The 57,671-nt window shown below is 44.6% G+C and carries 35 protein-coding genes and 1 tRNA gene (1 of these 36 running past the window's edge); 17 read left to right on the top strand and 19 right to left on the bottom strand.

Annotated features, from left to right (window positions below; all coding sequences use genetic code 11):
- Both VMW01_14160 and VMW01_14155 read right to left on the bottom strand, forming a co-directional pair.
- Nucleotides 1-436, bottom strand: partial view of a non-canonical purine NTP diphosphatase gene (locus VMW01_14160; protein ID HUW07390.1) — the 5' portion only. 161 nt of this gene lie to the left of the window's left edge; only the first 436 of its 597 coding nucleotides appear in the window; it begins with the start codon at nucleotides 434-436; the stop codon falls past the left edge of the window.
- Nucleotides 437-445: 9 nt separating this feature from the next.
- The gene (locus tag VMW01_14155) at nucleotides 446-1,243 is read right to left on the bottom strand and encodes a universal stress protein (protein ID HUW07389.1); all 798 of its coding nucleotides are present in this window, start codon (nucleotides 1,241-1,243) and stop codon (nucleotides 446-448) included.
- 366 nt (nucleotides 1,244-1,609) lie between these two features.
- Between VMW01_14155 and VMW01_14150 the strand changes: the two genes are divergently transcribed.
- A complete protein-coding gene (locus VMW01_14150) occupies nucleotides 1,610-3,040 on the top strand; it encodes an adenylate/guanylate cyclase domain-containing protein (GenBank protein HUW07388.1) in 1,431 nt (476 codons plus the stop codon).
- Between the two features lie 73 nt (nucleotides 3,041-3,113).
- Nucleotides 3,114-3,947, top strand: a complete 834-nt coding sequence (locus VMW01_14145; GenBank protein HUW07387.1) for a universal stress protein — start codon at nucleotides 3,114-3,116, stop codon at nucleotides 3,945-3,947.
- A gap of 83 nt (nucleotides 3,948-4,030) precedes the next feature.
- Here the strand turns inward: VMW01_14145 and kbl are convergent, their stop codons facing one another.
- Nucleotides 4,031-5,221: a glycine C-acetyltransferase gene (gene kbl, locus VMW01_14140; protein ID HUW07386.1), complete on the bottom strand. Its 1,191-nt coding sequence runs from the start codon at nucleotides 5,219-5,221 to the stop codon at nucleotides 4,031-4,033.
- 488 nt (nucleotides 5,222-5,709) lie between these two features.
- On the opposite strand from kbl, the gene VMW01_14135 reads away from it, so the two are divergent.
- Nucleotides 5,710-6,441 (top strand): hypothetical protein, encoded by a 732-nt coding sequence (locus tag VMW01_14135; GenBank protein ID HUW07385.1) that lies wholly within the window; start codon nucleotides 5,710-5,712, stop codon nucleotides 6,439-6,441.
- A 39-nt stretch (nucleotides 6,442-6,480) separates the two neighbouring features.
- Here VMW01_14135 and VMW01_14130 read toward each other — a convergent pair whose 3' ends face one another.
- Complete coding sequence (locus tag VMW01_14130; GenBank protein ID HUW07384.1) at nucleotides 6,481-7,368, bottom strand: type II CAAX endopeptidase family protein; 888 nt, start codon at nucleotides 7,366-7,368, stop codon at nucleotides 6,481-6,483.
- 103 nt (nucleotides 7,369-7,471) lie between these two features.
- On the opposite strand from VMW01_14130, the gene dusB reads away from it, so the two are divergent.
- A complete protein-coding gene (dusB, locus tag VMW01_14125; GenBank protein ID HUW07383.1) occupies nucleotides 7,472-8,500 on the top strand; it encodes a tRNA dihydrouridine synthase DusB in 1,029 nt (342 codons plus the stop codon).
- Nucleotides 8,501-8,565: 65 nt separating this feature from the next.
- Here dusB and VMW01_14120 read toward each other — a convergent pair.
- Nucleotides 8,566-8,639, bottom strand: a tRNA-Asn gene (locus VMW01_14120).
- Between the two features lie 192 nt (nucleotides 8,640-8,831).
- Here VMW01_14120 and VMW01_14115 point away from each other — a divergent pair.
- Complete coding sequence (locus VMW01_14115) at nucleotides 8,832-9,821, top strand: adenosine kinase (GenBank protein HUW07382.1); 990 nt, start codon at nucleotides 8,832-8,834, stop codon at nucleotides 9,819-9,821.
- A 52-nt stretch (nucleotides 9,822-9,873) separates the two neighbouring features.
- Here the strand turns inward: VMW01_14115 and VMW01_14110 are convergent, their stop codons facing one another.
- Nucleotides 9,874-10,818 (bottom strand): NAD(P)-dependent oxidoreductase, encoded by a 945-nt coding sequence (locus tag VMW01_14110; GenBank protein HUW07381.1) that lies wholly within the window; start codon nucleotides 10,816-10,818, stop codon nucleotides 9,874-9,876.
- A gap of 116 nt (nucleotides 10,819-10,934) precedes the next feature.
- On the opposite strand from VMW01_14110, the gene VMW01_14105 reads away from it, so the two are divergent.
- Complete coding sequence (locus tag VMW01_14105) at nucleotides 10,935-16,889, top strand: alpha-2-macroglobulin family protein (GenBank protein HUW07380.1); 5,955 nt, start codon at nucleotides 10,935-10,937, stop codon at nucleotides 16,887-16,889.
- Between the two features lie 103 nt (nucleotides 16,890-16,992).
- On the opposite strand, the gene VMW01_14100 is transcribed toward VMW01_14105, so the two are convergent.
- From VMW01_14100 to VMW01_14085, 4 genes are all read right to left on the bottom strand, one after another.
- Nucleotides 16,993-18,648 carry an AMP-binding protein gene (locus VMW01_14100; GenBank protein ID HUW07379.1) on the bottom strand — a complete coding sequence of 552 codons (1,656 nt, stop codon included), beginning with the start codon at nucleotides 18,646-18,648 and terminating at the stop codon, nucleotides 16,993-16,995.
- 362 nt (nucleotides 18,649-19,010) lie between these two features.
- The gene (locus VMW01_14095) at nucleotides 19,011-19,862 is read right to left on the bottom strand and encodes a 1-acyl-sn-glycerol-3-phosphate acyltransferase (GenBank protein HUW07378.1); all 852 of its coding nucleotides are present in this window, start codon (nucleotides 19,860-19,862) and stop codon (nucleotides 19,011-19,013) included.
- A gap of 315 nt (nucleotides 19,863-20,177) precedes the next feature.
- Complete coding sequence (locus VMW01_14090) at nucleotides 20,178-20,834, bottom strand: hemolysin III family protein (protein ID HUW07377.1); 657 nt, start codon at nucleotides 20,832-20,834, stop codon at nucleotides 20,178-20,180.
- Nucleotides 20,835-20,901: 67 nt separating this feature from the next.
- Entirely contained in the window at nucleotides 20,902-22,065 is a 1,164-nt protein-coding gene (locus VMW01_14085) for a DNA cytosine methyltransferase (GenBank protein HUW07376.1), read from the bottom strand.
- 227 nt (nucleotides 22,066-22,292) lie between these two features.
- On the opposite strand from VMW01_14085, the gene VMW01_14080 reads away from it, so the two are divergent.
- Entirely contained in the window at nucleotides 22,293-24,731 is a 2,439-nt protein-coding gene (locus VMW01_14080; GenBank protein HUW07375.1) for an ABC transporter permease, read from the top strand.
- 226 nt (nucleotides 24,732-24,957) lie between these two features.
- Here the strand turns inward: VMW01_14080 and VMW01_14075 are convergent, their stop codons facing one another.
- On the bottom strand, nucleotides 24,958-25,761 hold the full coding sequence (locus VMW01_14075; GenBank protein HUW07374.1) for an alpha/beta hydrolase: 804 nt from the start codon (nucleotides 25,759-25,761) through the stop codon (nucleotides 24,958-24,960).
- A gap of 248 nt (nucleotides 25,762-26,009) precedes the next feature.
- Here VMW01_14075 and VMW01_14070 point away from each other — a divergent pair, with 248 nt between their 5' ends.
- Complete coding sequence (locus VMW01_14070) at nucleotides 26,010-27,068, top strand: DUF3089 domain-containing protein (GenBank protein HUW07373.1); 1,059 nt, start codon at nucleotides 26,010-26,012, stop codon at nucleotides 27,066-27,068.
- Nucleotides 27,069-27,140: 72 nt separating this feature from the next.
- On the opposite strand, the gene VMW01_14065 is transcribed toward VMW01_14070, so the two are convergent.
- Nucleotides 27,141-28,532, bottom strand: coding sequence for an aminopeptidase P family protein (locus VMW01_14065; GenBank protein ID HUW07372.1), 1,392 nt, complete (start codon nucleotides 28,530-28,532; stop codon nucleotides 27,141-27,143).
- Nucleotides 28,533-28,715: 183 nt separating this feature from the next.
- On the opposite strand from VMW01_14065, the gene VMW01_14060 reads away from it, so the two are divergent.
- Genes VMW01_14060 through VMW01_14050 form a run of 3 tightly spaced genes read left to right on the top strand, consistent with a single transcriptional unit; the run spans nucleotide 28,716 to nucleotide 31,691 of the window.
- Nucleotides 28,716-30,239: a GH3 auxin-responsive promoter family protein gene (locus tag VMW01_14060; GenBank protein ID HUW07371.1), complete on the top strand. Its 1,524-nt coding sequence runs from the start codon at nucleotides 28,716-28,718 to the stop codon at nucleotides 30,237-30,239.
- A 2-nt stretch (nucleotides 30,240-30,241) separates the two neighbouring features.
- Nucleotides 30,242-31,066, top strand: coding sequence for a hypothetical protein (locus tag VMW01_14055; GenBank protein HUW07370.1), 825 nt, complete (start codon nucleotides 30,242-30,244; stop codon nucleotides 31,064-31,066).
- Between the two features lie 10 nt (nucleotides 31,067-31,076).
- Nucleotides 31,077-31,691, top strand: coding sequence for a deoxynucleoside kinase (locus VMW01_14050; GenBank protein HUW07369.1), 615 nt, complete (start codon nucleotides 31,077-31,079; stop codon nucleotides 31,689-31,691).
- A gap of 60 nt (nucleotides 31,692-31,751) precedes the next feature.
- Here the strand turns inward: VMW01_14050 and VMW01_14045 are convergent, their stop codons facing one another.
- From VMW01_14045 to VMW01_14035, 3 genes are read right to left on the bottom strand one after another with little or no spacing between them, the layout of a single operon-like run.
- The gene (locus VMW01_14045) at nucleotides 31,752-33,713 is read right to left on the bottom strand and encodes a hypothetical protein (GenBank protein HUW07368.1); all 1,962 of its coding nucleotides are present in this window, start codon (nucleotides 33,711-33,713) and stop codon (nucleotides 31,752-31,754) included.
- A 4-nt stretch (nucleotides 33,714-33,717) separates the two neighbouring features.
- Nucleotides 33,718-35,646, bottom strand: a complete 1,929-nt coding sequence (locus VMW01_14040; GenBank protein ID HUW07367.1) for a transglutaminase domain-containing protein — start codon at nucleotides 35,644-35,646, stop codon at nucleotides 33,718-33,720.
- Nucleotides 35,646-38,951 carry a hypothetical protein gene (locus tag VMW01_14035; GenBank protein ID HUW07366.1) on the bottom strand — a complete coding sequence of 1,102 codons (3,306 nt, stop codon included), beginning with the start codon at nucleotides 38,949-38,951 and terminating at the stop codon, nucleotides 35,646-35,648. Before VMW01_14035 ends, VMW01_14040 begins: the two co-directional genes overlap by 1 nt.
- 274 nt (nucleotides 38,952-39,225) lie before the next feature.
- On the opposite strand from VMW01_14035, the gene VMW01_14030 reads away from it, so the two are divergent.
- A complete protein-coding gene (locus VMW01_14030) occupies nucleotides 39,226-41,070 on the top strand; it encodes a von Willebrand factor type A domain-containing protein (GenBank protein ID HUW07365.1) in 1,845 nt (614 codons plus the stop codon).
- Nucleotides 41,071-41,131: 61 nt separating this feature from the next.
- Here the strand turns inward: VMW01_14030 and VMW01_14025 are convergent, their stop codons facing one another.
- Nucleotides 41,132-41,782: a carbonic anhydrase gene (locus VMW01_14025; protein HUW07364.1), complete on the bottom strand. Its 651-nt coding sequence runs from the start codon at nucleotides 41,780-41,782 to the stop codon at nucleotides 41,132-41,134.
- A 447-nt stretch (nucleotides 41,783-42,229) separates the two neighbouring features.
- Here VMW01_14025 and VMW01_14020 point away from each other — a divergent pair, with 447 nt between their 5' ends.
- On the top strand, nucleotides 42,230-44,557 hold the full coding sequence (locus VMW01_14020; GenBank protein HUW07363.1) for an alpha-amylase domain-containing protein: 2,328 nt from the start codon (nucleotides 42,230-42,232) through the stop codon (nucleotides 44,555-44,557).
- 97 nt (nucleotides 44,558-44,654) lie between these two features.
- Here the strand turns inward: VMW01_14020 and VMW01_14015 are convergent, their stop codons facing one another.
- A complete protein-coding gene (locus tag VMW01_14015) occupies nucleotides 44,655-45,452 on the bottom strand; it encodes a PhzF family phenazine biosynthesis protein (GenBank protein ID HUW07362.1) in 798 nt (265 codons plus the stop codon).
- Between the two features lie 228 nt (nucleotides 45,453-45,680).
- On the opposite strand from VMW01_14015, the gene VMW01_14010 reads away from it, so the two are divergent.
- Nucleotides 45,681-47,993 (top strand): GAF domain-containing protein, encoded by a 2,313-nt coding sequence (locus VMW01_14010; GenBank protein HUW07361.1) that lies wholly within the window; start codon nucleotides 45,681-45,683, stop codon nucleotides 47,991-47,993.
- A 6-nt stretch (nucleotides 47,994-47,999) separates the two neighbouring features.
- The gene (locus VMW01_14005) at nucleotides 48,000-49,340 is read left to right on the top strand and encodes a deoxyguanosinetriphosphate triphosphohydrolase (GenBank protein HUW07360.1); all 1,341 of its coding nucleotides are present in this window, start codon (nucleotides 48,000-48,002) and stop codon (nucleotides 49,338-49,340) included.
- A 146-nt stretch (nucleotides 49,341-49,486) separates the two neighbouring features.
- On the opposite strand, the gene VMW01_14000 is transcribed toward VMW01_14005, so the two are convergent.
- Together VMW01_14000 and VMW01_13995 are read right to left on the bottom strand one after the other, a co-directional pair.
- Nucleotides 49,487-50,848 (bottom strand): exonuclease domain-containing protein, encoded by a 1,362-nt coding sequence (locus tag VMW01_14000; protein ID HUW07359.1) that lies wholly within the window; start codon nucleotides 50,846-50,848, stop codon nucleotides 49,487-49,489.
- Between the two features lie 97 nt (nucleotides 50,849-50,945).
- A complete protein-coding gene (locus VMW01_13995; protein ID HUW07358.1) occupies nucleotides 50,946-53,708 on the bottom strand; it encodes a PAS domain-containing protein in 2,763 nt (920 codons plus the stop codon).
- Nucleotides 53,709-54,065: 357 nt separating this feature from the next.
- On the opposite strand from VMW01_13995, the gene VMW01_13990 reads away from it, so the two are divergent.
- The gene (locus VMW01_13990) at nucleotides 54,066-56,711 is read left to right on the top strand and encodes a DUF5686 family protein (protein ID HUW07357.1); all 2,646 of its coding nucleotides are present in this window, start codon (nucleotides 54,066-54,068) and stop codon (nucleotides 56,709-56,711) included.
- A gap of 233 nt (nucleotides 56,712-56,944) precedes the next feature.
- The coding region (locus VMW01_13985) for an SDR family oxidoreductase (GenBank protein ID HUW07356.1) at nucleotides 56,945-57,671 on the top strand (727 nt) is incomplete at its 3' end.

Below are 57,671 nucleotides of genomic sequence, written 5' to 3'. Positions count from 1 at the left end.
CCAAGCCTCGACTTTCTAAAATAATTTTTCCGTCAACAATTCCCTCAAAAAGATATTCCTTCCCATCTAGGATCAAGGCCATAACTGTTTTGAAACGAGCCTTCCGGTTGGAAACACCCGCCATTTCCCGAAGTAACTTCTGCAGGTTATCTTGCGAACTTTTACCTGGTCCCGCATACCGGGCTGAGTATACACCAGGGGCCCCATCCAACGCCTCAACCTCCAGACCAGTATCATCGGCAAAGCAGGAAAGTCCAAACTTTGAGTAAACAAACCACGCCTTTTGCGCAGCATTTCCTTCGATGGTATCTTTTGTCTCTGGGATATCGTCAAAAAAGTTGAGCTGACTGAGGTCAGTCAAGTCAAAATTATCTCCGAGCATCGACTGCACCTCCTGCAGCTTATGCCTATTTTGTGTTGCAAAAACTAATTTCATACGCAATTATCAGAGCGGGTTGATGCTCATCACCGGAATATGCCCAGCGTTGGCAATTATAAACTGCTCATGTGGCTCCACAATAAACTTATCTTCGTTATCCTTAGCCGTAGTCATAAGAACAATAAGATCGGCTCTAATATTTACTGCCATATCCAATACCTCTTCAGCAAAATTCTTTACCCCCGGAGCTTCATGTTCAAAGTAGATCGCACCCCTCTCGTCAAGAAATTTTCGTGCAGAAGCCATGTTTAAGTCGATTTTTGCTCGCAACTCAGCCTCCTCAACTTTAGGTTTAATAAGATGAAAGCGAGAAACATAGTATGTGCAAAAATAAGTAATCCAACCATGCTTTTCTCTGTTCTGCTGTGTAAAGTCAACGGGGAATACGATGTCGTCGTACCGGCGATTGATGGGTGGCTCTTGAATGGTAATAAAGGGAACCTTCGACGACACAATAACCTTATGGGCTAAGCTTCCTGTGATCTCCTCCTTGCCTCGAATGCTATGAGATCCCATTATAACCATGTAAGCATCTATTTCTTGTGCAACAACAGCAATATCAATAAAAATGCTTCCTGGGCGAACAATAGTCAGCGGTTCTATGCCATATTTCTCTCTCGTTTTTCTGGACACCTCACCCAACTTATCCTCCATTAAGTAGATTTCGGTTGGGCTGCTAACAATGTAGAGAAGGGTTATTGAATGGTTAACGACCTGTGCAACCCTAATCGCGTGCTGAAGTGCATAATCAGCAACTTGTGAAAAATCGTATGGTACCAGTATGCTCTTCCCCGTATTGTCCATTTTTGCAAAAGTTAATTATGTTTATTTGGTAAAAATCACACCTAATCCTGAATTAAGCGAAATCTCATCGGCTCCATAAACCTCAAAAGTTAATGTAGCGGTAGAAAATATTTACAAACAAATATAGCAAAACCTAAATAAGTTTATCCTAAAGGAACCTTTTACCTTAATTCTTGCGTATTGGCAAGATCAGATGTTCAAAAAACAATCTAAAAAACCAGGTTACAAGGTAAAAATTTTAATTTTCCCATCGTTATCAAGATGCAGTTTTTTAGAAGTAATAATTAGTTGCATTAATTAGGAATCACGTATATTAGACCCATTAAACCACGGGTAAGCTAATGGTCCAAATTTCTTACAGCTAACATGCTCGACGCTTTAGATATCATACTTATAGGAGTATTACTAGGGAGCACGCTACTATTTATTCTCCTTTTCAGGAGACTGAGGAAGGATTTGGTCATAATTGAGTTGAAATTTAGACAAGAGTCAGAAGAGCTAAAGCGTGAGCGTGAGCGGAACAACAATTTATTAAGCCGCGTTGTAAAGCCCGTTCCCCTTGAAAAACAAATATCTGCCGACAAACCGGATACCCAAAAATTCAAGATGGTTACCGTGCTTTTCGCCGATATCGAAGGTTTTACTGGCATTGTAGATGTAATGAATCCTGAAAGTCTGATTGACGAGTTGGACCGTTTTTTTCTGAAATTTGATTCGGTGGTAGAGCACTACAATATCGAAAAGATTAAGACCATAGGCGATGCCTATATGTGTGCCGGAGGCATTCCTGTAAAAAATAAAACAAACCCCGTTGAGGTTATTCTGGCAGCCTTGCACATGAATTCCTATATGAAGGACATGCAGGCACATAAAGGACATGAAGTGTGGTCGCTTAGAATTGGAATTGATACTGGACCTGTAATCGCCGGTACCATTGGAAGTCTAAAACCAGTTTATGATATATGGGGAATGACGGTAAACGTTGCCAGCAGAATGGAGTCATCGTCGGCTGCCGGAAAAATAAATATTACCGAGAACACCTACATGTTTGTGAAGGAGTATTTTAGCTGCACTTACAGAGGCCGAATGCCAGTGAAAAACAAGGGTGATATAAACATGTACTTTGTCGATGGCATTATCCCCCAACTAAGCGTTACCGAGAGGTGCTTTTTGCCAAACAAGGACTTCAACACACAACTACAGCTATTGAGGCTAGGTGATCTCGAAGAGTTTGTGCTGGAGAAACTCGAAAAAGGTCTTCCAAAAAATCTTTACTACCATAATTTAAAGCACACGGTTGACGTTTATACGGAGGTGGAACTTATTGGCCGAGCCGAAGGGCTATCAGAGGAGGAGCTCCTACTCATCCGAACAGCAGCACTTCTGCATGATGCAGGACATCTTCTCGACTATCAATATCATGAGGAAATGGGTGTTAAGCTTGCCAAAGAAATTTTACCCCAGTATCAATACTCTCCAGATCAAATAGAGATAATTAGCAGCATTATCATGGCCACAAAAATGCCCCCAAATCCAAAAAATCTGCTGGAAATGATTATTTGCGATGCAGATTTAGACTATCTTGGCCGCACAGATTTTATCCCCGTCTCCAACAACCTATTTCGAGAGTTGCACGAGCAGGGGAGAATTGAATCGTTGGAAAAGTGGAATAGGCTACAAGTCGATTTTATTGAACATCATCAATACTTTACCCAAACAGCACAGAAGTTACGAAACGTCAATAAAAACATACAGCTTGATAAAATTAGGAGTTTACTAACCAATCCTGTATTGTAAAAAAATAGGATTGGTATTGTAGATTCCCCGAATTTTTCTACATTTATCGTTGATTTATCTGGCATAATATGCTATGGAAGAGAAACAAAAAGTAATACTAGTTCCTTGGGACTTTTCTGCATCTGCTGAACTGGCATTCCAGCATGCGATACAGCTTGCTCAAGCTGCATCGAACGACATACTCCTCTTCCACATTGTTGCACCTAACATTTTCGAGAGCAAGGTTGTTCGACAAAAAAAAGTCGACGTTGCCCGTCATCGTTTGAAAGAGGAGGCGGAACGGCTTTTCGAAAAGTATGGAGTACGGCCAGACACATTGGGGGCGGCAGGAAACTTAAAAAAGGCAATAATTGAAATTCTTGGCGGTGGTCTTATTAACTTAATTGTAGCTTATAAGACCTATACCATAAAGCCTAAAAAAGCCATTGGATCTTCAAAATTTTTGCGAGGAATAAAAAATGCCATAATTCCATTTCTTGTTGTTGAGGGGCCACCAAGCCACTCCCACTACATCGAGATTGTTGTGCCGCTCGACTATGACAGAAAGTACAAGGAAACGGTTCATTGGATAATCCACCTTTCCAAGTATTACAAGTGTAACATCAACCTTATTAAGCCTTTTCTTACCGAAGAAACGAAGAAGCGGAATATGGCGTCAAACATCTTTTTTACAAAGAAGATGCTTGATGGCAATAAGATTGTCTACGGTATTAAGACGGCCAAGAAGAACAAAAGTTTTACGGGAGAGATATACCGATTTGCCCAGAACATTGATGCAGATTTAATCCTCATCATGTCCGATAAATACGATAAGTATGTTCGTGACACTGAAGATGTGGAGGTAGATGTGCGTGTACCAATAATGTGCATCAACCCTCGAATTAGAAAATATCAAAGTTTTTCATAACCAACTTCGAAAATTGGTGAAATTTAAAGGGGCTGTCTAAAAAGTATAGACAGCCCCTTTTAAATACAAAGTCATTCAATAATTTACTTGATTACACCAAGCTTTTTGCCCACCTTAGTAAAGGCCGCAACGCAGCGATCTAGCTGCTCCATCTCATGCGCAGCAGACACTTGAACACGAATGCGCGCCTGTCCCTTTGGAACAACGGGGAAGTAGAACCCAATAACGTAAATACCCTCTTTGAGCAATTCTGCTGCCATATCCTGCGATAGCTTAGCATCGTATAGCATTACGGCAACAATTGCACTCTGAGTTGCCTTGCAATCAAATCCTGCGCTGATCATTTTTTCGGCAAAGTAGGAGGTATTCCTAACCAACTTGTCGTGCAACTCATGACCAGCTTCAAGCATTTTAAAAGTTTCGATGCTGGCACCCACAATGGATGGTGGTACAGAGTTGGAGAAGAGGTATGGACGTGACCGCTGACGGAGCATGTCAATAATCTCCTTACGGCCAGTGGTGAATCCACCACAACCACCACCAAATGCTTTTCCAAGAGTTCCTGTAATAATATCTACTTTCCCATGAAGATTGAACAGTTCTGTAACACCCCGTCCAGTTTTACCAACCACACCAGCGGAGTGACTCTCATCCACCATAACCATGGCGTTATACTTTTCAGCTAGGGCATAGATCTTGTCGAGCGGACAAACATTGCCATCCATAGAAAATACACCATCCGTCACAATTAATCGGAAACGCTGAGCCTGAGCTAACTTAAGCTGCTCCTCCAGCTCCTCCATGTTGGCGTTGGAGTAGCGATAGCGAACCGCCTTGCACAATCTCACACCATCGATGATGGATGCGTGATTTAGCGCATCGGATATAATGGCATCCTCCTCACCTAAGAGAGGCTCAAACACACCACCATTAGCATCGAAGCAGGCAATGTAAAGAATGGTATCCTCCGTTCCAAAGTAATCCGAAATGCGCTGCTCCAACTCCTTGTGCATATCCTGGGTGCCGCAAATGAATCGCACCGACGACATACCAAAACCGTGGCTATCCATTGCCAACTTGGCGGCGTTAACCAACCGAGGGTGATCCGATAAACCTAGATAGTTGTTGGCACAGAAGTTAAGCACATTCTGCCCAGTATTAACCTGTATCTGAGCATTTTGAGGAGATACGATTACCCTCTCCTTTTTATACAAACCAGCCTCTTCGATTTCGGTAAGCTGCTGCTGAAGATGTTTCTTAAAATTACCGTACATAGCATTTGTATTTAATAGGATTGATGCCCAAAATTACGAATAATATCCGTTTACTATTCGGTGCAAACGAATTCTTAGGTAAAATAGAAACCCAAGCAATTGCCAATATATCAAAGAGGTGTAGGAAATATTGGAAAATTTGACCGCATGTTAGGCAGCAGCAATTGAAGCAAAAACTGATAGACAACTAACCAAAACGACCCACAAGAATGACCCGATGTTTGTCCATCCATAGAAAGCAACTTTTTTGTGTTGATTATAAGGATATTTTTGTTCGTTCGTCAAATATTTAGAAAATTATACTTCAGCCAATTAGCCTGTAAGCACTGGCTTTACTACCTATTCACAATATCTATTCAACACAACGAGCTGCATATCAACCCCGAGCAAACTACGAATATAGTTGCATTTTTTATCATAATTACTATATTCGCATGTTGTCAACAAGTTATTAACACAATTAGTAACCGCTTCTCAAATCTACTGCCATGCCCTACCGCCGCCTACCTAACACCGACAATGCCCGACTCAAGGCTCTTCGGGCTGCCTACAAAAAAGGGAAGGATCTCCCACCGTTTAAACTAGCCTATACACAAAGCACGTTTCAACGCATTCAGCTATTTATTCACAATTTCGAACAAGCCATACAGCGCTATAAAAGTGTTTTCGACATTCAGATTGAAAATAGCAAAGAATATGGCAACGTGGCCAAGAAGGCCCGCATCTATATTTCTCATTTTATACAAGTGGTAAACATGGCCATTCAGCGCGGTGACCTTAAGCCATCTGTTCGACTTTTTTACGGTCTTGAAGAAGATGCCAGCAGCATACCCCCTCTTGCCACCGAAAAAGATTTACTGCAATGGGGCCAAAAGATAATTGATGGCGAAACACAGCGTAATGCCAAGGGAATGTCACCCATAACCAACCCAACCATTGCCCTGGTGAAGGTGCGCTTTGAGAATTTTGAAGAGATGTATAAGCAGCAGAAAATTTTTCAACAAAACACTGCACGTGCGCAAGCTGACCTAGAGAATATCCGAAAAACCGCCGACGATATCATCCTTAACATCTGGAACGAGGTAGAAAACACCTATAAAGACCTTCCCGACGAACTCCGACGCGAGAAGGCAAAAGAATATGGGCTGGTATACGTTTATCGCAAGAATGAAATTAACGGACTGTCGCTGCTAGGCCGCTCCATGCAGGGCATTATGTAGCAGATGAAAAAGCATAAAAACGGGCCTTGAGCCCGTTTTTTATTTTACTACTTTCGTCGTTTCTCTTTCAATAAAGTAAACATTGTAGAGAACCAATGCTACCACAGCCATTGACACAAAAAGCATCCAAGAACCAACAGCTACCGGTTCGGAACCTAATGGATCCACTTTGATGCTTCCCTTCACAAACAGGTAGTAAGCGACTACACCAATGCTGTTATTAATAAAGTGAGCGGTCATGGATACCCAAATGCTGGAAGAAAAGTAGAAAAGATATCCAAACAGAGCACCGAGAAACATTCTGGGGAGAAAACCCAAAAACTGAAAATGTACCGCACTGAATACTGCGGCCGAAATCCAAATACCGGCATGAATATTTTTGGTCCATTCTGCAAATAGACGCTGCAAAAGGCCTCTAAAAAAAAGTTCCTCGGCGAAAGCCGGAAGGAGTCCAACTAAAAATATATTGAATAGCAGGCCATTCAGCGTATTAACCTTTAAAAATGCTCGAGTTAGCACCATTCCCTCATTTTCCATTGCCATGGCCCAGTCGGGTAGATGAACCAATCCGTTAAGCTGGCTAAGCAATCCAACCAAAGGAGCAATGGATAACGAAAGCAGTGTGACCAGCAAAAAGGTGCGCCCTTTTGCCAACTTGTTTAGGCGTAAAAAACTAAATGGAGAAGAAGAAAATAGAATGGCACAGATTGCGGCCGGAACTAAGAAAAGCAATATAGTTTGAACTAGCTGTCCCATCTTCAACCACAAAACGCCATTTGCAAGATGTAGTTTACTACCATCGAGATCGGACTGCAATCCTAATAGCTGCACACCCAACCCAACCATAATGGCGATAGCTAAAAAAAACGCAAGCGTCAAAAACAACTTCACTCCAGGAGAAAAAGATTCCAATGCTCGTCTAACCATCTCTTTTTTATTGCAAAGAAAGCTGATTTTTCCGCATACAGCGAAGCTATTAACCCACTTTAAGAATATGGATGAATTGGTATCTTTGCAAAAAACACAACTCGTGATTATTGACAAATTAGACCTAGGCCACCAACCGGTGATTCTGGCTCCCATGGAGGACGTAACCGACCCGTCGTTTCGATACATGTGCAAGCATTTTGGAGCCGACATGATGTTTACCGAATTCATCTCCTCCGATGGCCTCATTCGCGATGGCAAGAAATCGGTGGCCAAGCTAAACATTTTTGATTACGAAAGGCCTATTGGCATACAAATATACGGACACCTCATCGATGCCATGGTGGATGCGGCTCTACTTGCAGAGAGGGCCAATCCAGAGGTTGTCGACATTAACTTTGGATGCCCAGTAAAAAAAATAGCTTCGCGTGGAGCCGGTTCGGGTATGATGCGCGAACCGGACAAGATGGTGGAGATGACACGCCAAATTGTTAACGCCGTGAAGCTGCCCGTCACTGTTAAAACTAGGCTTGGTTACGACGATAGCAGCAAAATAATTGTGGAACTCGCCGAACGGTTGCAGGATGTCGGTATAAAAGCGCTCACTATTCATGGAAGAACGCGCGCCCAGATGTACAAGGGCGAAGCCGACTGGTCGCTAATTGGTGCGGTGAAGCAAAACCCGCGTATGCATATTCCAATCATTGGCAATGGGGATATTGACGGTCCCCTAAAGGCCAAGGAAATGTTCGACCGGTATGGCGTTGACGCAATTATGATTGGTCGCGCCACCTACGGCAGACCATGGATATTTAATGAGGTAAAACACTACCTTCAATCAGGCGAGCTACTCGAACAGCCTTCAGTTATTGAACGAGTAGAGATTGCTCGAATGCACTTCCAAAAATCGCTGGAGATAAAGGGTGATCGGGTTGGCGTTTTTGAAATCAGGCGCCACTTTGCCTCCTACTTCAAAGGATTGCCCGACTTTAAGGAGACCCGCCTCAAGTTGGTAACCACCACAAACCCTGATGAGATTTTTGGTCTCCTAGATTACGTAGCCGACAAATGGGGAGATTTTGAGGAGATTAAAAGCATGCTGCACAAATCGCCCTTAAGCGGAAAAGAGTAAGGAATGAAGAGAAAAGAATTGATCTTCAGGGAAATAAAAAAGCCTCGACTCTCGTCGAGGCTTTGCTCCTCTTCTAGGACTTGAACCTAGGACCCCCTGATTAACAGTCAGGTGCTCTAACCAACTGAGCTAAAGAGGAGTGTTTTCCTTTATTTGCGTGGCAAAAGTAGCAGGATTTTTTATTTCGTGCAATAGAGCTGAAAAAAAAACTCGTTTTTTTTAAATATTTATGATAACAATTTCATAATATTCTAAAATAGAGCAAACTATTTTTTCTTTAATCGGATAGGTTTACCTTTGTGCGTTTTTTGCAAACAAATAAAATTCCGAAATGAAAGGTGAGGTAATTGGCTTGGGCAATGCGTTAGTTGACCTGCTAACAAGTATTGAGAGTGACGATCTATTAGTGCAGCTCGGAATGCCAAAAGGTAGCATGCAGCTGGTTGACGAGGTAAATATGCAGCGCGTGCTGGATGCCACCAAAAACCTCAAGCGCGATCGGGCAAGTGGAGGATCTGCTGCCAATACCATTAGCGGCATGGCCATGCTTGGCGTTAAAACCGGCTACATAGGAAAGGTGGGACGGGACGAAACTGGTGAATTTTTCCGCAGAGATATGGAAAAGGCAGGTATTACACCTGTTTTACTCGAAGGTAAAGCACCTTCGGGCGTGGCCATTGGACTTATAAGCTACGATTCAGAGCGAACATTTGCAACCTACCTAGGCGCTGCCATCGAACTTATCCCCGAAGACCTTACCGCATCTATGTTCCATGGCTACAAATATTTCCACATAGAAGGCTATTTGGTTCAAAATCAACAGCTCGTTCGCCGTGCCATGGAGTTGGCAAAGCAGGAGGGGTTAAAAATTACGCTCGACTTAGCCAGCTACAACGTGGTGGAGAGTAACCTAGAATTTTTGAAAGAGGTTGTAGAAAAATACGTCGACATTGTATTTGCCAACGAGGAGGAGGCACGATCGTTCACCGGAATGGAGCCACCCGAGGCAGTGGTAGAAATTTCCAAAATTTGTGATATTGCTGTAGTTAAGGTTGGCAAGAACGGATCCTACATCAGAACCAACAACGTTACCTATAAGGTTGAGGCTGTGCGTGCCAACAGCATCGATTCAACAGGTGCTGGCGACCTCTACGCTGCAGGATTCCTATACGGACTGCTCCAGGATTACCCAATGGACATTTGTGGAACCCTTGGCTCTGTTTTGGCAGCCAACGTTATTGAGGTTATGGGGCCAAAAATGAACGACGAGCGTTGGGCTCGCATACACCAAATTGTGAAGGAGACGGTAATAAACAAATAGAATAAAAAACCCAGTGACACAAAAGGCCCAACATTGGGCCTTTTCTTTTTCATCAATCAACAACATTTTGCGGAGTACCCTGCAACCAAAACCACAAATTCCTCATAATTATCTCGGCACGTATGTGAATAGCCTCTTCGGTTGCAAAGCCAATATGTGGTAACACAAGCGTATTTGGCGCACTCAACAGTGGATGATTTTTCGCAAGCGGAGGTTCCTTTTCATATACATCAATGGCAGCACCTGCAATAGTTCCATCCCGAAGTGCTTCGGCCAAGGCAGGAATATCGACCACACCTCCTCGTGCAGTATTTATTAGTATGGAAGATGGCTTCATCAACCTCAACCGCTCATGATTTATCAAACCAGCGGTATCGTTCGATAACGGAAGATGGAGCGATACCACATCGCTTTCAGATAACAACACCTCAAGTGAAACTTGTTTAGCGCCAGCCATTACCTTTTGGCTTCGATTATAAAACAGAACCCTGCATCCAAACGCTAATGCAAGCATGGCAACACGCTGCCCAATAGCACCAAAACCCACAACGCCAAAAGTTTTTCCAGACAGCTCGCGACCAAGAAATCCCCCTCTGTCCAGGCCCAACCGCAGGTTATGTTCCATCTCCCCCATTTTTCTAAAAAGGGCAATGGCGCTGCTAATGGTGAGTTCTGCAACAGCATTAGTGGAGTATCCAGCAGCATTACAAACGGTGACTCCCAACTCCTTACAAACCGACTTATCGATATGATCGGTACCGGTAAAGGCAACGTTAATCAACTTCAAATTGGGACATTTGCGGATGACCTCTCCCCTAACCGCTAGGTTACTAACCACCACAACATGTGAGTTTTTAATACGGTTAAGCAATTCAATGTCATCGGATGGCCGAGTAGCATGAACCTCGAGAGAGTGTCCCTGCTTTGCCAGCTGAGATTCAAATACCGAGGCCTCCTGTGCTGTAAGGCCAATGGGTTCGGCTATGGTAACAATCATGTGGTTGAATTTTGAAGGCATAAAGGTAGATGAAAATGCACCGTTTGAAAAAAGATAGGTTGAAAAGTTTCGGCGTAATGAGGCTTTTACTAAATTAGATGAAACTTTAGTTAGCCATGCAAAAGATTTTTATTCTTGTAATTAGCCTCTTCATCGGTTGGTCAGTTTCTGCCCAAAACATTGCTATAACACAACGATCGAGCCTCAAAGTTTATGTGTATAAAATTTCGAACAAACAGGCCAAAAAAATTTACAAGAAAGGATACATACCTTACGATACGCTTCTTTTCCACTATTTAGTTGATTCCTTTGCAACAAACAAAGAGCAACCTGAACGGTTACCACAAGGCCACTATCTCTTTGCAAGCGCAAACACAAACCAACTTGACATAACCCTGCACTCCGAAAATAAGTTTGAACCCTTGGTGGTAAACAACTCCACCGATTTTTCAATGGTAATATTAAGTGATGAAGGATTGATTGAGGATGCAAAGGTTAACATTGACGGAAAAAGAATTCATTTCGATAAAAAAAGCCACACATACAGAATCCCTAAAGGAAATCCTGATGGAATAATGACCATTGCTAAGGAAGGATATGTCGGATTCTTCCATCTAAAAAAGGAGTTTAAAACAAACAAAGTGCTCACCTTCCTTTCACTTTCGCCACAAAAATATGTTTGGATTCCCATTCGGTTGGTGGTATTTTCACCCTACGATCTATTCAACACCGTTAGAAGGGGTAGGCCCCAAGGCATTTTTTATTGGCTTTGGAAACCGGTTGGTGACGCTGCAAGATCCATAAAATGGGGTTATCCTCAAGGCTGGGTTCAAACCGTTTCGGACCTTACCGAATCCATTAGCTACGGTGATCCTGAGCCACGCGTTCAAAAGCTATGGGAATTTTTTAACCACAGCTTTAGGGATAGAGATGGATTTGTGCTCTTCAACCAACCGAAATACCGGCCCAACGACACATTGAGATTTAAAGCATTTGTTGCCGACTTCAAGGGGAAGACAAACGATAAAGAACTTAAACTTTTTTTGGATGCCAAGGACTTGGGGAAAATAAATCCCTACAAAACCGGTTTTTACGAATCCTACATAGTGCTACACGATAGTCTTAATTTAAGACTTGACCAATGGCACTCCATAAGACTAGAAAACGAAAAAGGAAGATCGGTTTCTGGAACATTCATGCTCGAAGATTATGAACTCAAAAATTCATCCTTCGAGGCATTCCTTGCCATGAACAGCCACTTTAGAGGAGAATCAAATGAGGTAGTATGCAGTGTAGATGATGCCAACGGCAACCCTATTTCCGACGCAAAGGCCGAAGTTACAGTTCTTCCAAAGCATATAATTTCGCAGCTTGCCGATGAGGTTTTCCTTCCGGACACCCTGTGGCATCACACGCAAAAGTTAGACGATTTAGCCAAAACTCAAATTGCAATCCCCGATAGTATCTTCCCCAATCTCACAATGAATTATAATGTGCAGGTAACCTTAACGGGCGAAAATAATGAGACAAGAGGATACACCTTTGATGGAACCTTTAACGGGCAATCCGATAGAATAAAAATCGAAAAAGTTGGCACAGATTCAGCCGTTGCCCGCTACTACAAAAAAAGCAAGGAGATAAACATTGATGGTTGGATGAGCACAACCAAACTTGACTCAACTAAAATCACATATCCCTATTACTTTGTTCCCAAATTCAGCAAGCCAGCCTACCACTTCTACTCAGAAAAAGCGATTCAGTTCTTAGAGAATTCTGAGGACTGGAGCAACGTAACAGTAGATGCCTCGCGAACTGACAAATCGTTGATGCTATCGATTGGTAATTCCCGAAAACTACCCATAACTGTATATCTCTACCGAGGGAACCGAGAAATTTTACGATCAACCTTCTCCTCCGATACGGTTATAACACTACCTTACAAAAATAGAAAAGCCTGTTCGCTTTACTACAGCTATGTATGGGCTGGAAAAATAGTAGAAAGAAACTACTCCATTCCTCCTAGTCCAACCAGTATGAATGTCACGCTTATATGCCCACCCAACGCCGTTCCAGGACAGGTTGTAGATATTAAGGTTGCCGTTACCAGTTCAAAGGGCAATCCCATACCCAATGCAGATGTTACAGCATGGGCCTTCTCCTCTAAATTCCAAGGCTACCATTTCCCAGCCTTCCCAACCTTCACGAAAGAGAGTAGCAAGCAGCGGATCTTGCGTAACCGATTTCACATGCAGGAGAATGGAATAGAGGAGTCGGAGTATAATCTCAACTTCAACTATTGGCATCAACGGATGCAGCTAGATACCATGGAGTTTTACAAATTTCTATACCCCAAAAATGGATACTATATCAAGTCGTTTTTTACAAAGGATAGCACAACACTCATCTCCCCCTTCATCCACAGAAACGGACAACCGCTTTACATTCAACAGATGAACCTCAACGGATGGCCGGCTATGTTTGGATTGGAAAACGCAAATCGACCAAATGTATACAATGCGCTCATGAGCAACACGCTGGAGATTTACGATCGTGATTCAATATACTTCTTTCCAGACATTAAAATTCCAGAAAAGCAGCAAACCATTATTAATATCGACTTAAAAAACCCAATTTGGAAACATGTAGCAGTGGCAAAAAGCAAGATTAAATTAAGAGACCAATACCTTGCCACCAATAGCTATACAGGACGGTTTGAAAGCCAACTACAACCATACTACATCCACCAATTCAACCATTACTTCCTAATTTATCCAGACCGAAACAAGCGTTTAGTTAACATTGCACCATTTTATCCATCCGATTTTGAGATGGTTAGCAGGGAAAATAGTTATACCATTAGGTTTGAACCACGATACACCTACACTTTTGGGCCGAACTATATAAAAATGAAATCGATGGCCACCTTTTCGAAAGAGGAGGTTCAGAATAGCGGAAGACAACTTGATTGGAATTTCAATCAGCAGTTGGTATCCAAAACAATGGCAGATAAATTTATACAGCCAGAACCAGAAAATCCGTTTTACTCATTTTTTAAGACTAGCTACGAGAATATTACGGGCAACTCGTTTCTGAAAATCGCATACCACAGAGAGCCCAACGAAGAGGATCCATTTGCCTTTGTTTTGATCGATCAGGTAAGCAGAAAAATAATGCGCTGCGACAAATTTAGTAATGTCCTTCCAAGTCCAACACAAATTGAAAAACCGGGACAATATGCACTATACCTCTTTTACCTTTCAGGGATTCGTTACCTCGACTCCATCAACATTGGCAACAATGGGACACTCTTTCTTACCATTGAGCGTGGAAAAATTGGAGGTAAGGCTGTCAAGAAGATAGACTTTGCACAATTTAATCATATGCACATTGATTCCACAATACTTAGGAATACAACAAAACTTTCCTCAAGCAATATCATTAAAATTGTTGCTCAGTCCAACGCAAAGAAGGGACCCAAAGGCTCTGCTGTTTATGGAACTGTCACAAGTGCAGAGGATGGATATCCCTTGCCTGGAGCGGTCGTTCAGGTGGTTGGAACCAACCAAGGATGCTCAACCGACATAGATGGCCAATTCTGGATGGATAATTTATCCAACCCTGTGATGCTACGCTTTTCATTCGTAGGTTTCAATAGCATAGACATACCCTCCACACCTGGAGTTGCCCAGTTGGTGATAATGGAACCCTCAGTTTTAAGAATGGAAGAGGTTGTTGTTACAGCAATTGGGGTTTCAAGAAAATCGTTGTCGTTAGGATACGCCACAACCAATGTTATATATAATTCACTCCAAGGCAAGGTTGCAGGGGTTTCAGTTTCAGGGAACCCTGGAGCAGGAAACAAGATTATGCTTAGAGGATTTAGTTCCATACCAATAGGTTCAGGGCCAATCTACGTTGTAGATGGTAAAATCTTAACTGCAGAAGAATTTAATCGTCTGGACAAAGAATCCATCACCTCAATGAAAGTGCTCAGTGGAGCAGCAGCCACATCGCTATATGGTTCTCGAGCAGCAAATGGTGTTGTATTGATTTCGACCAAAGCAGGAAGTTCAGCAGTGGATGTTTCCAAGGCAATGGATGACTCGGCCTACACAGCAGCCCTAGCTGGTGCCTCAACCATGCGGACCAAGTTTAAGGACTACGCCTTCTGGATGCCCAAACTCACAACCGACAACAATGGAATTGCCACCTTTAAAGCAAAACTTCCCGACGACATTACTACCTGGAATACAAACGCCGTAGCCGTTTCTAAAAAGTTGGAAATTGGAAGCACTCAAGCCTTCATCAAAGCCTTTAAACCGGCCATGGCCTCACTCTCTGTTCCACGCTTTTTGGTGGAGGGCGATTCCATTTGGGTTAGAGGTCGCGTAACCAGCTACGTCGACGAAAAGCAGCATGTTTCCCGTAGCTTTGCTCATAGCGGTACCACCCAAAATTTTCCCGACAGCCTAATGGGCAAATTGCTGGTAGATTCAACCCTGGTCGTGGCACCATCTGCAGACAGTATTTCGGTGGAGTACAAAGCCACTATTACTGGTGGGGGTTCCGATGGCGAGGGCCGTACCATTCCCATTAATTTAATTGGAACCAAGGAGACGCTTGGGCTCTTTGCGTTGGCAGAATCAGACACTACGGTGACATTTCCCGATACGCTCCACACAAAAAAGGTAAAGATATTTGCCTCATCGGCTAAGCTTGATTTACTCCAATCACTCACCGAATCCATTGCCAGCTATCGCTATCTCTGCAACGAGCAAGCATCGTCTAAGCTCATTGTGTTGCTTATGATAAAGAGGGCAACTGAGCAGGAAGGTAAGCATTTTGAAGGAGAGGCGCAAATAAAAGCACTGATTAAGCGACTTACCGAATCACGCTCCTCCTCGGGCCTATGGGGCTGGTGGAAAGGGTCTAACGATGTATTTTGGATAACCACCCAGGTAGCCAAAGCGCTATCGATGGCAGCCACCCAGGGATACGATATGAACAAAATCAACTTTGCCGAGGTGGTAAATACCATGAAGCACCAGCTGGAGTCCAATCAATCACCGATGGAAATGGCAGAACTCATCAACACCATACATATGATTGATACCACGGTGGATTTAACCCCCTGGGTGCTGAGAGCCGAGCAGTTGCGCAAAAACGCTAAGGACACCAGCTTAGCCTCAGCCATAAAGCTTTCCTTTGTTAAGATGTCGCTGGGTATTATTAAAACTGTTCCCGATAGCCTCATAAAAAGAGCAAAACCTTCATTCGGTAATGGAGCATACTGGGGAAACTTCTCCATTTGGCCTGATAGGGAATCTAACATTCTAACCTCCCAAATGTATAAGATGCTTAAGCTAGATTCTCTACACAAGGATTGGTTACCGAGGATAAGGCGCTACTTCTACTACGAACTCAATAGCGGTAACTATATCAACACCTACAGCAAAACGGCACTTGTAGATGCCATTTATCCAGACCTTTTTGTGGCAAATAGGCTAGGTGATCCATCCATAACTATCAAGAACGCCGATGATTCCACCGTAATTCGAAAATTTCCCTACACTTCAACCATCGAACCAAAAGGAACGATAACAATTACAAAGTCGGGTGGACGGCCTGTATTTATCACAGCCTACATGGAGCGGCACAACCGCAAACCAGCAGCCGTAGATGATTACTTTACCGTAACCAGCCACTTTGGGGACAAAGAGGAGATTAAGCCAAGCCAGCTAGCGTTTCTTACGGCTGGCAAATCCGTTTCGCTTTGGGTTAAGGTAACGGTTAAAAAGCTATCGCCCTACACCATGCTCGAAATACCAATCCCTGCAGGCTGCTCGTATGATGACAATCAACCGTGGGGTCGTGGTGAATGTTACCGTGAGAAGTTTAAGGATCACGTTGCGGTATTCTTCTCAAGCCTTTCGCCGGGAGTTTATGATGTGGAGATAAAATTGATTCCTCGGTTTACGGGCAGGTTTACGCTCAACCCGGCTCGCGCCGAACTTATGTATTTCCCAATTTTCTTTGGAAGAGAGGGGTTGAAGAAGATAACGGTAAGGTAAGAGAATGAGAGGGCGGTGTGCGGCTCTGCACATCGCCCTCCCATATTCCAAGATTCCACCAAAACAAACACCCAATCGGAGGCGTATTGTTTTTGTAATTCAACTAGTTATCTGAATACAAATACCTCTTAATACTACGCTTGGGAGTCTTCTCAAACTCCTCTTGATGAATGCTAAACTTGGCCAACTTCATAAACGATGGCAGCTGATGATTCACCTCGTGCAGGTTATGCTTCATGAGTGAATCAATCTCTTCGCGGCCAATGTTATTTGACTCCAGCGTTTCAAAATCGGGAAAGATGAGCGCGTGGAGCTGTCCATTGTTCATTATTACAAGCGACTCCATTACGCCAAACTTGTTGTCGAGAACGCTCTCAATCTCCTCTGGGTATATATTCTGACCCGATGCTCCAAGGATCATATTCTTGCTCCGTCCCTTCAGATAGATATTACCCTCCTTGTCGAGAACGCCGAGGTCGCCGGTATGGAGCCAGCCATCTTCGTCGATTACAGCATGGGTAGCCTCCTCGTTCTTATAGTAGCCCAACATTACATTTTCACCCTTCACCAACACCTCACCAACTATGGAGAATGGATCCTCCGAATCAATCTTAACCTGTAGCGTATCCACCGGCAATCCTGTGGAAAATGGTTTCGTTGTTTGCCACGAAGAGTAGCTTATTAGCGGGCCACACTCGGTCATACCATAGCCCACGGTACAGGGAAACTTAATTTTACGAAAAAACGTCTCTGCCTCTGCATTAAAGGCAGCTCCGCCAACAACAATTTCATGAAAATTACCACCAAATGTTTCAGTGAGTTTGTGGTTAATCTTTTTAAAGACAACCTGGTTCAATAAGGGTATCCTAATTAACCAACTCGTTGGGAACTTGGATATCACTGGTATAATCTGCCTCTTATAAATTTTTTCAACCACCAGGGGCACCGACAAGATAAGCCGAGGGCGAACCTCCTTAAATGCCTGCACCACAACCTGCGGTGACGGTACCTTGGTAAGAAACGTTATGTGGCAACCGAGTGTAAAGGGGAATAAGAACTCAAAGGCACAGCCATAGGCATGAGCCAGCGGAAGGAACGAAACAATGTTATCGCCCGACTTAAGTGGCATATTTGCCCTAGCATAGCGTATGTTGGCGGAAAGGCTGTTGAGGGCAAGCATAACGCCCTTCGAAAAGCCTGTGGTTCCCGAAGTATAGCTGATCACAGAAAGTTGACTATTGCTTACCTTGGGGAGCGTAAAGTTGTTAACATCTAAACCGTTGGGGTAACAGCTAGAAAAAAGACTATCTAGCGCATCCAGGTCAGCAACAACCTTACTGCTTTTAGCAAAGACCGCCTGTTGTGTATCCAGTGAAATAATGGCTTGTAGGTTATCCATTTGTCCAAAGTCAAGCGCAGTGGCTAGAGCATCGCCAACAAACAGCACAACCGAATCGGAGTGGTTCACTATGTGGTGAACGTCAACTGGCCGAAAATCGGGTAAAATTGGTACAATCACCGCACCATAGCTAATGGTTGCAAGGTAAACAATGGCCCAAGAAATGGAGTTTTTCCCCAATAAGGCCACCTTATCGCCGGGTTTAATACCATTACGCTCAAACATAAGATGCAAGCGAGCAATACGGTTGGCCACCTCGCCATAGGTAATTGAGGAGCCTTTATAGTCGGCCAAAGCATTACTATCCCAGTTGGTATGAATGCTTTCCTCAAAATATTGAATTAGATTCTCCTTAATCATCAGGTTAGCGTTTAGGACGAACGGGTAAATGTATATATTTCTCTGTACCGATATTCTCTGTTAGCCACATCACAGACAGTATCAATGGCTAAAATCAAATCAACCAGATATTTAAATTGTTAAAAAGTTTTAAAAAAGTTCGAGGATACCGTTCAAATTATGTTGCAAATGGAAAATCCATAGGAGTCTATTATCCTCCGGCCTAGACTAATTATTCTGCTTTAAAGCCAGCACAAAAAAGAAAACAAACTTCAAATTAGGATAATAATATTTTGAAGCAAAGGACCTTACATGTCAATACCTGTGCATTACAACAAGGTGCCGAAACCTCATCGCAAATAAGCGAAATTGCCCAAAATTATTTAAGGTATAAATTCTACCTCCTCCTTTGATTGCCCCATTTTATAAACATGTTCACGAACTTTTTGGGCCCACTCGTAGTGTGTCATTGAACTGTTGAAACTTTCCCAGGAGATTGGTTTTCCAATCACTATGCTAATTGTCTTATTCCTCTTTTTAAACATCTCCCGAGGAAGCAACATAAGTTCAAAATTTACGGAAATACCCAGCCAACTCCTCAGTCGGTAGATGAAATAAAAGAAGCGTGAATTACCTCCTTCAAAATAAAACGGTACGACGTCGCGCTTAGTAGCGATAGCTTTGGTTATAAAACTTTTCTGCCAAGGGGCATCTTGCACTTTTCCGTGATAAACCCTTGAAACTGCCCCTGCTGGAAAATGGGTAATGGCAACATCGGAATGGTACACCTCGTCCAGCGCCGCGATATATTCCTTGGAACTTCGGCCATACACATTCACTGCAGCAATCAATGGTCGCAACGTTGGAACGTGCAGAAAAGCATCGTTACCAATAGCCTTCAGATCTCCATACTTCTGTCCAACGTAGTAGGTGAGAATGAGCCCATCGATTACCCCAAACGGGTGATTCGAGACAAAAAAACTGCGCGAACTATCGGGAAGGTTCTCCACCCCGCGAACATTCAGCGTAATATTAAACTCCTTAATAACCTGTGGCTGGAAGCTAACGCCAACATTGTCGATATACTTATTGATAACGGCATTCATCTGGTCCTGACAAATTATCTTTTCAAAGAGCCATATTACGAACCGTGGAAGTCGCTTGAGATTTTTTGAATCGCTATTCTTCAGTAATTCGCCTAGATTCAAGGGCGTCTTTGCAGCAGTATTGGGCATCAGCAGTGGTTTACAATAAATATATTATTTCAAATCATCCACAAAACTTAGGCAACATACTCTTCCTTTGCCATAGTGCAAGTTTCGTGCTCTCTCAATCTAACTTTTAACAGATAAGGAGTATTTTACCCATAGTCTTAAACATTCATTCAGCACGGGGCATCCTTGTTATCAAATATAGCAAAAACGATTTTTTTCTAGCAAACCAGCGAACAAAAACTTGGTCATTAATCAAGTTCGTCACCAGCGCACAAGTTGAGAGATGGTTGAAAATTGGTCAACCTCCCTGTTATGTAATCATGCCCTCATCCACGATTATCGGCTTGGTAAAACATAGTAGAATATGGAGATGAAGTGGCAGAAGCTACCCACCAAAACAAGGATATGGAATATGGCATGGTTGAATGGAATTTTTTTAATGCTGTAGAGTATGGCGCCGACGGTATAGGCCACGCCACCCGCAAAAAGCCAAAATAGCCCCTCTGCGGGCAAGGCGTTTATCAACGGTTTAATTGCAAAAACAACAACCCACCCCATGAGCACATACATTACGGTGGAGGCTATTGAAAACCGACCCGTGAAGAAGAGCTTCAGCACTACCCCAACCAATGCTGCACCCCAAGCAATTCCAAAAATCACCCAGCCGGTTGTGCCTGCAAGGGTAACCAAGGTAAAAGGGGTATAGGTGCCGGCAATGAGAATGTAGATGGCAGTATGGTCAAATATTTTTAACCGATTTCGCCTCTCTGTTTTTTTTGCGCTATGATATAGCGTGGAGGCTGCGTAGAGCACCATTAAGCTAACTCCAAATACGGCAAAGCTAACAATGTGCTTTGCTGTGCCGAATTTAGCAGCATGCACAACCAGCAGAACCGTGGCCAGAATGCTTAAAGCAAATCCTACAGCGTGAGAAATTATGTTCGTATTTTCTTCTGCTGGAGAGTAATATTTTGGAACTATATCTTTTTTCATTGGCAAAATTTATGATAACCAACCTTCAAACCAACATGCCTGAAGCCAAACACAATACAGCTAAAGGCTATGGATGCTCACCCAACTTAAACAGCTGTTCTGCTAAAAACTTCACCACCTTAACGTTTACTGCATTGCCAAACTGTTTGTAAGCCTGCTGGGTATTGGAATTAATCTTAAAATCCTTTGGAAAACTCTGAAGGTTTGCAGCCTCACGTGGAGTTAGCCTTCGCTTTTCCCACCCAATAATTGGGATGTGAACCATGGCTACCAGAGCCGGAAATTCTGTAGGTCGCTTTACCCTAATTCCCGAAGGTCGAAATTGGATAATGCCCTCCCACACACTCTTTATGCTATCCCCTGCTTGCCACTCAAACTTCTTATGGGTGGGCACAAGCTGCTCCAAATTCCGATGACGTTTCAGCCAACTCTTTAGGAACGATTTGTTGCGAATATAGAATTCCCTGTTCTTGACAATGAAATCCTGCTTCCAGCGAGGTAGGTTGGAAAAATCGTAGGTGGCACCGAACTCTTCTGACCAAACAGGAAAGCCTATGGTCTGAACATCAACCCCATGTATAAACTCGTCCCAAGCATTGAGCACCATCTCCTCGTACTCAGAAATATGGAAATCGTCTCCTGCAGAGCCGTTAAGAATGGAGTGAGCGTTGGTGCTGTGCTTTTTTGGCACAGGAACGTTGATAGACAAACTCTTCATTCTAGTGCAACTCTTATGGATACCCAGAATATAAACTCGCTCGCGAAGCTGCGGTACACCCAGCTGATGCGGACTCATGATAATGGGCATTTCGGTAATGATGTAGCCCAGCTCCTTCAAGTTCTTTGAGATAACGCGCCAGGTGTTACCACTATCGTGTGATACCAAATTGCGCACATTTTCCAGCACAATATACTTAGGCCGATGAACGGTAAGAATCCGCTTTATTTCGAAGAATAAGGTCCCGCGAGTATCGTCGAAACCGCTCTGTTTCCCAGCCTTGGAGAATGCCTGGCAGGGAAAGCCGCCGCAGAGCAAATCGTGGGAAGGAATACCTTCAGCAGCTACAGAACAAATATCAAACCCTGCATCCATCCCAAAGTTTTCACAGTAAGTTGCAATGGAGAACTTGTTGATTTCGGAAGCAAAAACGCATTCACCTCCCAGCTCCTCCATGGCTACATGAAAACCACCAACACCAGCAAACAGGTCTATAAACTTAAATTCTCCCATTTTCGAAACTCGAATCGCAAAGTTAGAAATCTAAATCAAACTAAGCTACTATCTTCAACAATCGAACGATTAATGCCATGGCACTAAAATGTGCGGTATCGAACACAGTTGAGATAAAAACGCACACTAAAAAAGATTTGAAAATTTCAGTAACTATGACTATATCAAAAAGTTAATGGCATTGGCCTTAGAATTGTTAAAAGTGGAAACTGTAACACCATATAGCCATGATACGAAACTATTTTACCACAGCCATAAGAAGTATTCAGCGCAGCGTCGGTTTCTCTTTCATAAACCTCATTGGGTTAGCCATTGGACTAGCCAGCTGCATGTTTATCGCCCTTTGGATAAACGATGAGTTGAGCTATGACCGCTATCTCCCTAATGCAAACAGAATTTATCGCATCATACTTAAGGAGACCCAATGGAGCCAGCCTCGAACACCACACCCCATGCCGCTGGCCATGGTGGCCGATTTTCCTGAAGTGACCAATGGTGTTAGCATCTCGCCAATTTGGGGAATAGGGCTTACGCGACGAGAATTTACCGTTGAGTATAACAACCATAAGTTTGAGGAGAAGGGCTTTATGTCGGCCGACTCCACCTTTTTTCAGGTATTTCAGTTTCCATTTATCGCTGGCGACCCTGCAACTGCGCTTAAAAACCCAATGGGGATAGTTATTACCCAAAGTATGGCCAAGAAGTATTTTGGCAAAGAGCAAGCTCTGGGAAAAATGCTTAAAGTTGATGGTAATATAAATCTTGAGGTTACCGGAGTAGTGAAGGATATTCCAGCCAACACCCACTTCACCTTCGATTTCCTAATTTCGTATGTAAGCCTTAAGGCCCGCGATAGAGCGAACAATAACGGGAATCTCCCTAACTACTACACATGGAACGATTTTGGCCACTACAACTACATAGTGCTTGCACCAGGTGCCGACCAAAAAACGGTAGAGGGTAAGATGAATACTTGGATATGGAACTACGTTAAACTCACCCCCGAGCAGAAGGAGAGCGTAAAAGAAAACGATACCCAACTACTACTTCAACCGATTACCAGTATTCACCTGCACTCCAACATGATTTGGGAGTTGGGAAAAAATGGCAACATGGCTTATGTTTACGCCTTTTCAGTTACTGCGCTTCTTATTCTGCTGATTGCCATTTTCAACTACATGAACTTGGCCACAGCGCGAAGCGAAAAGCGTACCCGTGAAGTTGGCGTACGCAAAACCCTCGGTGCACGAAAGGGCCAACTGGTTAGCCAATTTTTGGTAGAATCAATGTTGCTTGCGTTGGGTGCTGTGATATTTGCTGCCTTGCTGGTTGAACTTTTCATGCCGCTGTTCAACCAACTAACCGGAAAGCATTTGCAGTCGTTGATAGGCCAATCGGTGTTTGTTTCCTTAGGCTTGCTGGTTGTTGCTGCTGTAGTGGGATTGTTGGCTGGAAGCTATCCCGCATTTTTCCTCACCTCCTTCAAGCCAATTACAGTGCTAAAGGGTAAAATTTCGGTGTCGCACTCCAACATTAACCTACGAAAACTGCTGGTTACCTTTCAGTTTGCCATCTCCACCTTTCTAATAATATTCACCTTAGCCATCTCCGGTCAAATTCAACTCCTCAAGAATAAAAATCTAGGGTTTAACAAGGATCAAGTGGTGGTACTGCCCTTAAGGGTGGATGCAATAAAGCATCATTTCGAGGCATTTAGATCAACCTTGGAACAGGACAAGAGCATTGTTTTGGTGGGTAGGGCATCGAACATTCCCGGCGGCCAATTCAACAACCACAGTATCCAGTGGAAGTCGGACCAAGAGGAGGTGAATGCCGCTGACTTGTGGGTCGACGATGATTTTTTCAAAGTGCTCGAAATACCCATGGCAAAGGGAAGGGCATTCTCCCAAGAGTTTGCCTCCGATTCGGTTGCCACCTTTATTCTCAACGAATCAGCCTGTAAAAGTCTAAATATGGACGATCCCATTGGGCAGCAAATTACTTGGTATGGAGATAAGCCAAACACAATAAAAGGAGTAGTCGTAGGTGTGGTAAAGAATTTCAATTTTCACTCTTTACACGAAAATATTGGCCCGCTGATTATCCAGCGTGGAACCTACGACTGGCAATATTCCGACGCCCTAATTCGGATTAAGCCCAGCATGGTTGAGCAGGCTCTTTCGAAAATTGAAACCACATTTAAGCAGTTTGCACCGCAGGCCATATTCAACTACAGCTTTCTTGACCAAGATTTTGCTGCTCAGTACGAAGCCGAAAACAGAATGGGAACCATATTTACCATATTTGCCGTTATGGCAATTGTGGTCGCCTGTCTTGGTCTTTTTGGCTTGGCTGCCTTTACGGTGGAGCAAAAGACCAAGGAGATAGGCATAAGAAAGGTACATGGTGCCAGCTCGTTCAGCATATTCAACATGGTTTCGAAGAGTTTTGCAGGGTTGATTCTGCTCTCCGCCTTGCTGGCATGGCCGGCCGCCTACTTCTCAATAAACAGCTGGCTAAACGACTACGCCTACCGAATCACCATTAACCCATGGTATTTTGTGCTCGGAACCGCCACGGTGCTAATTATTGCAGCACTTACTACGGGTTACCAAAGTTTAAAGGCCGCACGACAAAACCCCATAGAATCGCTGAAGTATGAGTAGCGGCTAGGGGATTAGCGATTTAGGCGTTTAGGAAGTTAGGTTTATAGGTGTTTGTTTGCCTTCGGCGACCTGTCCGGCTTCTTGACGGAGCTCGCGTTGCTTGGTTTTAGTTACACGGTGTAGCACTGAGGATTCACAGAGTTTCACAGAAAAACATCGATTGGTAAGCAGCCTCATAACTTCAGCCATTTTTGTCACTGGTCACGTTTCAGTCACCCGTCACTTTTTATGCAAATGCCTTATCCACAAAGCCAGCAATGAGCTCAACGCTCTTTGCCTCCTCCTCCATAAAACCCATGTGGCCGCTGTTTTCGAGGAAGACTGTTTGGTGCATGGAAAAACGTTGGGCCATATTTTGAGCAACCTCTTCGGAAATGTAGGCATCCTTTTTCCCAAAAATCAGCAGCAACGGGAGTTTTAACTTCTCCAGCACATCGTTGGTATCGGGTCTCGTCTTCATGCCCCGGAGGCAGGCAATAATCCCGTCGGGTTCCGTCTCCATGGCGATTAGGGTTGCCTCCTCAATCTGCTCCTCCATCCTTTTGTGGTTTTCGCGGGCAAAAGCCATGGGGATGTTTGTTTTGACAATCAGCTCCACCTTGCCCCCCTTTACCAGCTCAATTTCGCTGTCGCGATTGGCGCGCTTATCGTCGCTGTCGGGGTTAGGGGTGGAGTGAAAGAGGCAGAGGCCAGCCAATCGCTCTGGGTAGTTCTTGGCGAAGGTGAGGGAAACGTAACCACCCATTGAGTGTCCTACCAGTGCGCACTTTTCCAACTTCAGGTCGTTGATAATGGCCAGTACCGCACCGGCCTGAAAATCCATGGAGTGCTCCTCTCCAGCAACGCCGCTCAGGCCATGCCCGGGGAGGTCGAGTGTAATTACCCGATGACCATTTTTTTTCAACTTCTCGGCAAAGCTATACCAAATTTCCTGCGATTCGAGGTAGCCGTGCAGCAGCACCACTGGATTCCCCTTGCCATTGTCGGCGAAAACCAAGCTGGTTCCACCATAGCTAATTGCCTTTTCCATACCACTTCATTTTCCACAAAAGTAGCTGATGTAGTCGACATGGCTTGCTTGCATCTAAAAAATTGCAGTTTTCGAAGAAACGATTTGTTTTCCACATTCTGAATTCTATAGCGTCATCTATTCATTATATACTAAACCATAGCGACAAAACGCTTTCTGTTTATCACCAAAATAGTAGGGAAATTGTTAATTGGATTGTAGAATTTGCATAGAGCACAGGAAGTGTTCAGTTTCAAAATTTATCGACCATGAAAAAATTGTTTTTTCTACCTCTGTTTTTTTCGTTGATTACATCGTCAATCAGCGCCCAAACTCGACCATTGTTGCAGAAGGGTTTGGAGCGGAAATTTGACCGTAATTCAGCAGAGAATAGCGGACCCGAACCTGATTATAGTAACCTCTTCTACTGGGCAGCGTCGCCATACAAGCATGACAGTAGCGATAGTATTCCTGCTTTCCTCTCCAGCGAGAGGCGCGACAGTCTAGCCGATGTTTTCTTTATTTACCCGACCAGCTACGCGATGAATATAAAAACGGGCTCGTGGAATGCCGATTTAACCGACACAGCAGTAAACAATAGAACGGATGCACGAGCCATACTCTATCAGACTACGGTGTTTAATGGGAGTTGTCGGGTTTTTGCCCCACGCTACCGTCAGGCTAACATTAAGGCGTTTTTTGTACGCACGTCACCCAGCGCCCAGAAGGCCTTCGACTTGGCCTATGGTGATGTTCGAAAAGCGTTTCAATACTACCTCGACCACGAGAATCATGGCCAGCCCATTATTATTGCCTCTCACAGCCAAGGTAGCCTCATGGCTATCCGGCTTCTCAAGGAGTTTTTCGATGGAAAACCGCTTCAACAGCAGCTGGTGTGTGCTTACATAGTTGGATACCAGATTAAAACTGATGATTTTAAGCACATCCCCGTTGGCACCACTCCAACTCAAACAGGTTGCTTTGTTGGATGGAGAAGCTATCGGCAGGGTGAGATTCTTCGAGGAGTTGAAGCGGAAAATGGAAACTCCGTGTGCGTAAATCCACTTACTTGGACCACGCAGCCGGGGACGGTTTCGCGCGACAGCTCAAAGGGCGCCCTTTACGGTTTCAACAAGCTGGTAACGGGGAAGGTTTCGGCTGGTATTGAGCCAGACTCCAAAATCCTGTGGGTTTCATTGCCTAAGGCTATGCCTGCAAAGATTAAGAAGTTAAAGAATCTCCACGTTTACGACTACAACCTATTTTGGATGGACATACGCCAGAACGTTAAGCTGCGCGTTGATACCTACCTAGCGCAGCATCGTTAATGGGGGTGAGTGAAAAAATAGAAGAGGCTGCTCAAAAAGCAGCCTCTTCTATTTTTATATAGCGTGAGAAGATTAGCCTCTCATTGTTTCCTCAATCTCCTCGGTGGTAACCGGGATGCGCTTTTTACCAAGCAGACGGGCACCTTTGTCGGTAATGAGCAGGTCGTCCTCAATGCGGATGCCGCCGAATGAACGATACTCCTCCACCTTGTCGTAGTTGATAAACGAAGCGTTAATTTTTTCGCTCTTCCACTGGTCGATAAGTGCTGGAATAAAGTAGATTCCAGGCTCGTCGGTCAGCACAAAACCAGGCTCGAGTCTACGACCAAGGCGCAGGTAAGCGGTTCCAAACTGGTCGATGCGTGATACCTCATCGTCGTAACCAACGTAGTTCTCGCCAAGGTCCTCCATGTCGTGCACGTCGAGGCCCATCATGTGGCCTAAGCCGTGAGGCATAAAGAGGGCGTGAGCACCGTTACGAACTGCCTCCTCAACGTTACCCTTCATAATTCCAAGTTCCTTCAACCCTTGGGCAATTACCCTTGACGCCTCGAGGTGAACGCTCTGGTATGTGATGCCGGGTTTGGCAATCTCCATGGCCCGATTGTTAGCCGCCAGCACAATATCGTAAATCTCCTTTTGTTTGGTAGAGAACTTGCCACCAACCGGAACGGTTCGTGTAAAATCGGAGGCATAGTGCATCTCCGTTTCGGCACCAGCGTCGGTAACCATCATTCTACCCTCAACCAACTTGTTGCCATGGTAGTGGTTGTGAAGCGTTTCACCATTCTGGCTCAGAATAATGGGGAACGAAACCATACTCCCGTGTCCCAGCGCAATGCCTTCAATATGGCCTGCAATCTCCCTCTCGTATACACCCGGCTTGGCCATTTTCATGGAGGCTACGTGCATTTGGTAGCCAATGTGGCATGCCTTTTCAATTTCAGCAATCTCCAACTCGTCCTTAATGGAGCGTAGTGAAATTACTGCCTTGATAAAGTTAACGGAGGTATAGTTTTTAATAAAGTTGGGGTGAATACCCAATAGGTTAGAGAGCTGAAGAATGTTATTGGCACGGTATGGCGGCAGGAAGTGAATTCTACGGCCATGCTTCAGGGCACTATTGATGGTGTTGGCTAAATCCTTGAGCGGGTGAACGCTATGAACACCAACAGGTTTAGCCATATCGGTAATAGTTGGCTGAGGTCCCATCCAAATAATGTCGTCCATGGTGTAGTCGTCGCCATAAATACAGTCGGTCCCTGCTTCAATATCCATTACGGCAGCTAACCCTGGATGGTCGACACCGAAGAAGTATAGGAAGTTGCTATCCTGGCGATACGGGTACGTATTACCGGGATAATTCATGGGAGCTTCGGTATTGCCCAAGAAGAGCAATAACCCCGATTTAAACTTCTTGCGAAGTTTATTTCTTCGGTCAATGTATGTTTCTTGACTAAACATGATGAGGTATTTTTTGGTTATAAAAAGAGCGATATAAGAGCTGCTAAATTATAATCTAAAATCGGAATAGCAAAAAACCGTTCGAAATGAAAGGTGCTTGAAGTATCAATACAGTTTGATTGTAATAGCGGTAAAACGTTCAAAAGTGCTATCTTTGGTGACTGAATCAACTCTGATGTTTACATGTACATTCCCCTGGTGAACTCAATCTACCGTTGGCTTAGCTTTCGAAGTAGCAAAAGAATACTGCAATCGGCTGAAAATCCTTTCGACACTCAAAAGCAGGTATTGTTTAGCCTTCTCGAACGCGCGCGTAAAACACAATTTGGGAAGCAGTACGGTTTTGGCAATATTACCACCATCCGTCAATTTCAGGAGCGTGTTCCCATCCGCGACTATGAGAAATTAAAACCTTTTATCGATAGAATGCGCGCTGGTGAGCGCAATGTGCTTTGGCCCAGTGAAACTCGTTGGTTCGCAAAGTCGTCGGGAACCACCGATTCAAAGAGTAAATTTATTCCTGTTAGCAACCAAGGGCTTCGGGAGAACCATTTCCGTGCTGGTCGAGACATGTTTACCTACTTTACAAAGGAGTGCCCCGATACGGAGATATTCAAGGGGAAATGCCTCACCCTTGGCGGTAGTCATCAAATTGATCACATAGGTGGTGATCAAGCCGTTGGTGATTTATCTGCCATTCTCATCGAAAATATGCCTGCCTGGTCTAACTTCTACCGAACACCAAGTCGAGAGATTGTGCTCATTGCCGACTTCGAGGAGAAGCTCGAAAAGATGATAGCCGAGGTGGTGAACGAAAATGTGACCTGCTTTGCCGGAGCTCCTTCCTGGAATCTTGTGATGATCAAGCGTATACTGGAGGTTACCGGCAAGGATACCCTGCTGGATGTGTGGCCCAACCTGGAACTGTTCATTCATGGTGGCGTTAGCTTTAGCCCCTACCGTGAGCAGTATCACAAGGTTATTCCATCGTCGTCGATGCGCTACATGGAGACCTACAATGCCTCCGAAGGCTTTTTTGCCTTTCAGGATGATCTCTCACGCAACGATATGATGTTGCTCCTTGATCACGGAATATTTTTTGAGTTCGTTCCAATGGAGGAGCTCGATAGAGATACGCCCAAAGCCTACACCGTTGCTGAAATTGAGCCAGGAAAGAATTACGCAATTGTAATTTCCACAAACTCTGGATTGTGGCGATACATGGTTGGCGACACGGTGATATTTACCTCCACCTTTCCTCATCGCGTGAAAATTTCGGGTAGAACTCGCCATTTTATCAACGCTTTTGGCGAAGAGGTAATTGTTGAGAATGCCGACGCCGCCATAAAAGCTGCCTGCGAGAAGACCGGTGCATTGGTAAGGGAATACACCGCAGGTCCCATATTCATGACCGACACCACGAAGGGAGCGCACGAGTGGTTGGTGGAGTTTGAAACTGCTCCAGTTGATTTAGAATTATTCGTTACCGTGCTGGATGAAAAGCTCTGCTCGGTAAATTCCGACTATGAGGCAAAGCGCTTCAAGGGCATCACCCTCGATCGTCCAGTTGTTCACATCCTTAAGGAAGGTGTCTTTTATCGTTGGCTGCACTCCAAAGGAAAGTTGGGTGGTCAGAATAAAATTCCTAGGTTGTTCAATAGCCGTGATTACGTTAACGAGTTGCTCGATCTCAACGAATCAATGTAGCCATGATAAAGCAACACCCCGTTGTTTTAAAAATGCTTACAGCTGCTGCATTATCACTCTTATGCAGCGTGGCAAATGGTCAGCGATCCATTGCTGTTTCCCAAAATTCTAAAATTTTTACCGACGTTTTCGATAACTGCTACGTTGTTGCTGGGGATAAGGTCGAAAAAATGGATTCAACCTTTACAATAGTAGCCCGCTTTAGACCGGTGTTCGGCCATATTACGTCTGTAGACCCTACCGATCCATTCAAGGTTCTGCTTTTTCAGAAAGATTTTTACCGTATCACCCTGCTCGACAATAATCTATCTCCAATTGGCGAATCGCAATACCTACCTGATATGGGAGCCTCTTTCCCTCTCTTTGCCTGCGCCATGCAAGATGGCGGTTATTGGGTGTTCGATGGCTTGCAGGAGAAGTTGCTCTTTTACCGCAATGTCGGTTCAACGGCATACTCGTCCAACGATTTGAGTCCAATCCTTTCGCAGGATGCCCCCACTGAACTTAAATCGTATGGTAATTCGCTTTACCTAGGAATTGCTGGGAAGGGCATTGCAATATTCGATAAATTTGGCTCGTTCCGGAAACTCATTCCGGAGCCAGAGGCAGCAGCGCATTTTCAGCCAATGGGAGAAAATATTTTTTTTATCAACAGGCACGGCGACTTGTGTTCCCTTAATACATTGGTCACCGAGGATCCATCAGTAATAATTCCCCAATTGGGGACAATTGAAAGTTTTTCAATCGGGAAAAATTTTCTTTTTTTTGTAAAAGGATCGCAGCTTACTGCCGCAAAGTTGCCTCTCAATTTTCTTCAGCGAAAATAAATTTGACGCCATGCATATAGCCATTGCCGGAAATATTGGTTCTGGAAAAACAACGCTTACCACTCTTTTATCCAAGCATTATGGCTGGAAAGCCATGTATGAGGACGTGGACGACAACCCATACCTGGAGGACTTTTACCAAGATATGAAACGTTGGTCCTTCAACCTTCAAATTTATTTTCTGAATAGCCGGTTTAAGCAGGTGGTCGATATTCAACGCGGCGAGAAGGCTGTGGTACAGGACAGAACCATCTATGAGGATGCCATGATTTTTGCGCCAAACCTCCACGACATGGGACTGATGACTCCTCGTGATTTTGCCAACTACCTTTCACTTTTCAACCTAATGACCTCACTCATAAAGCCACCCGATTTACTTGTCTACCTCAAGGCCTCTGTGCCAACCCTCGTGAGTCAGATTCAAAAACGGGGGCGTGAGTATGAGAACACCATTCGGCTCGACTACCTTCAAGGCCTAAACGAGCGCTACGATAAGTGGATTGAGGACTACACGTTGGGCAAGATGTTGATAATTGATCGCGATGCCTTAGATTTCCACGAGAAACCTGAAGATTTAAGCTTGGTGATAGACAAGATAGACGCTCAACTATTCGGCCTATTTTAACCGTGAGAAAATAAAAAAACCGCTTCACAAGGAAGCGGTTTTTTTATGGTGTAGTGTCAGCTACTTTTTAGTTAGAACTAAGGTTTTCTTGTTAAAATCGGCGGCGGCGTTTATTACAGTTCGAAACTGTGCAAAATCGGAGGCAGGATAGTTCTCCTGAGTGTATATCTCTCGGGAGATAATTTTTAGCACGTTGCCATCAAGGGTGTAACTTGCGTAAAATGCACAGCTTGGTTTTCCATCAACAAGCATCTCCACCTTCATATTGAGGTCCGCAAGGTTCGAAATTTTATAACCTACCGGAATCTTAAACTCAATTTGACGGAAGTAATGCATAACAATGCTAACGGCAATGGGTAGCTTGCGCTCTTTTTCCTGATAGAGTTCCGATTGTGAGCCAATAACCTCACCAATGTGAACTAGTATGTCGTTGTCGGCGCGTTCAACCAGTGATGGAGCAACTTGAGTGACGTCAAAAATCAAAGGATTTACACCAATGTCGGAGAGCTCATAGTTCTTTACTTTGAAGTCTACCAGCTGGCTATTATCGGTGCCGAGGTTAAACACATTTTTTACAATCGTCTGCCGCCTATCATCGGTAATAAACCCCCAAAACGATTGATAGTTTTGTGCTAATGCGCCGGTCCAAACCCGATGCGTTTTTACCGAAACTTCCATTGTTTCCGGATTCAATGCCACGTTTATGAGCATGGAGTCGCCATTTTGCCTTTCGCTCACTTGCGGTATTCTTCGAATATCGTAGCCAAGTCCTTTCTGGGACTTATCGTACTCAATGGGGTGATAAAAAATGCCGTAGGTTGCTGTGAGGTCTTCAGGAATGACGCCTAGCCGATAGGCTGGATTATCGGGCGCAATATAATCGTTGATTTCCGGAAAGAAAAGAAGAAAATCATTGAGGAAGTTCATGCAGTTGAAGGTAGGATCGAAGGGGCGATTGGTTCGGTCGGAGGTGAGCACCATCTCAACCTTTATACCTGCCAGCTGATACAGCGCAATGAGCAATTTTGTTACCCCACGTGAAGAGGCATGCTTTTGTTTTACAATCTCATCCAACGGAAGGTCTTTGTCGATATCGGTTGATACGGCAATGTCTGTCTTTATCTTGGCCTCAATAGCCCTAATCCTGCTCCTGATCTCTTGATTGTTAAACTTAATTGTTTTGTAGAAATTGCTAACAGCCTTCTCCTCCTTCGAGCTTAGGTTGTAGATGCTGGAGTAGAAGAATTTGGCCGACTTAGACCAAGAGTAGATTCGTGATACTCCAGTATAGGTATTGTAGACCAAGGAGTATTCATAGCACATCATATCTGCATCATAGTCGGCATACTTTTCCGATTCTATACCAGGAATGTAGGCCGCCTTGGCTGTAAGATACTTCTTGTCGTTCTTGGCTGGAAGATACTCAAAGTTGGGAAATCCGTTGTACGATCGGATCTCATAGTCAAGTTTATCGGGGTAAACAAACAGCACCTCCTCGTTGTATCGAGGGGTCTCCGATTGCACGGTGATACCACCAAATTCCTTAAGCGACCGACGCAGAACGTAGAAATACTCTATTGCGCCACCAGCTTCGCATCCTTCTATGGCAAAAACCTTGTAGTTGCCTTTATTTTCAAGGTTTTCTACCTCCTTAATACTTTCCTTGGGGAGTTCGGTAACCTTGCCTGTTTTTGAAATAAACCGAGCCTTTAGGCTAAGGATGTCGATCACACCTGTGAGCGGAACGTAGATACGGTTGAAGCTGCTCACCGCGTTTGCGGTTTCAACCTTCACGATACGGTGAAAAACGTATATTTCCTCAAATATTCCGTCCTTGTTGGGAATCACCTCTTGAATTCGTTTTTCGAACAATATGGCGGCTCCATCGACGGTCTTAATGGTATCAGAATTATTGACCGTTGGGTTGCTACTCCAGCTGTAGGAGGCATATTCACTAATTTGGCCGTATAGCGAAATGCTAAGCAATAATGCGATAGTTGCAAAAATTGTATGTTTTATCATGGGTCTAATTTTTTCTTAAAACAATGGTTTGCATATAGGCCGAGTTGAGATTGCCTAAAAACTTTCGGTATAAATTGAAGCTGTTGGGTTGCAGGAGCAGGGTGCTCATACTAACCTGCTTTGAAAGTACAACGGAGTTGTTTTGCAGCTTGTATGAAAGGTAGAAATTAAAGGCTTCACCGTTGAAGTTGGAAGCAGCTGGTAACATTGGTTTGCCATAACCCGCAGGAAGACTTAAGGTGCACACAAAGGTTCTTTTTGAAGGATACTCCACCTCTATGGGGATGTCTCTCTTCGGTTTAATGGCCACATCTTGCAGAATTCGGTCAAGGTTGAGATTTACGTAGTAGTTATCGCTCCGAAGTGAGATATAACTTGGAAAACTAAATGTGTAGTTTACCTTGAGCGTATCCTCTATGAGGTTCAAGTTGGACACCTTGATTCCCGTGATGTTGAACTTGTTTGTTGCCTTTGCCAAATAACGTGCAAACACCTTTGGATAATCCTTAACCTCGGCATTAACAAAGGCGGCAATTAAATCTGTTTTTGCTTCTCCACAGAGGTAACTACTGCCTCTACCTACAAGGGTATCGTGACGTATCTCTGTCCAAACCGAATCGATAATGGCGTTGGTTTCGGGCGAAGAAATTGGTACCACCAGCAGGTCGAACTTATCGGGTCCACGTGCAACGAGGCACTCCTTTCCTTGAATTTCAGATGGATTTAACCCCATTGAGTGGTAGCGCGTTGTTCCATCCAGAAAAAACACCTCTCCCTTCGGATTTCGGTAGACGGCAATCATGTGGTTATCCACATTCGTCGACGGGAACTCCGAATATTTGTAAGGAAGAGAGCGAGTCCCAATCCAAGCAAAGCTCACATCAGCCCCAATGGCGGAAATTAGTGCCTGAAGAAGACTGGTCTTATCCTTGCAGTCGCCATAGCGTCGCTGCAATACAAGAGTAGCCTCGCGAGGCACATAACCGTTATCACCATCCTCGATAGCCACATAACGGATGTTTTTCTGAACCCAGCGATAGATTAGGGCAACCTTCGTCTGCTCATCGTCAGCACCGCTGGTTATGGAGTCGGCCAACGCTCTTATTTCCGGTTTAATATTACTGTTGACCCCTTTTATTCGAGAGTAATTCCAGTGGTATAAATCGGTTAGCGACCCAATTACAGGTACCGTTTCCGAATTGGTGGTATAGCTTGCAATATTTATAAGGATATGTGGTAAGTAATATCGCGAACTGGGGGCATCCGATTCACTGGTGTAGCTTTTAACATTACTAGCATTCCAAACGTATGTCCATGTTTTTCCCTTTTTTGTTTTGGTAAGATGAACCATTGTGGTATCGTCGCCAAACATCTTGTAGTAAATTTTGACACTTTCGGGAAAGACAACCATGAGGCTCTCCTTGGCCGCTGGTAAACTTATCCCAAAATGGTATCCAATTGGGTATTCCGGTTTTGTGGTCCTGTAAGTTGTTTCCTCCACCAACTTTGCCCCTTTACATACAGCGGGGTAGGTGTATTTGTATGCCTGCTGGTCGTCGAAGAAAACGCTGTTCGACATCTCTGTCGTTTTGTTAAAATCCTTTACCTCCATCGTCTTATATTTTTTACCCAATGGAATCATTGTGTAGGCCTTAATTTTCTCGATGGCATAGGTGGCGTTGAAATACTCCATCCCGGGAGCAAAGGGGAGAGCATCGTCGGCCAAGATAAAGAGTTCGTCGTGATCCTCCACCCTCATGCTAACACCATCCTTTTCGGTGTTGAAAATTTCCACCACCTCCGATCGTTGAGTATAAACTGCAGGTTGGTCAGGATATAACGCTTTAAGGGAGGAATAGTCTTCGGCAGGCTGACTCAGGGCAGCCGAGACAAGCGCAAGCAGAAGGGTCGTTAAAAAAGTTGCTCGCACCATTATTTGCTTACTTTAAGTTCAACTATTGCGCCGTCAATATACCTTGCCTCCTGGGTAAGTTTTCCGGAGCTGTCATAGGTTCTTGACCAACCTTCTAGGTCGCCCATATAGTATGTTCTCTCCTCCTTTATTTTGCCACTTTCGTAAAAGCTCTTGTAACTATTGTTCAGCTCGTCATAGTTATATTCGCTTTGCTCAGAAATGGCCCCATTGGCGAAATAGATTTTATCTGAACCGTGGTAGTCGTTGCAGAGAAATTCAGTTTCCCTGAATTTTACACCAGATGCATAGTACTCCGTTCTCATCCCGTTGATCATCCCGTTTTTAAAATTTATTCTGGCCGAAACCACACCTGACGGGAAGTAGGTAACAATCAGTCCTGAATATCTATCAACGGGAATATCCTTCACCATCTTTCCATCCTTGCCAATGTAACTTATGGCAATAATTGAACCCTCTAGATATTTCAACCGATACATCAAGAAGCCGTCGAATGAATAGTAGCTGGAGAATCCAGTTCTTTCACCATTTTGCCACTCATACTCTTTGTACACTTTCCCATTTGTATGGTATATTTTGGTGATGCCATTCTGCTCGTCGTTAAGGTAGTTTGCTTCGTAGAATAAGCGACCATCATTGTAGCTACGGTAAGCTCCCTCCTCATCACCCAACGTATAGCTTTTTTCCATCGAAATACTTCCCTTAGTATCCCAGCGTTTTGCATGGCCATCGAACTTTCCATATTTGTAAAGCCATTTCCCCATTACTTTGCCATTTGGGTAAAATAGCGTGAGCGAGTCGTTTAACCCTCCGTTAGCATAGGTTGCAATACACAGTAATTGTCCATTTTCGTAGTGCTGGGTATACTTTCCATTGCCATTTGGTAGCATGGCAGAATTGAGCATATTACCCTTAGTGTCGTATTGCTTAATGCCAACAAGAATGTTGTCATCGTTGTATACCTGATCTAGGTCAGGGCTGCCGTTGCTGTAGAAATAGTTTATTGTTCCTACGTTTTTACCCTCATTAAGATAGCCCGTGTTCTGAATTTTACCGTTTATGTAATAGTTAAAATATCTGCCTTGCTGAAGATCGTTGATATACCAACTTTGCGCCTTTAACTGACCATTCTCATAGTACTCCTTATAGAGTCCGTTAGTTTTGTTGCTATCACAGTAGTATTCAGTGTGGATTTCACCATTAAGGTAGTACGTTTTTTGCGGACCTGATAGATCGCCACCCAGATAGGTGCTCTCGCCAGTTAAGATCCCATTCGGATTATAGTACCTCCATATTCCATTGCGTTTGCCGTTCTTTATGCCACCCTCCAAACGCAGCACACCATTATCGAAGTAGTCCTTGTCTACAAAGGTCTCGCTTGTAGTATCTGCCTTTACAACTACATTTCCTGCAAGGTCAAATGCCATCTCCGATTTAAGTACATCGTCTTTATAGGTATAAATCGCCTTTGTCTTGCCATCGGTAAAGTACTCCGTGCGGGTGCCATTTAGTTTTCCCTCATCATATGAATCCTCAACAGATTCAAGTGTGCCATTGAAGTTGTAATAACGCCAAACTCCAGTCCGATCCCCTTTGTTGCTATAATTTCCAACAGCTTTTAATTTCCCGTTTGCAAAGTAGTATTTCCATTCACCAACTTGGTTTCCAGCCGAGTCGTTTCCTTCTGCCTTTGTTACTTCGTTCTTATAGAACGCTTTATAGGGACCGGAAAGGCTATCATCAATAAAGGCATACTTTTCCGCTAGGTTGCCGTTCATCCATGTTTGATCTGCAGGACCTTCTGCAAGACCAGACTTATAATGTGATGTGGTAGTAATACAATCACCATAGTTGTATTTTATGATAGTGCCGTCCAGTTTGCCATCGGTATATTCATTATGCTCATCAACCAAGCCTGAAGAGTTATAGTATGTGCAAACACCATTTCGTCTATCATTCTTAAACTGATAATCTCCCGATCGATTGCCATTTTGGTAGTAGGTTGATGCATCGCCGTTAAGTTTCCCATTTGCAAAATTGAGGTCTTGCTTTAGAGTTCCATCATCGTAGTATATTTTGTAATTTCCATCAATTTCACCCTTACTATAGTTGCCAGCCTCTTTGATGCCACCAAGGTTGTTGAAGAACACCCAAGTTCCTGTTTTTAAGGAATCATTGCCAGGTAGATAGCTACCCATGCTTACTATGTTCCCATTGCTTGAGTAGTTCACCTCAAATTTTTTAGAGCTGGTATTAACAGGCTCAAATCCTTGGCTTCTCCATGCATTGATATCCTTCACGGCTAAGCCAACAAACTGCTTCGACTTCGACTTGTTCTTTTCAAGCCACTGGTTCACTGAAACAATTCCAGTGTTCTGAAATTGGTAATAAATTAAATTCTCGAAGTTATTGGTATTCATCACATCCTTAAAGAATCGCACATACTCCTGGTTATAGATGGAGGTGTCGCTTGGCTCATACATCGCCTTTTGAAAAAGTAAATATGATTGACGGCATACAACAAAGTCGAGCTTATATGGGAAGTTGAAGGACTTGTTTAACGCCATCTCTGATTGCAACAGCCATCTAAGTTCATTCCACTTTTCAGCATTAACCCCTTCTGGATAAGGATAGTTGACATGGTCAATTTTGTTGTCGTATTTACCGGTAATGGCGTCCTCAAACTCTGTAATAAAGCTAGATTTTGGATTCATTACAATGGCCATGTTGTAGGCCAGATATGCTTCAGCTGTGTGCCCCATGAACAAATTGACCTTACCCAAGGCTAGGTGAGTTCGGGTATGGTAAGGATAGTAGCGAGCCGATTTTAGTAAAGTTGCTTCTGCCTCCTTTAGGTTTCCTGAATTGAGAAAACAAATTCCAAGGTTATAAAGAAGATTTTGGTTGTAGGGCCACTTGCTATAAACATCTTGAATTGCAGCGGCGCCCTCAGCCGATTTACCCATGTCGTCGAGAATGCTTCCCAGCAATGTATAAAGCGTCGGGGTCCTGAAGTCAAGAGCAATTGCCTCGCGTGCTTTTGCCTCCGCCTCCTCTAAATGATTTTGGCTATAAAGCGTAAGTCCTGTTTCGTAGCAGGCCCAAGCGTAGTTTGGGTCGTTTATATCTATCTGCCGGTAGAAAACCAATGCCGAGTCGTAGCTCTCACGATCGTGGCACTGGATGCCTTGCTCAATTATATCGTTTGAATTTATGGGTTGCGTAAGCGCCACCTGTGCAAAGCCGCTGTTGATGGTAAGCAGCAAGGTTCCAACGAGCAGTAAAACGAGTCTCTTCTTCATCATGTGAAATTTTTTATCGAAAAGGGAATGTATGTAAGATGATTCTGTTCAATATCAAATGTAGCAACATGTTTTAAACTTCAAAAACATTTAATCAAGGAGGTGCTAATTATTTGTGATTTTCTGTTTGGGATAATCTTGTGATACTATACTCATAGTGATTGTGAACTAATTTTATGGAATTATCTGGAATTTTAATCTTGCCTTGTTAAAAAGGGCAAAAAATTTCTGGCCCAATAGTTGATTATAATTTTATCATACTAACACCCCAAAAACTATGAAAAAGCTACTTTTTATTATTGTCGCGGGACTATTTTCGGTTATAGCAGCAGCTCAAACCATGGCGGTTAAGGGAACCGTAACATCGGATGACAATGGGAATCCAATACCCGGAGTCAGCATTCAGGTCATGGGCACAACCACAGGTGCTACCACGGACCTCAATGGAAACTTCTCATTTGCCACTATCGATACCTCAGCGGTGTTGGTTTTTTCCTTTGTTGGCTTTCAATCACAGGAGATTAAGGTTAATGGCAAGCGTGTTTTGAATGTGATTATGGTGCCACAGGTAGCTACAATGGACGAGGTTGTGGTAACTTCGCTGGGAATGTCACAGCAAAAAGCCTTGCAAGGCAGAACTAGCGGTGTGGTAGTTCATGGATATGCAAACTTTGCCCCTTCTGCTACATACACCGATGAATCCTACTCCAAAATTTCGGAAAACGGTTTTAAGCGCACAACCGATTCACCACTCTCCACCTTTAGTATCGACGTGGATCGCGCATCGTGGTCCAACATCCGCCGATTCTTAAACTTGGGCCAGAATCCACCGAAGGATGCCATTCGCATCGAGGAGATGGTGAACTACTTCAACTATAGTTACCCCGAGCCTAGTGGTAACCACCCTTACGGAATTACCACCGAAGTGGCCGCTTGTCCTTGGCAGGAGGGACATCTAATAATGCAAATTGGACTGCAGGCCAAGCATGTTTCAACAGAGAACCTTCCGGCCAGCAACCTAGTTTTTCTGCTGGACGTTTCCGGATCGATGAATGAGCCTAACAAGCTGCCGCTAGTGCAGTCGGCCTTTAAATTGCTTGTGAATAACTTACGGGCAAAGGACCGCGTTGCCATTGTGGTGTATGCCGGTGCTGCCGGTGAGGTGCTGCCATCCACTTCTGGTGAAAACAAGGCAAGGATATTGGATGCCATTGATCAACTCCGAGCCGGTGGCTCCACCGCTGGTGGGGCTGGCATAACGCTGGCATACAAAATAGCGCAGGAGAACTTTATCAAGGGAGGCAACAACCGCATCATCTTAGCCACCGACGGCGATTTTAACGTAGGTGCATCGGGCGATGCCGACATGGAGCGCCTGATTGAGGAGAAGCGTAAAAGCGGAGTCTTCCTCACCTGTTTAGGCTTTGGCATGGGAAACTACAAGGATAGCAAGATGGAAACCCTTACCGATAAGGGAAATGGCAACTATGCCTACATCGACAACATGCAGGAGGCCAACCGAATGTTCACAAAGGAGTTTGGAGGAACCTTGTTCACCGTGGCAAAGGATGTAAAGCTGCAGGTGGAGTTTAATCCCGCAGTGGTGGAGGCCTACCGCCTCATTGGTTACGAAAACAGGTTGCTCAACAATGAGGATTTTAAGGACGATGCAAAGGACGCAGGCGAAATGGGTTCGGGCCATACTGTAACCGCCATTTATGAGATTATTCCCAAGGGTGTAAAGAGTCCGTTTGTGAAGGAGGTAGACTCCCTAAAATATCAAACAGCCAAACTAACCGCCGAAGCCAAGGAGGGCGACGAAATGGCCACCGTAAAAACGCGCTATAAGCTGCCCGATGGCGATACCAGCATACCCTTTGAGGTGGTGGTGCCATTCCGAAAGGGGAAAATTAGTTCGGCATCAGAGAGCCTTCGCTTTTCCAGCGCCGTGGCCATGTTTGGCATGATGCTCCGCAATTCAGAATATAAGGGCGACCTTACTAAAGATTTGATAATAAAGCAGGCAAAACTTGCTAAGGGTAGCGACGAGGATGGCTACCGCTCGGAGTTTATTCGCCTAGTGGAAGCCTATAACGATAAGACAGAGGTTGGAGAGGACTAGTGATTTAGAGGGTGACCTTTTCGGGTTCACCCTTTTTTTATTTAAAAGTTGATACCCCTGATTATACCAACCGGTAGATCTTCATGATGCCTTCCAAAATTTTATCGAAATCGATTTTTAGGTCGACCAGCTTGCCGGTGTAGATATCAAATACCCACCCGTGGACGGTAATTCGCCGCTCCTTAATGGCCCTTTGCACGTCGGCTGTCTTGATAACATTTACGCACTGCTCCTGCACGTTTAGCTCCACCAGCCTGTTGTACTTTTGATCGTTATCGGCAATGGCATCGAGCTCCTCTTGGTGCAACCGGTATACGTCGCGAATATTGCGCAGCCAAGGATTTAGAAGGCCAAGGTCGGCCGACTGCATGGCTGAGTCCACGCCTCCACAGTGGTAGTGGCCACAAACCACGATATGGTGCACGCGGAGATGGTTAACAGCATAGGTTATAACCGACATGGCGCTAAGGTCGGTGTTGGGAACCATGTTGGCAATGTTGCGGTGCACAAAAACCTCACCCGGTTTAACACCCATCAGCTCCTCGGCACTCACGCGGCTGTCGGAGCACCCAATGTAAAGAATATCGGGGTTTTGTCCCTTCGACAGCTTGTTGAAGTAGTCCTTGTCGGCAGCGAGCTTCTCATCTATCCACTGCTGGTTGTTGGTGAAAATTTGCTTGATGTTCATGGCAATGTAGTTCTGTTTTTGCACCTATTAATCAGTAAATCGTCCTTCCGGTTTTTGGGTAATAGTCTTTGGTGCAATAAAACTATTTTTTACCAGAAGGGTACACGGCGAGTAACAAAATGGCGGGGAATAGGTTTGGATATTTTAGAAACGGAAGATTAATCATAGAGAATATCCTCGCCTGCAAAGACAAGAATTAAAATTATCGGAGGGAAATGGCTAGATGGTCGTCGGACAACTCCATCTCCTCTGCAATCGTTTTTCATGGGAAAAATCACGCTGTTTTTCTTCAGGTATAATTTCCAGAATCTTTTTGACGAATGTGTTGTACAACATATTTGTTTGGCAGTCCCATTGCAATCGATTACGGCGGCGGAAGGTCGTCTTACTTTTCTTCTTTAATGGTAATGTCCTTGACATTGGGTAGTTCTTGTTGGAAATTTAGGTTGTTAATCAAAACCAAATAGTATTATGAAAACAGCCAAAAAAATTTTGTTGTCAGTTGCTGTGCTTGGACTTTTAGTGTCCAACGGACAAAGAGCCGTAGCTCAGAACGACGTAATGATGCAGGCCTTCTACTGGAACGTGCCTGTGGATGAAGCTAATCACAATGGAACGTGGTGGGACGTACTTCGCCAAAAGGCCCCTGACCTTAAATCGGCAGGAATTACGGGTATTTGGGTTCCTTGCCCAGCGAAGGGCAATTGGGGAATTACCGATATGGGGTATGGCATTTACGACCACTACGACCTTGGGAACTACAACCAGAAGGGTAGTGTGGAAACGAGGTTTGGTAGTAGAGCCGAACTAGCCAGCATGATTTCAACCATGCACCAGTCGCCTAAAATTGAGGTGTATGCTGATGTTGTGCTTAACCACGTCTATTCAAGTGACGAAAATTCGGAGGTAAATCCGGCCGTAAAGGCTTACGAATTTGGGGAGGCTCACAATGGCGCAAACACCGCTTACCCCACAAACGAGATTAAGTGGGTGGTTCCCAATGCTGCTGTCGGAACCTACTACATTCAAATTAAGGGTTTTAATCTGAATTGGTCAGCCGATTATAAAGCAAGAGGTTACGATGTTAACATCAACTGGACTGGGGCTGCTACCGTTGAAAACGGCCGGTGGGAATCGGAACCAAATAATGGTGGTGGACAGAGTAATGTATTTTCCGTTTCGGGCGAAACGCTAAGGGCTCACATTGACTACAGTGGCGATATTGATGAGTATGCCGTTACGGTTACATCACCACATGACATTGTAATTACCCTGACTGCCAGAACAGAGGGCACCAATCCATTTTCATGGAACTGGGCCGACCAAACCAATGGTTACTATCCTGTTGCCATTTGGTATAATGGAGCAAACCTTGCAACAACAACTCTTCAGGCAAAAACCAATACACATATCACATACGTAACCCATACCGGATCGGGCGAGCCAAACTACACTTGGAACTACTCCTATTTCCACCCCTCCGATGCCAACGATTGGCTTGGTGGACCTGGAACCGACGAAATCATTACCAACACCAAGTTCTTTGGTAACGATTTTAATACATTCAACTCTACGGTTCGAAGCAGGTTAAATGCTTGGGGTTCATGGCTGGCCGGAACAGTTGGATTTGATGGCTTCCGGCTCGATTTTGTTAGAGGTTTTCAGGAGTCATTCGTGGCAAGCTGGGTGAGCAACCTACCTCTCCTCGATGGAAGACAACGCTTTGTTGTTGGTGAATATTGGGGGTCAGATTATAGAATTAAGAGTTGGGTAAATACCGTAGCTGCTGATGGTGCCGATGTGGATGGATTTGATTTCCCGCTCAAAAGCACCTTGACCTCCATGTGTAACGACACCCAGACCAACTTTAATATGGCCTGGCTGAACCATACTGGAATGGTTAGGAACAATAGCGGCAACAGTTTGCCCGGCAACTCAGTGGTAACCTTTGTCGACAATCACGATACTGGCAAGGAGAGCGATAAGTGGGTAAACAAGGACTTCAAGATGGCTTACGCCTATATTCTCACCCATGAGGGGCGGCCTTGTGTTTTCTACCCCCATTTTTATGGTGTTACACAGGTTGATGCCAACAACTCTTCGCTAACGATTACAGCACCTTCAAGTTTGTATTCGGACATTAAGAAGTTGATTGCAATTAGAAAAACATACTTGGGTGGTTCTTTGGCCGTACTGAGTGAGGTGGGTAATCCTTCACCTTCCGGCGATACCTACAATGTATACGTTGCACGTCGTCAGGGTAATGGTACAAAGAGCGGAGCCATCATTGTTTTAAATAATTCCTCTGCAACCAAGGGTCTTTGGGTAGACGTTACTCCAAGTGGTTACGAAAATTGGGCAGGGCAAACACTGGTCAATGCGCTCAATGGAACGGAGACGGTTCAGGTATATTCCGATGGTCGGGCATATTTTTCTGCTCCGGCAAGGGGTTATTCCATTTGGGTTAAGCAATCGGAATACACTGCGCTGCAGGCATCTCCCAAGCAACCGTTAACAAATGAGGTGGTTGATAATCAGCAGGTGGCAACCATGATTGTTTCACCAAATCCAGTTAGCGATGCATCTCAGGTTGAGATTAACTCACCGAAGGAGTCGGTTGCCTCCGTTGCGCTTTACGACCTTTCAGGAAGGTTAGTACGTTCAATTGCTAGCGAAAAAAGCATTGTAGGGCAAGCCATTTTTCCCCTTGATTGTGCCGGCTTGGTCAACGGTACCTACTTCTGCATTGCCCTTGTTGGTGGCAAGAAGCTGCAAAGCAAGGTCGTTGTGAGCCGGTAGGTGGAATCTGTGGAGTTTCCTTAACATCCATAATCAAAAGTAGAAGAGGAGGTTCAGCACGGATCTCCTCTTTTATGTTGACGGTTTAACGGATAAACTACTCCACAAATATCTCCCCAGCCAAATACAAAACCGCATTACCACTTATTTCAACGCGGTCGCCGTTCATATGGCAGGTAAGGTGCCCCTTGCGAGCCGACAGCTGGATGGCCTGCATGGTGTCTTTGCCCAGCCGTTTTGCCCAGTATGGTGTTAGCGTTGTGTGGGCCGAGCCGGTAACCGGATCCTCGGGAATTCCTGCCTGCGGTGCAAAAAAGCGGGAGACGAAATCAACTTGGTTTCCCGGCGCGGTTACAATTACCCCACGAACGCCAACTGCAGAGGCAATCTTTACAAAATTTGGCTTAATGGAGAGTACCTGCTCCTCGCTCTCTAGCACCAGCATGAGGTCCTCCCTCCCCTGAAAAACTTCAACGGGAGCAAACCCAATTCCCTCTATCAATTCGGTGGAGATGGCGGCCGCTCGGCAAGGGTCAGCAGGAAAGTCAAGCGTGAGCATCTCACCCTCTTTGCTTACCCCTAATACACCAGAACGACTCGACTGAAAGGTAAGCCTGCTGCTCCCCTGCTCATAAAAACGAAACAACACATATGATGAGGCTAGAGTTGCATGGCCACAGAGGTCTACCTCCACCACAGGTGTGAACCACCGAATTGCGAATTCCTCATAGCCTGTTTTTACAATAAAGGCCGTTTCAGCCAAATTGTTCTCGGCCGCAATGTGCTGCATCTGGCTATCGGGCAACCATGAGTCCATTACGCATACGGCGGCCGGATTTCCGCCAAACAGGTAGCTGGTAAAAGCATCAACTTGATAAATTTTTATTGCTTTCATATTCTGAGTGTTTAATGCTTTAACTGGAGCATCATTACACAGGCTAAATTATAGCTTTTATTGGTTTAAAAACCCATACTTATGCGATATCAGTTAAATTATGAAACGCCAATCATTTTGTGTTGAAGTCCCCAATTACATCTTTGATTTGTCGCATAAAATCGTTTAATTTACCTCCTTATCATCACGGGTTATCATTTGGTGAATCCACTGAAAACTTCTACCCCCATGAAAATTAAACTGAATATTCAGCAGAGAATACAGCTGTTCGTGACCCTTTCGGTTGCAGTAATCTTTGGTCTCGGGCTAGCCTACGTTGGCAGCATGGCCATTGAAACGGCAAGAACCAATGCCATGGCTCTTACTCAGGTAACCCTTGAAAAGTATTCGCAGGACATTGAAAAGCAGATGGGCGTTGAAATGGCAAATGTAAAAACGTTGTCGCAGGCGGTTACAATATACAAGAATTTCCCTGGAGACTCGTGGAAGCCAGTGGTGCAGAACATGTACCGTGCTGTGCTTAAGGCGGACGAAAATGTACTTAGCGTTTGGGATTCATGGGAATTAAGTGCAATAGACTCTACCTACACCAAGCCATATGGCCGATATGTTTTCGAGTGCTATAGGCAAGGCGATGAAATAAAGAGCAACACCTTGTTCAAGAGTATGGACGGCGACCCACCGCTTTATGTGTTCAACAAAACAGAGGGCCAGCAAGGATACGAAACCATAAACGTTCCCTACTTCTACTCCTATACCGGCAATGCAAAGGATAATATTCTAATGACCAGCCTTGTTTCGCCCATTAGGTTAAACAATAAATTTATTGGTGTGGTTGGTTTCGACATTGGTCTGGATAGGCTTCAAAACTTGGTTCAAACCATAAAACCATTCGAGGGAAGCTACGCCATGCTAATCTCCACTGACCTTAAGTATATTGGGTACCCTGACAAGTCGAAATTGGGTGAGGAGATTGCTGATGATTTTCCGGATACTTATGTAGACCAAGGGATGGATGTTAAGATTCAAAATGGGGAGAAGTTTAGTTTTTTTGGAGAAGGTACCGATGGGGTAACCTACTATTATGCCTTTAATCCAATTTGGATTGGACGTGCACGCACACCTTGGATGCTTGGTATTGCGGTGCCAAAATCTACCATGCTGGCCGACGCACATCGTATCACCTGGATTCTAGTATTGGTTGGCCTTATTGGATTGATAGCCATGTCGCTCATTGTTTGGTGGCTATCGCGTCGAATTACAGGCAATATAAAGGTAGTAACAGGCTTGCTCAGCAAGTTGTCGAAGGGACACCTAGACAGCTCCATGATGGTTAACGTGGATTCCAAAGACGAAATTGGGGATATGTCGGATGCTTTGAATGTATCAGTTCGGGGGTTATTGGAAAAGGTTGAGTTTGCAAAGAAAATTGGTACCGGAGTTCTGAATACCGAACTAACGCTGCTTAGCGAAGATGATGAGTTAGGTAAAGCTCTTGTGGAGATGCAGCATAGCCTGCTTAGCGCTCGTGAAGAGGAGGCAAAACGAAAGATTGAAGAGGACAATAGACGTTGGACCAATGAAGGATTGGCCAAGTTTGGTGATATACTCCGTCAGAACAACGATAACCTTGCTGTTTTGGCTGATGGTATATTGAGTAACCTAGTCCACTACATCGACGCAAATCAGGGCGGCATATTTATTTACAACGAGGATGAACCGGGCAACGAATTCTTCCAGATGATTGCAGCATACGCCTATAACCGAAAGAAATTCTTGCAAAAGGAGTTTGTGGTTGGAGAAGGTCTAGTGGGAACGGCTGCATTAGAAAAGAAAACCATATTTATGACCGACGTTCCACCTGCCTATATTCAAATTAGTTCAGGTACTGGCGAGGCACGTCCTCGTTGCCTGTTAATTGTTCCCTTGTTAATTGAGGAAAAGGTTCTTGGAATTATTGAACTAGCATCGTTCAACATATTGGAATCCTATCAGATAGAATTTGTTGAAAAAATTGGACAAAGTATTGCCTCAACCTTACAGTCAGTACGAATAAATATTAGAACGCAGCAACTTCTTAACCGCTCGCAGCAGCAGGCCGAGGAGTTGGCTGCTCAGGAGGAGGAGATGCGTCAAAACATGGAAGAGCTGCAGGCAACACAGGAGGAGTCGGCACGCAAGGGCTCTGAAATGCAGAGTTACATTGAGGCACTCAACACCTCTGCCTACGTAATTGAATACGATCTGGATGGCACAATTATAAATATTAATAGTTCATTTCTTGAACTATTAGGTATTGATCGTGAGGAGGTTATTGGAACACACTTCACCGATAGGTTGCAACTTAATGCTGCCCAAATGAAGGAGCACGAGCGTTTCTGGCTCGAATTGGTAAACGGAATGCAGAAGAGGGAGATTAACACCTATAAGGTAAATGGCGTAAGCTATAAATTTCAGGAGACCTACACGCCCATTCGCGACGAGTCTGGAGTGATATACAAGATTCTGAAAATTTCCAACAATATTTCTGGTGCAAAATAAGTTGTGATGATGCTCAGCTGGGATAAGCTTTTATTGCCCTTGCGCCTTGGCAAGGAGGAGGAGGATTTGCCCGAAGCGGAGGTGCCAGGAAGAACACACTTTCAGCGCGATTACGACAGGCTTATTTTCTCTTCACCGTTTCGTCGATTGCAAAACAAGACTCAAGTATTCCCACTGCCGGGAAGCGTGTTTGTGCACAATCGCTTAACCCATAGCCTCGAGGTTGCCAGCGTGGGGCGTTCGATGGGGGCCGTTGTTGTAGATCGGCTTCAACATACCGTCGATAAAGGAATTAGCCAACTATTCTTAGAAATACCAACCATTGTTAGTACCACTTGTCTTGCTCACGACCTAGGAAACCCACCTTTCGGCCATTCTGGCGAAGATGCTATTCGCCACTTTTTTATCCAAAATAGTGAGAAGTTTGAAGAGTATCTTAGTCCGGCTGAGTTTCTCGACTTAAAACAGTTTGAGGGTAATGCAAACTCTTTTAGGCTGCTGACATATAGCCTTAAAGGAAGACGTACCGGAGGATTTGGTTTAAGTTATGCCACCATGGCTGCCTTGGTGAAATATCCTTGGGAATCCACGCAGGGGGTGGCGAAAAAGAAGTTTGGCTTTTTTCAGGCCGACAAGGCAATTTTTGAGCAAATTATGTCTGCCACTGGGTTGCTAAATACCAACGGCTATTGTCGACATCCGCTAGTATACTTAATGGAGGCAGCCGACGATATTTGCTATAACATAATGGATTTAGAGGATGCTCATAAGCTGGGCATAATCTCCACGCAGCGGGTAATGGAATTGCTTTTGGCCTTCTTTCCAGAAACAAAGCAACAGGGTATTCGGCATCGGATTGATATAACACTTAGGGTGGTGACAGACAAAAACGAGCAGGTGGCTTATCTGAGGGCAATGGTGATAAATAAGCTGGTTGAGGAGTGCAGCAATTCGTTTGTTGAGCAGTTGCCACAAATCATGGCCGGCAAACCGGTTGCTGGGCTGATGAAGAGCTTGCCCGAGGAAACCAAGCTGGCTATGGACGCCATTTCAACGTTATCGGTCAAGGAGATTTATCGTCACCATTCTGTTGTGGAAATAGAGCTTGCCGGTTTCAAAATTCTAAACACGCTGCTCGAGATATTTACCGAAGCACTCCGGCATCGTGAGTCTACCTACTCTAAGAAGTTGCTCTCTCGCATTCCATCGCAGTATGAGATGAATAATGACAGCCTCTACCTCGACCTGCTTTCGGTGGTCGATTTTGTGTCGGGAATGACCGATACCTACGCGCTGGAACTCTACCAAAACCTTTCAGGAATTAGCATTCCAGGGATTTCACGTTAGTGTTCTAAATCAACTCTCCATTTTAAAAATTGGCAGAGATGGGAATAATAAGAAACTAGAACCGACCGAAGGGAGCTCGCTGAAGGCAACCGACCGAAGGGAGCTCAGCGGAGCTAAATTAGGAACAAGGAGTCTCTAATCCAATCCTAAAACGGTATCTTTTTAATTCCCGGTGCGGCCAAGAACGACCTGACTATGATTCTCGAATCCCTATTATCTGGATATGATTTAATGCAATCGTGCAGCGCATCGATTCCGTTTGCCATGTTCTGATCGCAGAAACCCCATCCGGTTAGCTTTCCACACTCCACCTTTACCACGGCAAATTCTTCGGGATTTCTCCCCTTATCGAGCAGAAAAAATGAGGCCCGGGGCAAGTCGGAGGAGGCCATGGCTTTTTCCACCCTTTGATTATAATCCTCTGGTGATTCTTCTCCCTTGCACGCACCTCTGCAAAGGCCAATTTGACTATGAAAGCAACCCCCAGTGGTGCTGTAAAGACCGCATAGTTTTTGACAAAGGCTGTATTGATCAATCAAATCGTCGAGCACCTTTCGCGCCATAGCCTGCGAGGTGAAGTTTGCAACAGGGGTAGTCATCTCTGCCTTATTCGATATTTTAAAGTTTAAGTAGCCATTGTCATCTGGTTCAACGTAAAGTCCGTATGATGTTCCTTTTCTTCGTTGAGCACGATTATAAACTGGTATTTGTTGCTTAATGTGGTAAGACTCCAGCAGCAGCGCTACCAACTCGCTACCGGTGAGTTCCCAGGTAATGTCGGCCATGGCACCAACCATTTCCGTTTCACGACGCGATTTAGCCCCGGTAATATGCTGGCTTATTCGGCTTTTAATGTTGATACTTTTACCTACATAGATGAGCTCCTCCTTCTCGTTCCACATAAAGTAAACACCTGTTTCATCGGGCAGTTTGGCCAACCGATCGATGGAAAGATTTGGGTGTAATTTTTCGCGCGAAATAACGCTGCCGTTGAGAGGTATAATTTGATCGCCATTGTTGCGTTCCAACAGCAGACGAAGCAACTTAACGGTGGCGGTGGCATCACCAGCAGCACGGTGGCGATCGCCAAACTGAATATTCAGCGACTGACAAAGGTTGCCCAAGCTGTAGGATGGAAGACCCGGTATAAGCTTTCGACTCCATCGAACGGTGCAAAGCGTTGGTCGATTATAGGTATAACCCAATCGCTGAAATTCGTCGCGTATAAAGCCATAGTCGAAAGGAGCATTGTGAGCCACAAAAACGCAACCTTCGGTGAGCTCCACAAACTTCTTGGCAACCTCATAAAACTTTGGCGAATTGGCCACCATTTGGTTGTTAATCCCGGTGAGCGTGGTAATGTATGGTGGAATGTTCGTTTCGGGATTAATGAGCGTAACCAGGTCACCAACCACCGTTTCTCCATCGAAAAGGTAGGCTGCAATTTCAATTATTCGGTCGCGTTGAGGGTTTCCCCCACTCGTTTCAAGGTCGACTACAACATACATGGTAAGTGCCAAAAAAGCAGCCGCAGGAAATTAACCGCGGCCGCCAAACTAATTTTTTATTAATTGATAACCGTCATTTCGACAGCAAATCTACCCATTAGGATTCTTTGGTAGCAATGCAGACTACCTTCTCAACCAATCCATCAATATTTTCCACCGGCGAGTAAGTTTCGTGCAAGACAACCTTTACCCCATTCACTTTACGACTGTAGGTGCGGTTTACAACAATACCCTTTCGCAAATCGCTCCAGAGCTCCTTTTGGGCCTCTTCCGATTCGCCCATCCCAAATACCTCATTGTGGTGATGGCCAACAATCTCATTCTCGTTTTTGTCCACCATACTGAGCACTGGTTGGTTTACCGAAATTATTACTCCTTCGGTAGTGAAGTAGGTAACCAGCGTGTTGGCATTTAGCGCAGAGGCAAGTGCCCTGTATTCATTCTCGTGAGCTACCATCTTCTTGTGCAGCTCTTCGGCTTCCGCAACCTTCGAGTTTGCAATTATTTCGGCCTGCTTCAGTTCGGTCACTATCTTACTAATACCCCAGGTACCAACCACCTCACCATGATCGTTGAAGAGAGGCATTTTGGTAGTAGAAACCCACTGCTCACGACCATCGTCAAACTGCTCATGAACCACATGGTCAACGATAGGCTTTTGGCTATTCATGATAGTTTTCTCCTCATTGAAGGCAATCTGTGCATGCTCCTTGGAATGGAAATCGAAGTCCGATTTTCCAATGAGATCGTCAGGTGATTGTGCCATGAATAGCTTTACCATTGATTTGCTTATGCGGATAAACTGACTGTTAGTATCCTTAAAGTAAACAAAGTCAGGAATGTTCAGCATAAGAGCGTCGAGCAACGCTTTCTCCTCGCCCAGCTGCTGTTGCAACTGCTCCTGCTCACTGCGTTTTCGCTCCATCTCCTCCTGAGTAGCCTGCAGCTCTTCCATGTTTTGACGCATCTCCTCCTCCTGGGCTGCCAGCTCTTCAGCCTGTTGCTGTGCCCTTGCCAGTAACTCCGCCGTGCGAATATTAATCTTGGTAGAAGATATGGTGGCAGCAATGCTCTCCGAAACTTTCTCAACAAATGCAATTTGATATTCCGGCAACTTGGTAAAGCTGGCAATCTCGATAACTCCAAAAATGTTATCGTTCACCAGCATGGGGATAAGAAGCAGTGCGCTTGGATTTTCTTTTCCAAGGCCAGAAGTAATGGTGATGTAGTTGTTTGGGACTGCGGTCATATAAATTCGCTTACGCTCTTGGAAGCAACGACCAACCATTCCCTCTCCGGGAACTACGGTTTTTTCTAAGAACTTCCTCCGATCGTAGGCATAGCTGGCGGTCATCTCCAAAACAAGCTGGGATGGATCAGAATCGTTTATCACAAAAACACCACCCTGATTAGCCCCAAGGTAGGTTACCAGGTTTTGGATAATTTCGTATGAAAGTTCATGTAGGTTGTCGTTGTTGCGACGAAGTATGTCACCAAACAGCGCCAACCCTTTAGTAGCCCAATTTTGGCGTTCTTCCTCTTCCTTACGTAAATCCTCCTGCTCACGAGCCTCCTTAAGCGACTGTCGCATATCCAGTAACGATTTTCCAAGGAGATCGTTGGATCCTAGAAGGTTAAATTCTGCATTAAGGTTCCCCTTCCCTATTTCGCGTGCAAATACCTCAGCGTTATTTAATCCATCAACCAAGCTGTTGAGTGAGTTCCCCAGTTCCTCCAACTCATCACCAGTATCAATGGTGACCTTCTTCGAGGAATCAATATCACCCAAGGCCATAATGTTGAGTCTATCCCTAATGGTCATTATGGGACTTGTAATGTTTTTTGCAATCATCCGAACAACAAACGCGAGCAATCCTAAACCAAGAATCATAACCAGGATGGAGATATACAAAGTGGCTCGAGCCTCCTGCATAATGGATGAGGAGGGAATTATTAAGCCAAGAGACCAAGGCTGGTCGGTATCACTAACCTTAACTGGGCGAAGAATGATATAGCAGCGCGTCCCGTTGACAGCAGCATAGAATTGTGTTCCAAACCCATCTGCAATTTTCTTCTCCAAATTATTGGTTAACGTAATATCAGGATAAACCTCAACCAATTTTTTCCCAACATTCGCTGGATCTTGATGAGCAATAATAATTCCGTTGTTGGAAACGAGGAAGGCAAGTGAACCCTCGTAGGAGTGAATGCTGGCAACCTGATCCTGAAACTTCGAAAGGGGAATGTCTACTCCGGCCAAGCCAACAAAGCGGCCGCCCTTATCGATAGGAACACAGACACTGGTAACCATGGTGGTGTGAATACCGTCAACGGAATATGGGTAAGGATCAATAATTGCCTCCTTATTGGTGGTCTTAACCTTATAGTATGAACTTTCAAGGTTGTTACCGGCTGTATCTTTTTGCTCCACAAAGCTTACAATATCACCATGGCTCTCGTAAACCGAAGTGGATTCGCGCCCATAGTCAAACTTATATCCCAGTCTCAAGGCCGAGTACTCCCAATTCATCCATACATAGAGGTACTTGGGGTTATTGCGCTTCAAATTGTAAAGCAGATTCAAGTAGATGGAGTCGCGCTCTGGTCTTGGGATTTTTTCGTAGCCATACATCGATTGAGCCAAAGCTCTGGAAAAACCAAGGTCCAACTCCAAATCACCCCTGATAAGAGCAGCATGTTTTTCGGCCTGTTTTGTAACAGTGGCAATGGCACTGTCTACGGCCATTTGCCGGACGCGGTAACCAGCAAATAGACCTATTAAGGTTATAACTGCAATGCCGGTTAGCAAAACCAAAACCTGCATCTTTGTCGTCAACCTGAGCTTCTTGAATGAAATCATTTTCCCGATTATTAATGTTCGGTATCGTAATGTATGGTGAAGTGGAGGCCCCATACTTCCAAATGTTCAACAAAACAGCGATTTGCGAAAATGACAAAAGGCTGAAAATAGAGCGACCATCCCCGGTTAAAAATATAAAATGTTTTCCTTCTTAGAAATAAAAGGGTTTAATTCTTTGGTTACCTGCCGAAAAGAAGTTGCAAGTGTACTACTATTTTATTACCAACCCCAGTGAATAATGAATCTTTTATGTGTTGAAACCTGAAACAAAAAAAGTGATATACAATGGCATGCATCTTTTTTTTGTAACTTTTCCCATTACATAATCGCCTAAGGCAAAACCAACGTCCCTTTTTTATGCGCTACTTTACCAGCCTATTCTTCCTGCTTGCTTCAGTCTCAATGCAAGGGCAATCCATTAGCGGTACCATCACCGACGAGAAGGGTGTCACCGTGCCGTATGCAACGGTTTACATAAAAGAACTAAAGCTGGGTACCACCGCCAACGATTACGGCGGTTATAACGTTCAGGTGCAGCCCGGAACCTATTCAGTAGTATTCCAAAGTTTGGGCTATGAATCGCTGGAGGAGCAGCTGGTGGTTGGGAAAAATGGTCTACACCACAACGTTACCCTGAATACCAAACCTTACCAAATTGCTGGGGTAAGGATAACGCCCGGTTCCGAGGATCCCGCCTACGGTATTATGCGCAGAGCAATAGGCATGGCGCCATACTACCAAAATCAGATTACCTCCTACACCGCTGAGGTATACATGAAGGGAAGCCTCAAAATAAAAAAGCTATCGTGGATTGTGCGAAAGATGTCCAGTGACGAAGATATGCCAAAGGTTGGAGTGCTATACCTGAAGGAATCGTTAAGCGACATTAAGTTTACCGCTCCTAATAAGTATGACCAAACGGTGAAAAGCTTAAAATCCAACTTCCCTGACGAAAATGGCGGAGACCCAATGAACTTTGTAAATGCAAGCTTCTACCAGCCAAAAATTGGCGACATGATACTCCCTCTAGCGCCATATGCCTTTAACCACTACAACTTCCGCTACGAAGGGTTTAGCATGGAGGGCGATGTGGTGGTGAACAAGATAAAGGTTATTCCTAAACGAAAGAGCAAGCAGCTGGTGTCGGGCTACATCTACATTGCCGACAACTTTTGGAACCTTCACGCTGTGGACCTCTCGGTTGAATCAACAGTAGGAACCATTCACCTGCAGCAAAACTTTAGCGAGGTGGAGAAGAATGTGTGGATGCCGGTTAGCTACTACTTCGACATTATTGGCCAGTTCTTAGGCAATGAGGGCGACGTGAAGTATACAGCCTCGGTGAAGTATAATCAGGTTACCGAGAACACCAAGCTAAAACCGCCAACGGCTTTCCCCGAGGTGAAGGTGGCCATAGAGGAGAGCAAAAAGGAGGTTAAACCCGCTCCAAAAACCAGAAAGGAAAAGAGAGAACAGGTTCGTACACAGAAGATGCAGCAGCTTATGGAGAAGGATAAGCTCAACAATAGGGAGATGTACCAGATGGCTGTTCTCATGAAGCAGGAGGCGAAGGCAAAGGATACCACGAGCCAAAAAGGGCTGGAAATTAAGGATAATAGAAACAACATAAAAGTTGATTCTGCTGCAAGGCTAACCGATAGCATCACTTGGCAGCGTATTCGTCCGGTTGCCCTTACCCCGGAGGAGGTCGTAGGCATGAAGCTGGCAGCTCTACCTGACGCTGCCCACAAGTCGGACACCACAAAATCGGCCAAGGATACGTTGCCTAAGAAGTCATCGCCAATTAGCAAGGCGATTTTTGGAAAAACATGGACCAAGGGCGATACAGTCAAGATGGCCTTTTCGGGACTCGTTACCCCTACCCAAATTAGGTTCAACACGGTGGACGGCTTTGTGGCCGGAGCATACTTCCGTTATAGGAAGCACTATGCTTCTACCACCTTTGATATTAAGCCGTCGCTGGCCTACGCCTTTAACCGAAAAAGGTTGATGGGAGAGCTCAATACCCGCTTCGACTATGCACCGCTAAGCCGTGGCTCCATCTCTTTTTTAGCTGGAAGCGAAAGTGCTGATTTCAACCGGGAGAACGGCGTGAGCGTTTTTGGAAACACCATCTCTTCGCTCTTTTTTCGAACCAACTATATGGCGCTCTACCAAAATGATTTTGCTGAGTTCGGCAACAATATTGATATAGCCAATGGACTGGTGCTCAAAACCGGAGGTGGTTTCTACAACCGAACTATGCTCGAGAATCACACCGATTTTTCGTTCTTCTACACCGACAGCAAAGAGTATAAGCCAAATATTCCAGTTACCGATTCGGTTTATGGAACATATCTGCCCAACCACAAGGCAGCCATTATGGAGTTGGGCATTAGCTATACCCCCCGGTATTACTACCGTATGGAACGAAACCGAAAGGAGATGGTTCGTTCCAACTATCCAACCATTTATGCAAACACACGAATTGCACTACCCAATTTGGCAAACAATTACGCCGACTTTGTGACCATAGAGGGTGGGATATCCCAAGACATTCATTCAGGACCCTCCAACTGGATTAGCTACAGCCTTAGCTACGGCGACTTTGTTCGAAAAAACAGGCTCTACTTCCCCGACTTTAAGCACTTCAACACGCAGCTTATTCCGCTGGTTTTTGATGATTTTAGCAACAGCTACCAGCTGCTTAACTACTACGACCATAGCACGTCGAATGCATGGGCAACAGGGTTTGTCCACTACCAGTCGCCATTCCTTTTGTTGAAGTACCTGCCGTTTCTTAGTAACCGGATGTGGCAGGAGAATCTTTATGCCAGCTACCTCTACACCAAGGGACGAACCCCTTACTGGGAGGCTGGATACGGATTAACGCAGATAAGCCTGTTTGGTGGGGTGGGCGTGTTCGTGGGCTTCAATGGCCAAAAATTCGCCTCATTTGGGATAAAAGCCTCCTTTAAGTTGGTAAATCAAATAAGGTTGTAGCCACTAACCCAACACACAATCATCAATTTTCAGTAAAATAAGCAACACCTACATTGCCTTTACTATCCCATGTGGTAAACAAACACTACATCAAGCCTGTTAACTAGAAAATTCTCTCCAAACTTTACAGCTCTTTTGTAGGTTTGAACTTTGCAAATATAGGATTGATGCGCTTAAGTGCTTCACCAATGAAATGCCACAACTTTGCATCATAAAATTAACTGTTAAAAGATATGAGCACAAAAAGTAAAATTGCCTTGGTAACCGGCGGAAGTCGCGGGTTAGGCAAAAACATGGCCATTGGCCTTGCAAAAAAAGGTATCGATGTAGTGATTACCTACAATAGCAACAAGCAAGAGGCCGACAAGGTAGTGGCCGAAATTCAATCGATGGGACAAAGGGCAGCCACCTTTCAGTTGGATACCGGAAACGTGAAGCAGTTCGATGGCTTTTTCAAACAGGTAACCGAGTATTTGAAGAGAGAAACTGGCAGCACTAACTTTGACTTCCTCATCAACAATGCAGGTACAGCGCTTTACGCCCCATTTGCCGAAACCACAGAGGAACAGTTCGACACGGTAATGAACATCCACTACAAGGGTGTGTTTTTCCTCACCCAAAAGGCACTGGCCTTTATCAACGATGGAGGTCGTATCATAAACATCTCTTCGGGGCTGGCTCGATTCTCGTTTCCGGGTTCGTCGGCATACGGTTCCATGAAGGGGGCTATTGAGGTGCTTACGCGATACCTTGCCAAGGAGCTAGGGCCACGGAAAATAGCCGCCAACGTGGTTGCTCCCGGAGCCATTGCCACCGATTTTGGTGGAGGTCATGTGCGCGACAACAAGGAGGTAAACGACAACATTGCTAGTGTAACGGCGTTGGGTCGTGTTGGCTTGCCCGATGATATTGGCGGCGTGGTTGCATTCCTATGCAGCGAGGAGGCCAAATGGATCAACG

It is taken from the genome of Williamwhitmania sp., from assembly GCA_035529935.1.
Classification (GTDB): Bacteria; Bacteroidota; Bacteroidia; order Bacteroidales; family Williamwhitmaniaceae; genus Williamwhitmania.
The sequence above is the reverse complement of the archived record's forward strand: the minus strand, read 5'-3'. Positions and strand labels throughout refer to the sequence as shown.

What these genes read in the sequence shown, in the direction of transcription:
- VMW01_14035 (HUW07366.1), bottom strand. Translation starts at nt 38,951, where the DNA reads ATGATGAAGAAGAGACTCGTTTTACTGCTCGTTGGAACCTTGCTGCTT.
- VMW01_14135 (HUW07385.1), top strand. Translation starts at nt 5,710, where the DNA reads ATGCCCTACCGCCGCCTACCTAACACCGACAATGCCCGACTCAAGGCT.
- VMW01_14055 (HUW07370.1), top strand. Translation starts at nt 30,242, where the DNA reads ATGATAAAGCAACACCCCGTTGTTTTAAAAATGCTTACAGCTGCTGCA.
- kbl (HUW07386.1), bottom strand. Translation starts at nt 5,221, where the DNA reads ATGTACGGTAATTTTAAGAAACATCTTCAGCAGCAGCTTACCGAAATC.
- VMW01_14020 (HUW07363.1), top strand. Translation starts at nt 42,230, where the DNA reads ATGAAAACAGCCAAAAAAATTTTGTTGTCAGTTGCTGTGCTTGGACTT.
- VMW01_14105 (HUW07380.1), top strand. Translation starts at nt 10,935, where the DNA reads ATGCAAAAGATTTTTATTCTTGTAATTAGCCTCTTCATCGGTTGGTCA.
- VMW01_14095 (HUW07378.1), bottom strand. Translation starts at nt 19,862, where the DNA reads ATGCCCAATACTGCTGCAAAGACGCCCTTGAATCTAGGCGAATTACTG.
- VMW01_14115 (HUW07382.1), top strand. Translation starts at nt 8,832, where the DNA reads ATGAAAGGTGAGGTAATTGGCTTGGGCAATGCGTTAGTTGACCTGCTA.
- VMW01_14110 (HUW07381.1), bottom strand. Translation starts at nt 10,818, where the DNA reads ATGATTGTTACCATAGCCGAACCCATTGGCCTTACAGCACAGGAGGCC.
- VMW01_14145 (HUW07387.1), top strand. Translation starts at nt 3,114, where the DNA reads ATGGAAGAGAAACAAAAAGTAATACTAGTTCCTTGGGACTTTTCTGCA.
- VMW01_14100 (HUW07379.1), bottom strand. Translation starts at nt 18,648, where the DNA reads ATGATTAAGGAGAATCTAATTCAATATTTTGAGGAAAGCATTCATACC.
- VMW01_14060 (HUW07371.1), top strand. Translation starts at nt 28,716, where the DNA reads ATGTACATTCCCCTGGTGAACTCAATCTACCGTTGGCTTAGCTTTCGA.
- VMW01_13990 (HUW07357.1), top strand. Translation starts at nt 54,066, where the DNA reads ATGCGCTACTTTACCAGCCTATTCTTCCTGCTTGCTTCAGTCTCAATG.
- VMW01_14155 (HUW07389.1), bottom strand. Translation starts at nt 1,243, where the DNA reads ATGGACAATACGGGGAAGAGCATACTGGTACCATACGATTTTTCACAA.
- VMW01_14005 (HUW07360.1), top strand. Translation starts at nt 48,000, where the DNA reads ATGATGCTCAGCTGGGATAAGCTTTTATTGCCCTTGCGCCTTGGCAAG.
- VMW01_14075 (HUW07374.1), bottom strand. Translation starts at nt 25,761, where the DNA reads ATGGAAAAGGCAATTAGCTATGGTGGAACCAGCTTGGTTTTCGCCGAC.
- VMW01_14040 (HUW07367.1), bottom strand. Translation starts at nt 35,646, where the DNA reads ATGGTGCGAGCAACTTTTTTAACGACCCTTCTGCTTGCGCTTGTCTCG.
- VMW01_14150 (HUW07388.1), top strand. Translation starts at nt 1,610, where the DNA reads ATGCTCGACGCTTTAGATATCATACTTATAGGAGTATTACTAGGGAGC.
- VMW01_14015 (HUW07362.1), bottom strand. Translation starts at nt 45,452, where the DNA reads ATGAAAGCAATAAAAATTTATCAAGTTGATGCTTTTACCAGCTACCTG.
- VMW01_14080 (HUW07375.1), top strand. Translation starts at nt 22,293, where the DNA reads ATGATACGAAACTATTTTACCACAGCCATAAGAAGTATTCAGCGCAGC.
- VMW01_14065 (HUW07372.1), bottom strand. Translation starts at nt 28,532, where the DNA reads ATGTTTAGTCAAGAAACATACATTGACCGAAGAAATAAACTTCGCAAG.
- VMW01_14000 (HUW07359.1), bottom strand. Translation starts at nt 50,848, where the DNA reads ATGTATGTTGTAGTCGACCTTGAAACGAGTGGGGGAAACCCTCAACGC.
- VMW01_14070 (HUW07373.1), top strand. Translation starts at nt 26,010, where the DNA reads ATGAAAAAATTGTTTTTTCTACCTCTGTTTTTTTCGTTGATTACATCG.
- VMW01_14010 (HUW07361.1), top strand. Translation starts at nt 45,681, where the DNA reads ATGAAAATTAAACTGAATATTCAGCAGAGAATACAGCTGTTCGTGACC.
- VMW01_14030 (HUW07365.1), top strand. Translation starts at nt 39,226, where the DNA reads ATGAAAAAGCTACTTTTTATTATTGTCGCGGGACTATTTTCGGTTATA.
- VMW01_14085 (HUW07376.1), bottom strand. Translation starts at nt 22,065, where the DNA reads ATGGGAGAATTTAAGTTTATAGACCTGTTTGCTGGTGTTGGTGGTTTT.
- VMW01_14130 (HUW07384.1), bottom strand. Translation starts at nt 7,368, where the DNA reads ATGGTTAGACGAGCATTGGAATCTTTTTCTCCTGGAGTGAAGTTGTTT.
- VMW01_13995 (HUW07358.1), bottom strand. Translation starts at nt 53,708, where the DNA reads ATGATTTCATTCAAGAAGCTCAGGTTGACGACAAAGATGCAGGTTTTG.
- VMW01_14090 (HUW07377.1), bottom strand. Translation starts at nt 20,834, where the DNA reads ATGAAAAAAGATATAGTTCCAAAATATTACTCTCCAGCAGAAGAAAAT.
- VMW01_14050 (HUW07369.1), top strand. Translation starts at nt 31,077, where the DNA reads ATGCATATAGCCATTGCCGGAAATATTGGTTCTGGAAAAACAACGCTT.
- VMW01_14045 (HUW07368.1), bottom strand. Translation starts at nt 33,713, where the DNA reads ATGATAAAACATACAATTTTTGCAACTATCGCATTATTGCTTAGCATT.